The organism is Streptomyces sp. NPDC037083, assembly GCF_055606485.1.
This window is the reverse complement of the sequence record NZ_JBVJSQ010000001.1, coordinates 881445-938269: the sequence shown is the minus strand read 5'-3', so window position 1 is coordinate 938269 and position 56825 is coordinate 881445. Positions and strand designations below refer to the sequence as shown.

Sequence of the window (56825 nt, the reverse complement as noted above, 5' to 3'; positions counted from 1 at the left end):
CGCCCGCCGTCACCTACGCCTCCACCGCGCCGCTGCCCGGCGACATCGACGAGTACCTGTTCGCCGGGTTCCTCGCGGGCAAGCGGATCGAGATGGTCGACTGCAAGACGGTGCCGTTGCAGGTGCCGGCGCAGGCGGAGGTCGTGATCGAGGGCTGGCTGGAGCCGGGCGAGATGCTCCCTGAGGGCCCCTTCGGCGACCACACCGGCTTCTACACCCCGCAGGAGCCGTTCCCCGCGCTGAAGATCGACTGCGTGACGATGCGGAAGCGGCCGCTGCTGCAGTCCATCGTGGTGGGCAGGCCGCCCACCGAGGACGGCCCCCTCGGCCGGGCCACGGAGCGGTTCTTTCTGCCGCTGCTCAAGATCATCGTCCCGGACATCGTCGACTACCACCTGCCCGAGGCCGGCGGCTTCCACAACTGTGCGATCGTCTCGATCGACAAGAAGTACCCCAAGCACGCGCAGAAGGTCATGCACGCGATCTGGGGCGCGCACATGATGTCGCTGACCAAGCTGATCGTCGTCGTCGACTCCGACTGCGACGTCCACGACCTGCACGAGGTCGCGTGGCGGGCGCTCGGCAACACCGACTACGCCCGCGACCTGTCGGTCGTCGAGGGCCCGGTCGACCACCTCGACCACGCCTCCTACCAGCAGTTCTGGGGCGGCAAGGCGGGCATCGACGCCACGAAGAAGTGGCCCGAGGAGGGCTACACACGCGACGGCGGCTGGCCGGAGATGGTCCTGTCCGACCCGCAGACGGCGGCGAAGGTCGACCGCCGCTGGAAGGAGTACGGCCTGTGAGCTCAGCTTCCGCAGCGCTCCCGCAGCCGGGGCGCACCAAGGCGTTCCTGCGCCTGGTGATGATCGAGCACTCGGTGTTCGCGCTGCCCTTCGCCTACATCGCCGCGCTGACCGCGATGTTCCGGACGGACGGGAACATCCACTGGGGCAGGCTGCTGCTGGTCACCGTCTGCATGGTGGGCCTGCGCACCTTCGCCATGGCGGTCAACCGGATCATCGACCGCGAGATCGACGCCCGCAACCCGCGCACCGCGCACCGCGAGCTGGTGACGGGCGCGATGTCGGTGAAGCACGCCTGGACCGGCGCGCTGATCGCCGTCGCCGTCTTCCTCGGCTCGGCGGCCATGCTCAACCCGCTCTGCCTGGCGCTGGCCCCCGTCGCGGTGATCCCGATGGTGGTCTACCCCTACGGCAAGCGGTTCACGAACTTCCCGCAGGCCATCCTGGGCCTGGCCCAGGCGATGGGCCCGATCGGCGGCTGGCTGGCGATCACCGGCGAGTGGTCCTGGGACGCGGTCGTCCTCGGTCTCGCGGTCGGCGTCTGGATCGGCGGCTTCGACCTGATCTACGCCTGCCAGGACGTCGAGACCGACCGCGAGATCGGCGTCATGTCGGTCCCGGCCCGGTTCGGCATCCCGGCGGCGATCCGAGGCGCGCGCGTCTGCCACGCCGTGACGACCGCGCTGTTCGTCTGGTACGCGGTGGCCACCGGCGCCGGCGCGTTCTTCTGGCTGGGGCTGTTGATCGTCGCGGGCGCGTTCGTGTACGAGCACTCGATCGTGCGCCCCCATGACCTGTCCCGCCTGAACAGGGCGTTCTTCTCCGTCAACGGCTTCATCGGGATCGCCCTGTTCGTGTGCGCGCTGCTGGATCTCCTGGTCCGGGGTCTCACCGTCTGAACACCGTGCGGCCTGCCGAGCCGACCGTCGGCTCTCCGCTCGGCAGGCTCGTGATGCCGACCGCACGCCTCCCCGTCGATCCGAACGCGCCCGGCCGGTCCTGAAGACCCTCTCGCCCACCGGTACGCTCAAGGTGTGAACGCAGGAGAAACGCAGCGCGTGCCTTGGATCGTGGGGGTGTCCGGGGCGTCCGGTACGCCCTATGCCGCCGCCGTGCTGCGGGCGCTGCTCGCCGGGGGCGAGAGCGTCGACCTGGTGGTCAGCCGGGCCTCGCGGCTCACGCTGCTCGACGAGACCGGGATCTCCTTCCGGGACGCGCACTGGCGGGACGACCTGCGGGAATGGCTTGCGCGCGGGGCCGACGGCAAGCCGCACACCTTCGACGTGGACGTCACCGGCGACCGGGTGCGGCACTGGGCCGCGGGAGATCTCGCCGCCGGACCGTCCTCCGGCTCGTACCCCGTGAAGGGGATGCTGATCGTCCCGGCCTCGACCGCCTGCGTCGCGGGCGTCGCCCTCGGGCTCTCCAAGGACCTCCTGCAGCGGGCGGCGAGCGTGACGCTCAAGGAGCGCCGGACCCTCGTGGTCGCCGTACGGGAGACCCCGCTGAGCGGGCAGACCCTGCGTCATCTGGTCGCGCTGGACGACGCCGGCGCGAGCGTCGTGCCCGCCTCCCCGGCCTTCTACGCGGGAGCCACCCACATCCAGGACCTGGTCGACTTCGTCGCCGGACGCGTCCTCGACGCGGCGGGCGTCGCGCACGGGCTCTACCGCCGGTGGGACGGCGAGCTGGGCGGCGCGACCGGAACCAGGGCCACATGAGCGCCATCTGAGTACGTCGCAGTACCTCTCAACTCTTCAGGAACTCTGATCGGAAGGCTTCGATTCCCATGGACGCGGTGGACAGGCAGCTCATCCAGGCCCTGAGGGAGAACGGCCGGGCCTCCTACGCGGAGCTGGGACGCCTCGTCGGCCTGTCGGGACCCAGCGTCACCGACCGCATCAACCGGCTGGAGGCGGCCGGCGTCATCACCGGCTACCGCGCCACGGTGAACGCCGCCCAGCTCGGCCTCGGCGTCATCGCCCTCATCGGCATCTCGCTCTCCGACGCCGCCGACCACGAGGACGTGGCGGCCCGGCTCAAGGACCTGAGCGAGATCGAGGACTGCTGGTTCATCGCCGGCGACGACTCGTTCATGCTCAAGGTGCGGGCGACGGACGTCGACGGTCTGGAGAAGATCATCCGTCGGCTCAGCGGCACCAAGGGCGTCTCCCGGACCCGTACCACCATCGTGCTCTCCACCAAGTGGGAGAACCGCGTCGGAGAGCTGCCGGAAGAGGTGTAGCGGCGGGGACGTACGGTTGGTCGGGTCGTCAGGGAAGTCGTCAGCAAAGCCGTCGGGAAACCGTCGGCAGGTCGTCGGTGAAAGGTGTGGGCATGGACGTCGGGCTCAAGCGCGAGCTGGAGGAGAAGGTCAGGGCCGGTGAGCGGCTGACCCGTGAGGACGGCGTCGCGCTCTACGAGTCGGACGACCTGGCCTGGCTGGGCGGCCTGGCGCACGAGGTGCGGACGCGCAAGAACGGCGACGTCGTGCACTTCAACGTCAACCGTCACCTCAACATGACGAACGTGTGCACCGCGTCCTGCGCCTACTGCTCCTTCCAGCGCAAGCCGGGGGAGAAGGACGCGTACACCATGCGCATCGAGGAGGCGGTGAAGCTCGCCAAGGCCATGGAGGGCGAGAACCTCACCGAGCTGCACATCGTCAACGGCCTGCACCCGAACCTGCCGTGGCGCTACTACCCGCGTTCGCTGCGTGAGCTGAAGGCGGCCCTGCCGAACGTCTCGCTCAAGGCGTTCACGGCGACGGAGATCCACCACTTCGAGACGATCAGCGGGCTCACCGCCTCGGAGATCCTGGACGAGCTGATCGACGCGGGCCTGGAGTCGCTGACCGGCGGCGGCGCGGAGATCTTCGACTGGGAGGTCCGGCAGCACATCGTGGACCACCGCACCCACTGGGAGGACTGGTCCCGCATCCACCGGCTGGCGCACGAGAAGGGGCTCAAGACCCCGTGCACCATGCTGTACGGCCACATCGAGGAGCCCCGCCACCGCGTCGACCACGTGCTGCGGCTGCGCGAGCTGCAGGACGAGACGAACGGCTTCCAGGTCTTCATCCCGCTGCGCTACCAGCACGACTTCGTGGACGTGAAGGACGGCAAGGTCCGCAACCGGCTCCAGGCGCGCACCCAGATGGCGACGGGCGCGGAGGCCCTGAAGACCTTCGCGGTCTCCCGGCTGCTGTTCGACAACGTCCCGCACGTCAAGGTCTTCTGGGTCATGCACGGCGTCCAGACCGCGCAGCTGGCGCTCCAGCACGGCGCGGACGACATGGACGGCTCGGTCGTCGAGTACAAGATCACGCACGACGCCGACAACTACGGCACCCCGAACAAGCTCACCCGCGAGGACCTGCTGGACCTCATCCGGGACGCGGGCTTCCGCCCGGTGGAGCGCAACACGCGGTACGAGATCATCCGCGAGTACGACGGACCGGACCCGGCCCGCCGGGAGTCGCCGCAGCCGATGCGGGTGTGACCGCGGCCCACGGGACGGGCGGCGGCCCGGGGGCGCGGGGAACTGCGCGACGGGCCGCCACGCACCCGCAGCCGACCTGGGACCGGGCCCTCGTGGCGGGTACTCGGACCCATGGCGACCATCCGAGCGTCTGAGGACGCGTACACCGCAGAACCGTTCGTTCCCCAGGGGTCCGGCCTCGCCGGCCTGCGCAGGGCGGCGGCCGACTGCCGGGGCTGCCCCCTGCACAGGGCCGCCACGCAGACCGTGTTCGGCGCGGGAAGCGCGGACGCCCGTCTGATGCTCGTCGGAGAGCAGCCCGGCGACCAGGAGGACCGGCAGGGCCGGCCCTTCGTCGGGCCCGCCGGCCGGCTGCTGGACCGGGCGTTGGCCGAGGCGGGCATCGACCCGCGCGAGGCGTACGTGACCAACGCGGTCAAGCACTTCAAGTTCACCCGGGCCGAGCCCCGCAAGCGCCGGATCCACAAAGCGCCCAGCCTGCGCGAGACGGCCGCGTGCGCGCCCTGGCTCGCCGCCGAGCTGGCGGTCGTCGAACCCGAGTTGATCGTGGTGCTGGGGGCGACGGCCGGGAAGGCGCTGCTCGGGTCCTCGTTCCGGGTGGGCCAGGTGCGCGGCACGGTGCTGGAGGAGGAGATCCACGGCCGGCCGCGGCGGCTGGTGCCGACCGTCCATCCGTCCTCGGTCCTGCGCGCCGACGACCGGGAGGACGCCTACCGGGGCCTCGTCCACGATCTGAAAACAGCGGCGCGCCTCCTCTCGTAAGGGTTAGCATCCTTGCGTGTCCCTTACTTTCACTCTCGATCCCGCTGTCGGCCCCGCCCTGCGCGACGGCATCCTCGACCTGTGGACGGACGCCTCCAACGCGGGCGGAGCCATCGGCTTCGTGCCGCCGGTGGAGCGCGAGACCGTCCGGCCGGAGCTGGTCAAGCACCTCGCGGCGATGGCCGAGGGCCGGCACCGGCTGATCGTCGGACAGGACGCGGCCGGCGAGGTGGTCGCGGCGGCGTTCTTCGCCTTCAACACCCACCGCCTGCAGAAGCACTGGGTCTGGCTCTACACGGTGATGGTGCACCCCCGCCACCAGGGCCGGGGGCATGGGCGCGACCTGCTGGCGGCCGCCGCCGACGCGGCCCGAGCCTTCGAGGGCATCGACGCCATCCGCCTCTCCTGCCGCGGCGGACTCGGACTGGAGCACTTCTACGGCTCCTGCGGCTACAAGGAGGTCGGCCGGATTCCCGGGGCCGTCCGGGTGGCCCCGGGCGACGACCGCGACGACGTCATCATGCTGCTGCCGCTGCGCTGACGCCCGCGGGGGCGGCTGCAAGATCGGGAGCCGAGCGTGCTTCACTGGACGACGGCCCCTTATGGAATCGGAAGAGTGGATTGACATGCTCCGCTACACACTGATGCGTCTCGGTGTCTTCGCCGGCTGCCTCGTGGTCGTCTGGGGCCTCGTCTACTCGGGCGTCGTCCCGCGCGGCCTCGGCGACTCCAACCTCATGTGGATCCTGCTGCTGTCGCTGGTGATCTCCGCGCCGATCAGCTTCGTGGTGCTGCGCAAGGAGCGCGACCGCGCCTCGGCGACGGTCGTCCAGCGGGTGGACCGCATGAAGGCCAACCTGGAGGCCAACCGGTCCCAGGAGGACGCCACGGTCGACGAGACCACGCGCCCCCAGGGCCAGGCGCAGACCTCCTAGAACGCTCCAGCAACACTCCAGGGACCCGTCCTCCCCGTCGAGCGGGGCGGGGTTCGCTCCGCCCTGGCTACGCTGTGCCCATGGGTGCCGTGAAGACCAAGCGGATGCCGCGTGCGGTCCGTGAGCAGCAGATGCTGGACGCCGCCGTGGAGACCTTCGGCCGCCGGGGGTACATGGCCGCGTCGATGGACGAGATCGCCGAACTCGCGGGCGTCTCCAAGCCGTTGGTGTACCTCTACCTGAACTCCAAGGAAGACCTCTTCACCGCCTGCATCCGGCGCGAGGCCAAGGCGCTCGTCGAGGCGGTCCGCGCCGGCGTCCGCACGGACCTGCCCGCGGACCGCCAACTCTGGGAGGGACTGCGGGCGTTCTTCGCGCACACCGCGCAACACCCGCACGCCTGGTCCGTCCTGCATCTCCAGGCCCGCACGCACGGCGAGCCCTTCGCCGCCGAAGTCGCGGCGATGCGCGAGGAGATCGTCGCGTTCGTGACGCAGCTGATCGTGGTCGCCGCCAGGGAGGCCCTCCCGCCCCCCCCGGCTTCGCTCGTGCGGGGGGACGTCCACGGATCCCGATCTGCCCGAGCGTGAGGTCGCCGGTCTCGCCGAGGCCCTGGTGGGAGCCGCCGAGGCCCTCGCCGCCTGGGCCAACGCCACCGCGGGCGTCACCTCCCGGCAGGCGGCGGCGACGCTGATGAACTTCGCCTGGTCGGGCCTCGGCGACCTGATGAACGGCCGCCCCTGGTCCCCTCCGGCGGACTGACCCGCCGGACCCGCCGGACCCGCCGGACCGCCGGACCCGCCGGACCGGGCGGACCGGGCGGACCGGGCGGGCCTCGGGGCCCCGGTGCGGGAAACGGACTCGGCGCGGCCCCACGGCCCCGGTGCGGGAGGCGGCGGGACAGGATCACAGCCGCACGGCCGTGCGGATCAGCCCAGGCGATGTGCGTGACGACGGGGGGCGCGTCGGTCAGGGGGACGGCGGTGTGCTCGGCCCACAGCCAGGCGCGGGCGGACTCGGGGACCACGGAGCCGGTCCTAGGCTGGCAGCGGGCCGGCCGTCGTTGAGGGCGGCGCGCTCGTCATCGCTGAGGGTTGCGGGGTGGTGGGTGAGCCGGCCGCCGGCGACCCGTCGCACGTCCGGCAGCAAGAAACGCCGCCGAAATCAGTGCCCCAGTCCGCCTACCGCAGCCGCCGTCTCCCGCACCGCCGGGCGCTCACGAGCATGTGGCCGAGAACCACAAGCAGGCCCCGTCCGGAACCTGTCGAGGTTCCGGGTCCTTCTCGGTGGTAGCGGGGACAGGATTTGAACCTGCGACCTCTGGGTTATGAGCCCAGCGAGCTACCGAGCTGCTCCACCCCGCGTCGATGCCCCCACCGTACGGCACCCCGAGCCCGGGTTTCGCCACGTTTTCCTCTCCGCTCGGTGCGGACAGCCCCGCCCGGGGTCGAGCAGCGCCCGGTCGCCGCACCGCACATCGCCGCACTGCTGACGCTGGGGGGTCTCAGTGACCGACTCGGGGCGCATTCGTGCAGGCCTTCGTCGACGGCTGGGGAGGTAGTTCGCGCCGGGCCACGTCACTCCCCCAGGGCCACTCGCCGTTCGTCCCGCTCCTCTTATGTCAGGTCGGGGTAGGTGATGGTGAAGTCGTCCACGGGCGTGGACTGGTTTGCGGCGTATTCGGCGCGGGCTTGCCGGTCTGCGTCGGTGACCTCTGGGTGCTCGGGGGGTGTCCGGGGTGCGCGCCAGAGCTGGATGAGGTGGTGTTCGCCGTGGTCGCCGATGCCGGGTTCAGGGTCGTCGGCGTGGCAGTACAGGCGCATGCGCACCCATTCGCCGCTGTGAATCTTCTGCATGCGTCGTTCCGAGGGGCGAAAGTTTCAGGACATTTGCGCTTTAAGTGCTGGAGCGGATGATCAACACAGGGTTAGGTTTTCCACCGCCCCCGGCACAGAAGCCCGGGGGTACGGGCACTGCCACTTCCGACGCACACGGTTTCCAGGCCATCAGTGCACCGGTGGGCAGCGCCCGCACCGTCTTACCCAAAGGACCACGATAGTGAATCGTCGCCATATCCGCATGGGTGCGATCTCGGCCCTGGCCGCCCTCACTCTCGGCGTCGCCGGCACCACGGCAGCGCAGGCAACGCCCAGCGTGCGACGGCCCCTACCGCCTCCGTCGCGGAGAACTTCGACCCGGCATTCGAGCTCTCCTCGCCCGAAGCCTGGGCCGACTACCTCGCCACCCCCGAAGGCCAGGAGCTGTTGCAGGAGGAAGGCCTCACCAAGCAGGAAGTGGTCTCCGCCGCCAGCGCTGACGGTGTCGCCGCCAAGGGCTTCCTGGACAGATTGAAGAAGAAGGCGCTGAAGAAGGCCTTCAAGGCGCTGCCTGACTCCTGGCAGAAGAAGATGACCGACTGGGCGAAGAAGGGCACGGGCTACTTCAAGGGGAAGTGGGACTCCCTTCCCGGTTGGGTGAAGAAGGCCCTGACTCTGGGCGGTGCGATCTCCGTCAAGACCGCCATCGAGTGGATCATCGACCTCGTCCTGTGACGTCCCTGATCACCCGATGAGGTCCCTCCCTCCCAGGGGCTGAGAAACACCCATGTGCGCCCCACGGTCGTTCCCCCTGCCGTGGGGCGCACGTCCATGCCGACACCTACCACGCCGCGGAGGCACCCCTATGACCCAAACCGGTAGCCCTGAGCAGGTACGGGAGTTCAGCCCGGCTCAGTACATCGCCCCCTACCTGCTGCTCATCATCGGCAACGCCGGGACGCAAAACGCGCCCTTGAGCGAGCGGCCCGTGCTGTTCTGGGTCTTCACCGCTACCGCTGCGCTCGGCGCCCTCTCCGCCGTCGTACGTCTCAAGCGCATGTGGATCACTCACCAGCGCCGCATCTTGCCGGCATGGACCCGCTTCCTCGGACTGCTCCTCGCCCTGTACGGCCTGTACGTCGCTTACCGCGTCCTAGCGGCCATCACCGGATAGATCGAACCCGCGTGACGAGATCAGGCAATTCTCTCTGCAGGCCAGGCGTGTGTGGTCGTCGACGGCGGACAGGACGTAGTGGAAGCCCATGGAGCAGCGGGTGGCGCGGCCGGCCTGGCGGCTCAGCACCTTGTGGCCGCCCGTCGGGGGCTCGACGAATGGGCCTACCTGCGGCCCTACACGAGCAACACCGAACGCACCGACGCCCGGGCAGACTTCTTGCACACCTACAACCACCATCGCTGCCACACCGCACTCGGCGGCCAGCTCCCCCATCGAACCGTTTTTCTCAACGAACCGAGTCATTCGGGCTTCTGTCTCACCGAACCCGGTCGCGCGGTTGAGTGCACTGATCGCATAGTTCTGTTCATGCCGCCATGGCACCGGAAATTCCCAGCTCAGAGCCTCGTGCAACACCCTTTAGACGGGGCGCGGCCCCGTCGCGTCGCCGAGCGGGTCGACCCGGCCGCTCACATGGACCCGTCCGGCGTCTCCCGTCCCGCGCAGCTCGAAGTGGCTGCCGTCCGCCGCGAAGACGACCGTGCCCGGCAGCAGCACCGGGGACCGGAACTCCGCACGGACCCACACCGCCTGCGGTGCGCCGTGGGCGGCCAGGCAGCGGGCCAGGGTCCACATGCCGTGGGCGATGGCCCGGGGGAAGCCGAAGAGGCGGGCGGTGAGCGGGTGGAGGTGGATGGGGTTGCGGTCGCCGGACGCGGCCCCGTAGCGCCGGCCGACGTCGCCGGCGAGCCGCCACTCGTCGAGCACGGGAAGCGGGCCGGGATCGCACCGGCTCGCGGCGGGCGCGGGCGTGGCGTCGGTGCGGTGGCGCGCCAGATAGGTGCTCGTGGACTCCCACACGGGCTCGCCGCCGCTGCTCAGCTCCGTGACGACGACGGCCTCCGTGCCCTTGCGGTGCGGTGCCAACCGGTCCGCGTACACCGTGAGTTCGTAGGTCCCGGTGGCTGTGAGAGGGGCGTGGCGGGTGATCTCGATCGACGTGTGGACGAGGCCGAGCAGCGGAAGCGGGAAGGTCCGGTCGCTCATGATGCGCATGGCCAGCGGGAAGCCCAGGACGTGGGGATAGGTGAGCGGCAGCGCGTCCTCGCCGGTCGGGAAGGCGCACACCCGCTCGTAGGCGGCGAGCCGGGCCAGGTCCACCCGCAGCCCGGGCAGCACGAGCCGGTCGCCGGGGGCGGGGAAGACGACGCCCGGGCGGGGCCGCTTGAAGGGGGAGCGCAGCGCCCCGGCGGCCAGCAGCGGGCCGAGGGCCGGAGGGGTGGCCAGGGTGATCTGCCGGGGCGACCGGTGCGGCGGGGGCGGCGTGGTCACTACGCCCCCAGCAGACTCTGGCCGCACACCCGCACGACCTGTCCGTTCACCGCGCCGGACGCGGGATGCGCGAGCCACGCCGTCGTCTCCGCGACGTCGACGGGCAGCCCGCCCTGCCCGAGGGAGTTCATACGGCGGCCCGCCTCCCGGATGAACAGCGGCACCGCTGCCGTCATCTTCGTCTCGATGAAGCCCGGGGCCACCGCGTTCACCGTGACCCCGTGCTCCGCGAGCGCGCGCGGTGCGAGGGCGCGGACCAGTCCGGCGACGCCCGCCTTGCTCGCGCCGTAGTTCGTCTGGCCCGCGTTGCCCGCGAGCCCGGCGATGGAGGCGGTGGCCACGATCCGCCCGCCCCGGCGCAGGACGCCCTTGGCGAGCAGCGCGTCCGTGGTGCGCAGCACGCTCGCGAGGTTGACGTCGAGCACCGAACTCCAGCGTTCGGCGGGCATGTTGACCAGCCGCCGGTCGCGGGTGATCCCCGCGTTGTGGATCAGCACGTCGAGTCCGCCGGGGAGTTCGGCGGCGATCCGCTCGCCCGCGTCGGCGGCCGTGATGTCGAGGGCGAGCGCGGTTCCGCCCAGTTGTCCGGCGAGCCGCCGGGCGTCCGCCTCGGCCTGCGGCACGTCGAGCACGACGACGTGCGCGCCGTCGCGGGCCAGGGTCCGTGCGACCGCCTCGCCGATGCCGCGCGCGCCGCCGGTGACGAGCGCGGTGCGCCCGTCGAGGGGGAGCGACCGGCCGGCGGGGCTGCCGGACTCGGGCGACCGGTCGGCGGAGCCCTCGGACGCGTCGGCCGCCACTCCGACGACCTGTCCGCTGACGTACGCGGACCTGGGGGAGAGGAGGAAGCGCAGGGTGGACTCGGCGGCGGCCGCGTCGGTCAGCCGGACCAGGTTCACGGTCCTGCCGCGCCCGATCTCCTTGCCGAGCGAGCGCACGAACCCCTCCAGGGCCTGTTGCGCGGCGGCCCGGTGATGGTCGCCGTCGGCGTCCAGGGGGGAGCCGAGCACCACGACGCGCCCACTCGCCGCGACCGACCGCACGACCGGGTGCAGGGCCGTGTGGACCTCGGCGAGCGCGTCGACGTCCCGGACGCCGGTGGCGTCGAGGACCACGGCCGCGAGGTCGGCGGCGGGGCCGGCGGGGTCGGCCGGGAGGAGTCCCGTGCGGGCGAGAACCGGCGCGAGGCCGAGGAGGGTGGGCTCACCGGCCGTAAGGTGAAGCAAGTTGCCCGGGAGGAGGGGCTGTTCGGGCGACCAGCGCCGGAGCGCCGCCGGCTGCGGAAGGCCCAGTCGCCGGGTGAGGAACCGGCCGGGGGCGGTGGCGGTGAAGCTCAGATAGCGGTCGGCCATGTTCGTCTCGTCTCCCATGGGCTCGGCACACAGCGGAAAGTGCTTACTCCAGAGTAAGGTTACCGGGGGTAAGTCTAGGTCAAGGGTGAGGAGCAGGTCGAGATGAGTACCTCGGAGCCGTCGAAGGTGACCTATTTGCGAGGGGCCCGCAAGGCTCCCCTCGAACCCCCGCGCGCCCGTCGCGTGGCCGTCGTAGGGGGCGCCCGCACCCCCTTCGCGCGCTCCGACGGCCCCTACGCCACCGCCTCCAACCAGGAGATGCTGACGGCGGCCGTGAACGGGCTGGTCAACCGGTACGCCCTCGACGTCCCGGGCGTCGTGGGCGAGCTGGTCGCCGGCGCGGTCCTCAAGCACAGCCGGGACTTCAACCTGGCCCGCGAGACCGTCCTCGGCTCCAGGCTCGACCCCCGCACCCCCGCCTACGACGTGCAACAGGCCTGCGGCACCGGCCTGCAGGCCGTGATCGCCGCGGCCAACAAGATCTCCCTCGGCCAGACCGAGTCGGCGATCGCGGGCGGCGCCGACACCGCGAGCGACGCCCCCCTCGGCGTCAACGACCGGCTGCGCCGCATCCTCCTGGAAGCCCGCCGGGCGAAGTCGGCGAGCGCCCGGCTCAAGGCTCTCGCGCGGATCCGCCCCTCCCATCTGATCCCCGACATCCCGCGCAACGCCGAACCGCGCACCGGGCTGTCCATGGGCGAGCACGCGGCGGTCACCGCCCGCGCCTGGGGCGTCGAGCGCGAGGCTCAGGACCGGCTGGCGGCCACCAGCCACCAGCGGCTCGCGGCCGCGTACGAGCGGTGCTTCTTCGGCGACCTCGTCGTCCCGTTCCGCGGCCTCGACCGCGACCAGAACCTGCGCCCCGACTCCACGGTCGAGCAACTGGCCCGCCTGAAGCCGGTGTTCGGGACCGACGGCCCCGAGCCCACGATGACGGCGGGCAACTCGACCCCGCTGACGGACGGTTCGGCGGTCGTCCTGCTCGCCTCCGAGGAGTGGGCCGAGGCGCGGGGCCTGGAGCCGCTGGCCTACCTGACCGCGTACGAGACGGCGGCCGTGGACTTCGTGCGCGGCGATGCGGCGGGGGGCGAGGACGGCCTGCTGATGGCCCCCGCGTACGCGGTCCCGCGCATGCTGGAGCGGGCCGGTCTGGGCATCGAGGACTTCGACCTGGTCGAGGTCCACGAGGCGTTCGCCTCCCAGGTGTTGGCGACGCTCGCGGCCTGGGAGAAGCAGGGCCTGGCCCCGGTGGACCGGGACCGGCTCAACGTGGCCGGCTCCTCCCTCGCCACCGGCCACCCCTTCGCGGCCACCGGCGCCCGCATCGTGGCGACGCTCGCCAAACTCCTCGCCGAACAAGGCGGCCCCGCACGGGGATTGATCTCGATCTGCGCGGCGGGCGGACAGGGGGTCACCGCGATCCTGGAAACAACGTGAGCGTCCCTCATATAACCCCCGAGGTTGCACATCCCCGACCCCGGAACATCCCGGAACACGCACAAGCCCCACACCTGAGAGCCGTACGATCCCCTACCTAACCGGCGGTAACTCCTAACCCCTGCCTTAGGGGGCATCCCGGTTGAACGCGTCGGTGCGCCAAGCACGTACGTCATGCAGCAAGCAGTTTCCTCGCTGCACGCCCAGGGAGCCGCCCGTGTCCACCCCGTCCTCAACCGCCGGCTCGGCCTACGCCGACTTCGACGCTCCCCCCGTCCTCGTGGAACCCGAGACGCGACGACTGGACGGCGCCGTTCGGGAGGCGTCCGTGCCGGCCCTCGCCCGCCCGGTCACCTACGGCTCGCTCGCCGACCTGCCCTACGACAACGCGGCCGCCGCCCCCGACGCGGTGGCCCTCAGCCGCAAGGGGCAGGACGGCGACTGGACGGACATCACGGCGGAACGCTTCGCCGCGCAGGTCCACGCGGTGGCCAAGGGGCTGATAGCGGAGGGCCTGGTCCCCGGCGACCGGATCGCCATCATGGCCCGCACCACCTACGAGTGGACGCTGCTCGACTTCGCGGCCTGGGCGGCCGGCCTGGTCACCGTCCCCGTCTACCCGACCTCCTCGGCCTTCCAGACCCGTTGGATCCTCCACGACTCCGGCGCGGTCGCGCTGGTCACCGAGACGTCCGGTCAGGCGGCCGCCCTGGGCCCCGAACTCGACCGGCTGCCCGACCTGCACCACCTGTGGGTCATGGACAAGGGGCACGTGGACCGGCTGATCGAGGCGGGTGAGCGCGTTCCGGACGCCGAGGTCGAGATCCGCCGGGGCATGCTGGTCCCCGACACGCTCGCCACCCTCATCTACACCTCCGGCACCACCGGCCGCCCCAAGGGCTGCGCCCTCACCCACGGCAACTTCTTCGCCGAGGTCGACAACGCGATCGAACTCCTCTACCCGATCTTCAAGTCGAAGGACGACGAGCTCTCCGTCCTGCTCTTCCTCCCCATGTCCCACGTGTTCGGCCGGATGGTCGCCATCGCCTGCGTCCGCGCCCGCGTCCGCCTCGGCCACGCCCCGAGCCTCAAGTCCGAGGACCTCCTGCCGGACCTGGCGGCCTTCAGACCCACCTGCCTCCTCGCCATCCCGTACATGCTGGAGAAGGTCTTCAACACGGCCCGCGCGAAGGCGGAGGCGGCCGGCCGGGTGTCGTCCTTCGACCGCGCGGTCGGCGTGGCCCGCCGCTACGGCGAGGCGGTCGAGGCGCACAAGACCGGCGCCGGATCAGGTCCGGCGGCCACGCTGCGCGCGGCCCGCACCTTCTACGACCCGCTCGTCTACCGCCGCATCCGCAACGCCATGGGCGGCCGCGTACGCCACGCCATCTGCGGCGGCTCCCCGCTGGGCCGTCGCCTCTCCTCGTTCTACCTCGGCGCGGGCATCGAGATCTACGAGGGCTACGGTCTGACGGAGACGACGGCCGCGACCACGGTGACGCCCCCCATGAAGCCCCGCCTGGGCACGGTGGGCTGGCCCCTGCCCGGCACGAAGATCCGCATCGCGGCGGACGGCGAGATCCTCGTCGCGGGCGACCACGTCCTGCGCGGCTACTGGGACCCGGCGAACGGCGGAGTCGTCCCCGCGGCCCCCGACGGCTGGCTGGCCACCGGCGACATCGGCGAACTGGACGACGAGGGCTATCTGACGATCACCGGGCGCAAGAAGGAAATGATCATCACGGCGGGCGGCAAGAGCGTCGCCCCCGCGCCCCTGGAGAACTGGCTGCGCTCCCACCCCCTGATCTCCCAGGCCATGGTGCTCGGCGACGGCCGCCCCTACGTCTCCGCGCTGCTCACCCTCGACCCCGACGGCCTCACCCACTGGCGTCAGATGCACGGCAAACACCCGGTGCCCGCGGAACTGCTGATCGACGACGCGGAACTCAACGCCGTGCTCCAGCGCGCCGTCGACGAGGCCAACAAGCTGGTCTCCCGGCCCGAGTCCATCCGCCGCTTCGCCATCCTGCCGGCCGACTTCTCGGAACACGCCGGCCACATCACCCCGTCGATGAAACTGCGCCGCGAGGCGATCCTGCGGGACTTCGCGGAGCAGGTGGAGGGGCTGTACCCGCGGTAAAGGGCTCGCGGGGCGGGGCGCGGCCGGGAAGCATGCGGACCGTGAACGGCATCGAGTTCTTCCACTACCCCTGGGTCGAGAACCCGTCGTCCCTGGTCTGGGGCATCCGCGTGGACGGCGGGGACCTGCGGGAGCGCGTGGGAGCGGCGACGTACGCGCTGTGGCGGGCGGAGCTCGCGGGCGAGTTCGAGGACGAGGACGCGGACGCGCGGGAAACGGCCGAGCAGGTCCGCAGGCAGCATGACGGCCTGGGCGTGCCGGACCTCGCCGACCGCCCCGGCCACTTCCTGACCGCCGCGGACACCGTCCCGCTCCTGGGCTGCCCGTGCGGCATCTGGCAGTGCTGGCCCCTCATGGCCGCCGTCGCCGTGACCTCCACGACGGTCACCTGGTCGTCCTTCCGTCAGCCGCACCGGGAGGAGTGGGGGGAACTGGCCCTGGGCCCCTACGTGTTCCCCCGAGACCGCTACGAGGAGGCGCTTGCCGCCCCGGCGGTGCTCAGCGGGGACCCGCTGCCCTGACTCCCCCGCCCGCCGGGGGCCTGCGGGCGATCAGGAACGCCTGGGGGGTGGACTCGCCGAGGGCGGTGTCCGGTTCCCGTACCGTGCGGGAGAACACGGGAAGACCTGCCGCCGTCAGAAGTCCTTCCATCAGCTCCGGGCTCCGGCGCTCGAAGTCGAGGGCGACCGGGTGGCCCCAGGGGCGGTCGTGGCGGCGGGGCTCGTCGCCGACCTGGAAGCCGAGGAGCAGGTGGCCCCCGGGGACGAGGACGCGGTGGAACTCGGCGAAGAGGGCGGGCAGTTCGTCCACAGGGGTGTGGATGGAGGAGTAGAAGGAGACCACCCCGTCCAGGGAGCCGTCGGCGTGCCCGTCCAGCTTCAGCATCGAGCCCTGCGCGAACGGGATCCCCGGGTTCTCGCGCCGCGCGATCGCCAGCATCGACTCCGACAGGTCGAGCCCGGACATGTCGAGCCCGAGCGAGGCGAGCCGCCCCGTCGTCCGACCGGGACCGCACCCCAGGTCGGCCACCCGGCCGCCGGCGCCGACGAGTTCGGCGTACACGGCGAGGACGGCCCGCTCCACGGGCCTCGCGACCAACTCGCCCCGGAAGTGCTCGGCGTAGTCCTCGGCGACGGCGTCGTAGAACGCGCGGGTGGCGGCGAGGAACGCGGGTGCGGCGGCGGTCGTGGGTGGGGTGGCTGGTGCGGCGGCGGCGGCGGTGGGCGGGGTGTGCCGTGCGGGGTCGTTCGTGGGCTGGACGGGCGATGGGGTGGCTGGTGTGGCGGCGGTCGTGGGCCGGATGGGCAGTGTGGTGGGTGGTGTGGGGTCGTTCGTGGGCGGGACGGGCGGTGTGGTGGCGGTCGTGGGTGGTGTGGTGGCGGTCATGGGCGCGGAGCCTAGAAGCACCCACCGACAGTGGGGGCGGTTCTACGCCACTCCCAGCGCGCGCAGCACTCCCGTCGTCGCCGCCGCGCCGAGGACCACCACCGGGAACGGCGCACCGTTTCCCCACGTCCGGCCGCGTCCGAGTGGGGGAACCCCCATCGCCAGGACCCCGCCGACCAGTACCCCGGCCGGGCGCGCCCACCCGGCGAAGCCGCCGCCCTCGGTCAGCGCGCCCGTCGCCAGCAGCGCGACCAGAAGAACCACCGCCCCGGCGGACAGCGACTCCTGGACCCGGGCGGGCAGCTCCACCCGCCCGTGCAGCGCGGGGCCGACGAGCCGCAGCACGTACGTCCCCACCGCCAGCACCAGGATCAGAACCACCGTCGCGCTCATACGGCGGCCCCCGCGCGGCCGGGCCGGTAGAGCGCCAGGCCGGCCAGGGCCAGCAGCACCGGCGCCCCGGCCGGCAGGAAGGGCGCGGCCGCGAGCGCGACGACCGCGCCGAGCGCCGCCGGCCGGCGAAGGCGGGCGTCCTTGCGCAGCGCGGGCAGGACCAGCGCGACGAGCACGGCGGGGAAGGCGGCGTCCAGGCCGTAGACCGCCGTGTCGCCGAGCCGGCTGCCGGCGAGGGCCCCCACCGCAACGCCCGTGTTCCACACGGCGAACAGGCCTATGCCGGAGATCCAGAACGCGGCGCGGCGACGGGCGGGGCCGGCCTGGGCCAGGGCGAAGGCGACCGTCTCGTCGGTCACCAGGTGCGCGCCCAGCAGCCGGGTCGCGCGGCCGGGGCCGAGGAGGTCGGCGACCGCGAGGCTGAACGCGGCGTTGCGGGTGTTGAGGAGGAGCCCGGTCGCGGCGGCCGCGAGCGGACCGCCCCCGGCGAGCAGGATGCCGACGGCGCTGAACTGGGCCGAGCCCGCGTAGACCACCAGGGACATCACCACGGGCGCCCAGACCGGCAGCCCGCCCGCCACGGAGATCGCCCCGAAGGACACGCCCACCACCCCACTGGCCAGCCACACGAGCGAGCTGTCCCGGACGAGTGACCGGGACAGGGACCGGGACGGGTTTCGAGGCAGGAACCGGGGCTGGGCCAGGGTTCGAGGCAGGAACCGGGGCACGAGCCGGGACAGGGGTCGGGGCCGGGGGCGGTCGAGGGCTTCCGCCCGCGATGCCGGTGTTCGTTGAGGCGAACGCATGTTTCCTACAATGAACAGAGAGGCTGCGTTCGTCAAGGCGAACGTCCGTACCGATGGAGCGAACGACATGTCCGAAGCCGCGCCCCCGCCCCCCGCCCGTCTGCCCCTCGACTGGATCGCCGCCGCCCTGCGCCGTGAGCGCACCCGGGCCGGGCTGTCCCTCTCCGAGCTGGCCAAACGGGCGGGCATCGCGAAGTCCACGCTCTCCCAGCTGGAGGCGGCGAGCGGCAATCCGAGCGTGGAGACGATCTGGGCGCTGGGGGTGGCGCTGGGCGTGCCGTTCGCCGCGCTCGTGGAGCCGCCGGTCCCGGCCGTCCGGGTGGTCCGTGCGGGGGAGGGGCCGGCGGTCGCCTCCGAGCAGGCGCCGTACGTGGCCACCCTGCTGTCGGCCAGCCCGCCCGGCGCGCGACGGGACATCTACTGGCTGCGGGCCGAGCCGGGAGCCGTGCGGGCCTCGGAGCCGCACATCCCGGGCACGGTCGAGCATCTGATCGTGAGCACGGGCCGGGTGAAGGCCGGGCCGGCCGGGGAGACGGCGGAACTGGAGCCCGGGGACTACATGACCTACCGGGGCGATGTTCCGCACTCGTACGAGGCGCTGGCGCCGGGCACGACGTTCGTCCTGGTCATGCAGCACGTGTGAGACGTCCGGAGGGCAAAGGCAGGAGCCCCGTGCCGAACGGCACAGGGCTCCTTGGGTACTGCTCTCAGACTTGCGATCTCAGGGTGTGAAGATCAGACGGGAGTGACGTTCTCCGCCTGGGGGCCCTTCGGGCCCTGCGTCACGTCGAAGGAAACCTGCTGGTTCTCCTCGAGCGAGCGGAAGCCCTGCGCGTTGATCGCGGAGTAGTGGACGAAGACGTCGGGGCCGCCGCCTTCCTGGGCGATGAAGCCAAAGCCCTTTTCGGCGTTGAACCACTTCACGGTTCCGGTAGCCATAAGCCCTCCTTGGGCCCAAAGGGTTGCCCTGCTCCAGAACCCTGCAAGCGTGAAAGCAAGTGCCGCACAACTGCATACGTCTGAAAACGACGAGAGCCCGCGGTTACATGCTCCGCAGGCTCTGTACTGCAAGGGAAACCAAACTGCAACTTGCGGCGAGCCTAGCACGCAGGCACCCGAAAGCAATAGAGGTCAAGATCACGTCACCCGGATGTTTGAAGATCGCGCAAAGCGATTGACTCGGGGGTGGAGTCCCGAGCGTACCCGAAGGGGTCTAGCCTCGCGATGTGGACAATTCTCGCACCCGGCCGCGCGTCGGCCACATCCAGTTCCTCAACTGCCTGCCCCTGTACTGGGGGCTCGCGAGAACCGGCACCCTCCTCGACTTCGAGCTGACCAAGGACACCCCGGAGAAGCTCAGCGAGCGGCTGGTGAGGGGCGAGCTCGACATCGGTCCCGTCACCCTCGTCGAGTTCCTCAGGAACGCCGACGACCTGGTCGCCTTCCCCGACATCGCCGTCGGCTGCGACGGTCCGGTCATGTCCTGCGTGATCGTCTCGCAGGTCCCGCTGGAGGAACTGGACGGCGCGCGGGTCGCCCTCGGCTCCACCTCCCGTACCTCCGTGCGCCTGGCCCAGCTTCTGCTGGCGGACCGTTTCGGTGTCCAGCCCGACTACTACACCTGCCCGCCCGACCTCAGCCTGATGATGCAGGAGGCCGAGGCGGCCGTCCTCATCGGCGACGCGGCGCTGCGGGCCAACCTGCTGGACGGACCCCGGTTCGGCCTGGAGGTGCACGACCTCGGCGCCCTCTGGAAGGAGTGGACCGGCCTGCCCTTCGTCTTCGCCGTGTGGGCGGCCCGGCGTGAGTACCTCGAGCGCGAGCCCGTCATCACCCGCCAGGTCCACCAGGCGTTCCTCGACTCCCGCAACCTCTCCCTCGACGAGGTCGGCAAGGTCGCCGAACAGGCGGCGCGCTGGGAGGAGTTCGACGAGCAGGTCCTGGAGCGGTACTTCACCACCCTCGACTTCCGCTTCGGCCCGCCGCAGCTGGCGGCCGTGAAAGAGTTCGCCCGCCGCGTCGGCCCCACGACGGGATTCCCGGCGGACGTCAAGGTGGAACTGCTTCAGCCCCGATCTGCGTAATCTGCTGCACAGCCCACTGCGTACCCTGCTGCCGAGCCCGACCGGGTCTTCACGCGGAGCACGGGCCACGGGCCGCCGGCCATGGCCCGGGTCACGGGCGACGGGCCGCCGGCCCCGGGCCACGGGTCACGCGCCGGGTCACGGGTCCTTACGGGGGAGGGGTGGACGCCCATGCAGCCGCTCGGAGAAGACGAACCCACGACCGTGGGGCCCTACCGGCTGCTCGGCCGGCTCGGCTCCGGCGGGATGGGCCGGGTGTACCTCGGACGCAGCGCCGGCGGCCGCACCGTCGCCGTGAAGATCGTCCACCCGCACCTCGCGCTCGACGAGGAGTTCCGCGCCCGATTCCGGCGTGAGGTCGAGGCCGCGCGACGAGTCGGCGGGGCATGGACCGCGCCGGTCCTGGACGCCGACCCGGAGGCCGCGGTGCCCTGGGTCGCCACGGGTTACGCGGCCGGTCCCTCCCTGGCCGCGGCGGTCGTCTCCGGCGGCGGGCCGCTGCCCGAGCACTCCGTGCGGGTCCTGGGCGCGGGTCTGGCGGAGGCGCTGGCGACCGTGCACGCGCTGGGCCTGGTGCACCGGGACGTCAAACCGTCCAACGTCCTGCTGACGATCGACGGCCCGCTCCTGATCGACTTCGGCATCGCCCGCGCGATCGACGGCACGGCCTCGCTCACCTCGACCGGCGTCTCGGTCGGCTCGCCCGGCTACATGGCCCCCGAACAGATCCTCGGCAGAGGCGCGTCCGGCGCGGCCGACGTGTTCTCCCTCGGCGCGGTCCTGGCGTACGCGGCCACCGGGCGGCCGCCGTTCCCGGGGGACTCCTCGGCCGCCCTCCTCTACCGGGTCGTCCACGAGGCGCCGGAACTGGACGAGCCGGAGGGCGCGCTGCGCGGTGAACTGCGGGCGGTGGTCGAGGCCTGTCTCGTCAAGGACCCGGCCGCCCGGCCGACCCCCGCCGAGCTGTCCCGGCGTCTCGCTCCCGAGGGCGCGGCCCGGCTGGTCGCGTCCGGCTGGCTGCCGAGCGCGCTGGTGGAACAGGTGAGCCGAAGCGCCGTCCGCCTCCTGAACCTGGAGGGAGCGGGCGCCGGGACGGTCGCGGGGCCTGCGGCGGGACCGGGCACGGACCCGCCGCCGTCCGGCCCGGTGTCCTTCAGCAGCCCGGCGGTGAGCCCGACGGCGAACCCGGAGGGGCGGCCGGGGACGGCCGGCGAGGCTTCGGGGGCGGCGGGCGTCCCTGCGGGGTCGTCGGGGGCGGCCGGGGATCGAGGCGAGTTCGCGGGGGCGGTGCGTGAATCCCCGGGGTCGTTGGGGGAGTTCGGACCGCCACCGGCGATGGACCGGGCCGTCGTCGCCCCGGGTGACACCTCGGGCGCCGTGCCCGAACCGCGGGACGCCGAGCCGGCGACGGGCGCGCCCGCGCGCCCGGGCCGGGTCTCCGTCACCGTGGCGGCCTCGGCGACGCAGGGCGAGAGCGGACGCGGACGAAGACTGAGCTGCACCGTCGCGCTGGCGGTCGCGGGAGCGATGGCGGCGGTGACGGTCGGTTCGGTGTTCCTGTTCGACCTCCTCCCGGGCGACGGCGACCGGGACTCCGCTTCCGGCAGCGACGCCTACTCCTCACCTCCGGCGGCCGCTTCGACCTCCGACCCCGCCGACGGCGAGACGCCGACCGCACTCCCGGCCCGTTACGTCGGCACCTGGGAGGGACAGGGCAGCGGCCTCGACGGCGCCGTCCCGATGGGCACGTTCCGGGTGACGCTCCGACAGGCCGACGTGGGCGGGAAGTTGGGCGAGCTCCGGCAGACGGACGTGCTCGGCGGTGTGTGCCTCGACGTGCTGACGCTGAAGCAGGTGACGGAGAAGGAGGTCGTGGCCACGTCGGTCGGCGCGAAGAGCAATCACTCCGGCTGCAATCCGACGCCCCACACCATCCGACTCACCCCCACCGGCGACGATCTGACGTACGCCTCGGACAGCGCGGCGGAGGGCAACCCGGTGGCGCGGATGTCGAGGGTCGACTAGAGCCGACGGCACGGAGACGGACGGTCGTCGGTGCGCGAGGGCCGCCCTCCCTTCCGCAGGGTATTCGGGCGGATTCCCTGACCCGCTTCCCCGCGGGTCCCTACGATCTCTGTCGATGAGCACACCGCCCAGCGACCTGACGTTGGCCGCCGTCGCCGCCCTGTGGGGCGCCGTGACGGGGTCGCTGCTGCCCCGGGCCGCCTACCGCTTCTCCGCGCCGTGGGAGGAGGCGGACGGCGGCTGGCGGACGGCCTGCCCGGCCGGCCACCCGATCCGCGGGTGGATCGGACGCGCGAGGTGCCCCCGGTGCGCGGATCCGGGCCCGGCGCCCGCGGCGGCAACGGCGGCATCGGGGTCCGCGACGGCCCCGCCGTCCCCGACGATCTCGACGACGGAGGCGTCCCCGGCGGTCACGGAGTCCCCGGCCGACGGTCGAGTCGAGCCGGGGGCGGCCTCCATGGCCTCGTCCGCAGATGGCGGAGGCGAGTCGGGGCCGGTGCCGGGGCGTCCCTGCCCGGTCCCCCTCTACGGCCCCGGGACCGTTGTGCTGCCCGTCGTCACCGCCCTGGTCGCCGCGGTGCTCGCCCTCGCCACCGGCACCCGCCCCGAGCTGGCCGTGTGGCTGCTGCTCGCGCCCGTCGGGGTGCTGCTCGGCGTCGTCGACCTGCGGGTACGCCGGCTGCCCGATCCGCTCACCCTCCCGCTCGCGGCCGCCGCCCTGGCCCTGCTGGGCCTCACCGCGCTGCTCCCCGAGCATGCGGGCGACTTCACGACGGCCCTGCTCGGCGCTCTCGCCCTCGCCGCCGGCTACCTCGTTCTGCACCTGAACCACCCCGGCGGCATGGCCTTCGGCGATGTGAAACTGGCGCTGGGGACGGGCGCCGTCCTCGGCTGGTACGGCTGGCCGACGGTCATGCTGGGCACGTTCGCGGCCTTCCTGTCCGGCGCGCTGTACGGGGGCGCGTTGGTCGTCGCGGGGCGGGCGGGACGCAAGACGCTGATCGCGTTCGGGCCGTTCATGCTCGTGGGAACGCTCACCGGTGTCGTGATCGGCGCGTACGCGGCCTGACGTCCGGGCGTCGGGAGGGCTGGCGTAGGCTGGCTTGGTCTGTCCACAACCCTTGACGAAAGGGACGCTCCCGGTGACCGAGAAGGCCGACCTTCAGTCCGTCCTCGACCGTGCCGCCGCCGGTGGGCGGATCACCCCGGAAGAGGCCCTCGACCTCTACCGCGACGCCCCGCTGCACGCGCTCGGCGCCGCCGCCGACGCCGTGCGCCGCCGTCTGTACGCGGGGACCGAGCACATCGCGACGTACATCATCGAGCGGAACATCAACTACACGAACGTGTGCGTCACGGCGTGCAAGTTCTGCGCCTTCTACGCGGCCCCGAAGGACACCGCCAAGGGCTGGACCCGCGACCTGGACGACATCCTGCGCCGCTGCGCCGAGACCGTCGAGCTCGGCGGCACCCAGATCATGTTCCAGGGCGGACACCACCCGGACTACGGCGTCGAGTACTACGAGAAGCACTTCGCCGCCATCAAGGAGGGGTTCCCGCAGCTGGTGATCCACTCGCTGGGCGCGTCCGAGGTCGAGCACATGGCCCGGATCTCGAAGGTGACGGTCGAGGAGGCCATCACGCGGATCCACGCGGCCGGTCTCGACTCCTTCGCCGGCGCCGGCGCGGAGCTGCTCCCCGCCCGTCCGCGCAAGGCGATCGCCCCGCTCAAGGAGTCCGGCGAGCGCTGGCTGGAGATCATGGAGATCGCGCACGGGCTGGGCGTCGAGTCGACGTCCACCATGCTGATGGGCACCGGCGAGACCAACGCCGAGCGCATCGAGCACCTGCGGATGATCCGTGAGGTGCAGGACCGCACCGGCGGCTTCCGCGCCTTCATCCCGTACACGTACCAGCCGGAGAACAACCACCTCAAGGGCCGCACCCAGGCGACCCTCTTCGAGTACCTGCGGATGATCGCGATCGCCCGCCTGTTCCTCGACAACGTCCGGCACATCCAGGGCTCCTGGCTGACCACGGGCAAGGAGGTCGGCCAGCTCTCCCTGCACTACGGCGCGGACGACCTCGGCTCGATCATGCTGGAGGAGAACGTGGTCTCCTCGGCCGGCGCCAAGCACCGCTCCAACCGCCTCGAGATCATCGACCTGATCAGGAAGGCGGGCCGGGTCCCGGCCCAGCGCGCGACGACGTACGAGCACCTCGTCGTCCACGACGACCCGGCGAACGACCCCGTCGACGAGCGGGTCATGTCCCACATCTCGTCCACGGCGATCGCGGGCGGCACGGCGCATCCCGAGCTCAAGCTGCTCGCCTCCAACTAACCCGCGCATGCTGACCGTTCACGCGGACTCCAGGGGCCGGGCACTCGCCGTCGAAGGAGCGTGGATCGCCGGCGCCGGGCCGCTGGAGGAGCTCGTCGCCGCCCATCCGCGCGCACGGGTGCGCACCTGGCCCGGCATCCTGACGCCCGGGCTGATCAACCTGCACGGCAACGAGCTGCTGGAGGAGGCGTACCACCCGGATCCCCGCGAGGCCGACGAGCTGGGCGTGGAGCCGGTGACCGGGGACGCGCTGGCGGCGCTCGCCATGGACGACGCCCGCTGGAACGCGAGCGTCCGACGCGGGGTGCAGCGCATGCTGGCGCACGGCACGGTCCGCGCGGCCTGCGAGGAGCTGCGCAACCGCGCGGTGCGGGACGCCGTGCACCGCTCCGGCCTGGCGCTCATGGGCCGGATCGGGCGCCCCGGGGGGACGCCCGCGCTCGACCCGTACGCCGCCGGACTGCCGGTGGAGTTCGCGTCCCCGCGGGAGCGGCACTCCGCGGCCCGGTTCGCCGTGTTCGACGTACGGGACGAGGCCGAGCTCGCGGAGCGCGGCGCGAGCACCTGCGTGGCCACGGTGGCCGAGGGGCGTCTCGTCTACCGACGCCGCTAGGACGACCGCCGGGCGGATAGGACGACCGCCGGGCGGACGAACGGGCCCACCGGGCCCTATTGCGAGAACGCCTCCGCAAACGCCCCCGAACTCTGTTCGACTCCGCTGCAGTTGGTCAGAGCGTCGTCCTTGGCCGAATCGGCTTCCGAACACTGCTGGTCCCGGAACGTCGACCACATGGAAACCCAGGAAATCCCCTTCTGCACGGCGAACGACCGCACTTGCGCCGCGTCCGCCAACGAGAACGTCTCATGGGCGACGTCGTTGGTGCCGATCATCGACGTGAGGGCCATCCCCCTCCAGGCGACGGAGTCCTCCGTGCCGAAGACCTTCTTCAGCTGCGCCTGAGCCGCCGTCGCCGAGGCGATCGCGTATCCGCCCATGTCGCCGGTGTAGGACTCGCCGTAGTTCATCGTCATGAGGTTGACCGTGGAGACCTGGACGTCGTACTTGTTCGCGGAGGCCAGCAGCGCCAGGCTGTCGGAGTCCAGCCCGGAGGGCATCACCGGGAGCGTGAAGGAGACCTCCAGGTCCGGGCGTTCCTTCTGCAGCGCCGCGATCGCCGCGGAGCGCCGGGCCACCGAGCAGGAGTCGGTCAGCTCGTCGCCCTCGACGTCGAAGTCGGCCTGTGCTGAGCCGGCCGCGTCGAGCGCCGCACCGTAGGCCTCGGCCAGTTCCGACGCGTCGTCACAGGTGGCGGCGAGTTCCTTGCCGGAGGCGCCGCCGAAGGAGACGCGCACCGTGGCGCCCGACTCCTTCAGCGCCGAGACGCGGGACTTCACGGCCGGGTCGTCGACGGCGTTCGTACCGTTCCACTCCGGCGTGCAGTCGCTGCCGCTCGCGATGACGAACGCCAGGTTGTACGTCGTCGGCGAGCCGGCCGTGTCGTTGGCCGAGGCCTCCACCGCGCTCACGTACGGCGCGTAGGAGGTGCCGGTACTGCCGGGCCTGCCGGTACTGCCGGAACTCGATGGTGTGGAGCTGTCCGACGGGGAGGGACCGCCGCCCCGTCCGGTGGCCGCGGGCGCCGCGTCCGACGTGCTGCCGGACCCCGCGGAGCATCCCGTGACGGCCAGGGCGACAAGGCACGTGACCCCGGCCGTCGGCATCAGGAAACTCCTCATTGCGTATGCACCCGCTCTCGTGATTTCTGTCTCAGGCTGGAAACAAAGCGCGTTTCCGAAATGGAAATGTCTCACATGCGGGCGGATCACGCGGGAACAGCGGGCACACAGTCAGTTCAGGGACGCAAGCGCGCAAAAGGTGATATCCACCCGGCCAAAAGGGATGATCGACCCTCCCATGGTGGGCGCGGGCGCGCAGCGGTTTCGTCGATCTCTCAGGGAAGAGACAGGTTCACGCGTTTCTCATCGGTCTCTCACAAGCAGATCAGAGTTTGTGCCACATAAAGGCTCCCTAATATCCGGGGAATGCAATCCGAGCCTGCCATCGAAAGCCGTGCCGCCACTCGTGGCAGCCGTCGCAGCCGCAAACGTGACGACGCCTCCGGCGAGGGGCCCGTGTTCGTTGACAACTCCGGACGCAGGTCGAAGCTGCTGCGCCGGATCGGTCTTCTGCTGGGCGTCGGCTGCCTCGCGTACGCGGTCGTCCTCGGCGCCGCGTTCCTGGGCTGGGGCACCTCCCTGACCCCGTCCTCGCTGCTGCCGTTCGGCGACGGGGGCCCGCGCGGCGCCCAGAACTCCGGCCCCGGCGGCATCCGGCCCCAGGGCGGCGTCGGCACCCCGCCCGCGAAGCCCACCGGCGCCCCGCCCGCGGGCATCGCCACCGGCGAGCCGCCCGGCAGCTCCGCCCCCACCGCCACGGCCTCCGCGGCCGCGGCCGCCAACTGACCGGAGCGCAGCCACTTCCATGACGACGACCACCTCCCGCGGCCGCCGCCGCGCCCCGACCCGCATCGAACGGGCGGCGGGCAAGGCCGCGGCGCTGCAGAAACCGCGTGTCATCCTCGCCCTGCTGCTTCTGCTCGCGCTGACCAGCGTGATGCTGCTCGACGGCTATCTGCGCGCCGAGGTCGGCGGCGACCAGCGCGTGCGCACCGGCGCCAGCTCCAGCAAGGTGCCCGACGACGTCCTCGACGGCGGCCCGATCCTGACCTTCCGGGGCGGCCGGGCCACCACGCTCTCGGTGCCGGACAGGACGATCGCGCTGACCTTCGACGACGGCCCGAACCCGACCTGGACGCCCCAGGTGCTGAAGATCCTCGAGGAGTACGACGTGCCCGGCACGTTCTTCCTGGTCGGCTCGATGGTCTCGCGCTATCCGGACATCGTGAAGACCATGGTCGGGCAGGGCAACGAGGTGGGCATCCACACCTTCACCCACGTCGACCTCTCCTACCAGTCCTCCGCCCGGGTCCGGCGCGAGATGACGCAGACCCAGCTCGCCCTCGCCGGCGCGGCCGGCATCACCACGACGCTGTTCCGGGCCCCGTACTCCTCCGAGACCGACGCCATCGACAACTACAGCTGGCCGGTCTACGAGGAGCTAGGCGAGGACGGATACACCAGCGTCTTCGTCGACACCGACAGCGACGACTGGAAGAGGCCGGGCGTCCCGAAGATCATCAAGTGGGCCACCCCCGAGGACGGCGAGGGCGCGTCGGTGCTCTTCCACGACGCCGGCGGCGAGCGCTCGCAGACGATCGAGGCGCTGCCGACGTACATCAAGAAGATGAAGGCCGCGGGCTACACCTTCACCACCATCAGCGGCGCGATGCAGGAGCAGAACGCGGCGGCTCGCGGGACCGCGGGCGCGGCACAGCACCAGCCCGGCGGCACACCTGCCGGCGGCAACGGCGGTAGCGGGAACGTCGGAGACAACGGCACCGGCGGGACCGTCGACCGTCTGCAGGCCGCGCATCGTGAGGCCACCGGCGTGACCCTGTACGAGGGCAAGGCCCTCATCGCGGCGGTCACCCTCGCCGAGTGGACCGTGCCGACGCTGTCGGTGGGACTCATGGTCGTCGGCGTGGCCGTCATGGGCCGCTTCGGGATGATGCTGATCCTCGCCCGCCGTCACCACGGACAGCGCAACAAGCGCCGCTTCAGCTGGGGGCCGACGGTCACCCGCCCGGTGAGCGTGATCGTCCCGGCGTACAACGAGAAGGAGTGCATCGCCAACACCCTCAAGTCGCTGGCGAGGAGCACCCACCCGATCGAGATCATCGTCGTGGACGACGGCTCGACCGACCACACGTCCGAGATCGCCCGCGAGGCGGCCACATCCCTCGGCATGACGAACGTCCGCGTCATCCGCCAGGAGAACGCGGGCAAGCCCGCCGCGCTCAACAACGGCGTCCGCAGCGCCAGTTACGACATCGTCGTGATGATGGACGGCGACACCGTCTTCGAGCCGGAGGCCGTGCACCAGCTCGTGCAGCCCTTCGCGAACCCGAGGGTCGGCGCGGTCGCCGGCAACGCCAAGGTCGGCAACCGCGACACGGTCATCGGCGCCTGGCAGCACATCGAGTACGTGATGGGCTTCAACCTCGACCGCCGCATGTACGACCTGCTGCGCTGCATGCCCACCATCCCCGGCGCGATCGGCGCGTTCCGCCGGGACGCCGTGCTGGAGGTCGGCGGCATGAGCGAGGACACCCTCGCCGAGGACACCGACATCACCATCGCCATGCACCGCGCGGGCTGGCAGGTCGTCTACCAGGAGCACGCCAAGGCCTGGACGGAGGCGCCGTGCTCGCTGAAGCAGCTCTGGTCGCAGCGCTACCGCTGGTCCTACGGCACCATGCAGGCACTGTGGAAGCACCGCAAGTCCCTGACCGACAGGGGGCCTTCGGGCCGCTTCGGCCGGGTCGGCATGCCACTCGTCGTGCTCTTCCAGATCGTCACGCCGGTCTTCGCCCCGCTCATCGACGTCTTCACCGCCTACTCGATGATCTTCATCGACTTCCGCGCCGCCCTGCTGGCCTGGCTGGCGGTCCTCGGCGTCCAACTGGGCTGCGCGGCCTACGCGTTCCGCCTGGACCGGGAGAAGTACCGCTACCTGCTGATGATGCCGCTCCAGCAACTGGCCTACCGCCAGATGATGTACCTCGTCCTCATCCACTCCTGCATCACCGCGCTCACCGGCGGCCGCCTGCGCTGGCAGAAGCTGAAGCGCACGGGCGAGGTCGGCACCCCGGCCGGGGTGAGCCGATGAGCTGGGAGCAGCAGCAGGGGTACGGCTACGAGTACGGGCAGCAGCCGCAGCAGCAGCCGCAGTACCCGTACGGGTACGAGGGGTACGGGAAACCCCAGCAGTACGGGCAACCCCAGCAGTACGGGCCGCAGCCGTATCCCCAGGAGCACGTGGAACACGTGGAGCACGTGGAGTACGTGCAGGGCGTTGTCGTCGACGAGACGGCGCCCCTCCCCGCGGTGGAACCGGAACCGGAGTCTGCTCCTGTTCCTGAGCCCGAAGCTCCCGACGCCGTCACCGAGGAGGTGGAGGAGCCCCCGCCCCCGGCCAAGCCCGCCGCCCCCCAGCGGGACCGCTACTTCGACACCCTCCGCGCCCTCGCCCTGATCAGGGTCGTCGCGTACCACACCTTCGGATGGGCCTGGGCCGGCCTGCTCTTCCCTTCCATGGGGATCATGTTCGGCCTGGCCGGCACCCTGATGGCGAAGTCCCTGGAGCGTCCGGCCGTGAAGGTGGTGCGGAGCCGCCTCCGCCGACTCCTGCCGCCCTTCTGGTTCTGGGGCTTCTTCGTCGTCCTGGCGATGCTGGTCCACGACTGGATGCCGGGCTGGGACATCGTCTACTGGGTCGTGCCGCTGGGCGACCCGCCGGGCAACGCCTGGGGCGAGCAGGCCTGGGAGGTCCTCTGGTACCTGCGGACCTATCTCTGGTTCGTCCTGCTCTCGCCGCTGCTGCTGCGGCTGTTCCGGGCGGCCCCGATGCCCGTGCTGGCGCTCTCCCTCGCGCCGGTCCTGGTCCTGACCTTCGTGTGGGCGGGCCCGGACAACCGCGTCGGCACCACTCTGTGGGACCTGTCGACGTACCTCTCCTGCTGGATGCTCGGCTTCGCGCACCGCGACGGCGTCCTGCAGCGCATGAAGCCGGCCCTGGTGGCTGTCGTCTCGCTCGCGGCGCTCGGTTTCGGCGGTTGGCACGCCGTCACGCACCAGGCCGAGTTCGGCACCTACGACCTGGACGAGAATCCCCTCGCGCAGGCCTTCTGGTCGGCCGGGTTCGTCATGCCGCTGATGTGGGCGAAGGCGTACTTCGGCATCGACTTCGCCTGGCTCACCCGCTTCCGGCGGACGAACCGGATCGTCACGGTCTTCAACGCGCGCGCGGTGACGATCTACCTCTGGCACGAGATCGCCCTGATCCTGGCCGTGCCGCTGATCGACCGGTTCTGGGACATCCCCGCGTTCGAGACGTACCTGCCGCTGGACAGCCAGTGGTTCATGTTCGGCGTGGGCTGGCTGCTGATCGGCGTCTTCGTGCTGCTGTGCGGGTGGGTCGAGGACGTGGCGGCGCGGAAGAAACCGACGCTCCTGCCGTGAGCCGTCGGGGGCGGGGCTGCCACAATGGGCGGGTGACCCGCGCTTCCCTGAACAAGCAGCCCCACGAAGTCGCCTCGATGTTCGACCGCGTGGCGGAACGGTACGACCTGACCAACGACGTGCTGTCGCTCGGCCAGGACCGCAGGTGGCGCAAGGAGGTCGCCAAGGCGGTCGACGCCCGCCCCGCGCAGAAGGTCCTGGACCTCGCCGCGGGCACGGCCACCTCCTCGCTCCCCTTCGCGCAGACCGGCGCCTACGTCGTGCCCTGCGACTTCTCCCTCGGCATGCTCCAGGTCGGCAAGCGCAACCACGCCTGGCTGCCCTTCACGGCCGGCGACGCGACGAGGCTGCCGTTCAAGGACGACACCTTCGACGCCGTCACCATCTCCTTCGGCCTGCGCAACGTGCAGGACTTCGACGCGGCCCTGCGCGAGATGTACCGGGTGACCAGGCCCGGCGGCCGGGTCGTCATCTGCGAGTTCTCGCACCCGACCTGGGCGCCCTTCCGGACCGTCTACACCGAGTACCTGATGCGCGCCCTGCCTCCGGTCGCCCGCGCCGTCTCCTCCAACCCCGACGCCTACGTCTACCTCGCCGAGTCCATTCGCGCCTGGCCCGACCAGCCCGCCCTGGCCGAGCACCTGCGCAAGGCCGGCTGGTCGAAGGTCGCCTGGCGCAACCTGACGGGCGGCGTGGTGACCCTGCACCGGGGCTTCAAGAACGTCTGAGGCTGCCCCGGCCCCAGGCCCCCGGCCCTCACCCGGTGATCGCCTCGAAGGGGGCCCGGGGCCGCTCGCCGGGCCGGTCTGCGGGCCGGTCCAGCTCGCGCTGCAGTCCGCCCCCGCCCGGTCTCGGCACGCGCGGCTCACGCACGCCCGCGCCCCCGCCGCCCTCTCCCTCGGCGAAATCGAACCAGACGGTGACGACGGCGCCGCGAGGCACCTCGACACCCGGCGGCGGGTACTGCCGTACGACGTAGTCGACGACCGCGCGGTGGAAGTCGGGCCGGTCCGGCGCGGCCAACAGCACGCCCTGCGCCGCGGCTGCCTCGCGGGCGTCCACGGCCATCAGGCCGACCAGCCTGGGCACACGTACGTCGGGTGTTTTGGGCGGTATGAGCACAGATGTCACCCCCAGCGGTACTGGAAGGGTAACCGCCCAGGGGTGCCGCCCGGAAGCGCCAGGTGGCTTTCTGTAGCCGACTACTACACGGAGTCACCATGTCAGCCGGTAGCAGCGGCCCTCCCGCTTCGACCTGGGAGTCGTGAACACCTCGGCGAGCCGCATGCCCAGCCGCTGCGTGACGGCGATCGACCGGGCGTTGCGCGCGTCGACCATGGCCACCACCCCCGGCGCCCCGGCCGCCCGCACCCGCTCCAGGGTCATCTGCGCCGCCGCCGTCACATACCCCTGCCCCCAGTGCTCCCGCCCGAGCCGCCACCCGATCTCGATCTCGCCCTTGGGGCCCCACTCCTGCGGCCACGGCTGGGCGCCGGTGAACCCGATGACCCGGTCGTCGCGGTCCAGCATCGTCCACAGACAGAAACCGTGCTCCGCGTCGTGCCGGCGCTGGCGGGCGGTGAGCTCCTCGTAGACCGACAGCTCCGCGGATCTGCCGCCGTGGAACTCCATGACGTCCGGATCGTCGAAGACCCGGTGCCAGGCGACCGCGTCCTCGTCCGTGGGGACACGCAGCCGTACTACGGGGAGAGCTCGGTTCACGGGGCAGCCCTTCAGCCGGGTGATCAATTCTGCTGAATAGACTGCCCATGTCCAGTGCCGGTCGGCACGCAGATTCCGAACTTGGGGAGATCCCGCCGTGACCGTCGTGAACGAGCCCCACGCCGAGCCCTTCTCCGAGAACACCGCCGATGTGATCGTCGTCGGCGCGGGGCCGGCCGGCTCCACGACCGCCTACTACCTCGCCAAGGCCGGACTCGACGTACTCCTCCTCGAGAAGACCGAGTTCCCGCGCGAGAAGGTCTGCGGCGACGGCCTCACCCCGCGAGCCACGAAGCAGCTCGTGGCCATGGGCATCGACATCTCCGAGGAGGCCGGCTGGCTGCGCAACAAGGGCCTGAGGATCATCGGCGGCGGGGTGCGGTTGCAGCTCGACTGGCCGGATCTCGCCTCCTTCCCCGACTACGGCCTCGTCCGCAAGCGGGACGACTTCGACGAGCAGCTCGCCCGCCAGGCCCAGAAGGCCGGCGCCCGCCTCTACGAGCGCTGCAACGTCGGCGCCCCGATCCTCGACGACCGCACCGGCCGGATCATCGGCGTGCACGCCAAGCTCGGTGAGGAGAAGCGCGAAGTCACCTTCCGCGCCCCGCTCGTGGTGGCCGCAGACGGCAACTCCACGCGCCTCTCGCTGGCGATGGGCCTGCACCGCCGTGAGGACCGCCCGATGGGCGTCGCGGTCCGCACCTACTTCACCTCCCCGCGCCACGAGGACGACTACCTGGAGTCCTGGCTGGAGTTGTGGGACCGCCGAGGCCCGGGCGAGGACCGGCTGCTGCCCGGCTACGGCTGGATCTTCGGCATGGGCGACGGGACGTCGAACGTCGGCCTGGGCGTGCTGAACACCTCCGACTCCTTCAAGGAGCTCGACTGGCGCGAGGTCCTCAAGGCCTGGTGCGCGTCCATGCCGGAGGACTGGGGCTACACCCCCGAAAACATGACCGGCCCGATCCGCGGCGCGGCCCTCCCGATGGCCTTCAACCGCAAGCCGCACTACACCAAGGGGCTGCTGCTGGTCGGCGACGCCGGCGGCCTGGTGAACCCCTTCAACGGCGAGGGCATCGCCTACGCCATGGAGTCCGGTCAGATCGCCGCCGACGTCATCGTCCAGGCCCACGCCCGGGCCACTCCCGGCCAGCGCGAACTCGCCCTGCAGCGCTACCCGCAGATCCTCGCGGACACCTACGGCGGCTACTACACGCTCGGCCGCGCCTTCGTGAAGCTCATCGGCAACCCGAAGGTCATGAAGATCGCGGCACAGCGGGGTCTGACCCACCCGCTGCTGATGAAGTTCACCCTGAAGATGCTCGCCAACCTGACGGACCCCACGGGCGGCGACGCGATGGACCGCATCATCAACGGCCTGAGCAAGGTGGCCCCCAAGGCCTGACCCTCGCGCCTGGGAGGGGGCTGCCGAGCCTCTTGCCGGTCGGGTCCCCCTGACGGGGCGGGCCCGGCCACGCGGTCCTGCCCGGTGGTCACGCGTGCTGCCCGGCCACGCGGTCGTGCCCGGCCATGCGGTCCTGCCGGTTCACGCGTGCTGCCCGGCCATGGGGTGAGGGGCCGTCGTCGTCGGGTCCGGCCCAACAACAGCGAAGGCAAGGAGAGTTCTCTCCTTGCCTGTCTCAAGTTATAGCGCACCGGGGGGCTTGCGGCAAGGCCCCCGCCGTGCCGCAGAATCGTCGGCCGAAGCCCACAACCTGCGGAAATGGGGAACGACGTGCGGGTGCTGTTGTCGACGTACGGGGGACTCGGTGACGTCGAACCAGAGGGGGGACCGACGAAGCGGTCGCGGCCCTCACAGGGATGGAGCACGGCTGCCCCGGAGGTGTCGCGATGACCGGGCAGTACGTGGTGGCCCTTGACGAGGTCGACGAGACGCAGCTCGCGGTCGTCGGCGGCAAGGGCGCGCAACTGGGCGCGCTGTCGCGGATCGACGGCGTCCGCGTGCCGGCCGGCTTCTGCGTGACGACGGACGCCTTCCGGCGGATCATGACGCAAGCGCCGGCGATCGAGGAGCGGCTCGATCGGCTGTCGCGGCTGGACCCGGACGACCGGGAGGCGGTCCGCACGCTCAGCGCGGAGATCCGCCGCGCCGTCGAAGAGGTCGCCGTCCCGGCGGAGATCGCGGAGGCGATCACCCGCGCCCTCGCCGAGCACGGCGAACGGGCCGCCTATGCCGTCCGGTCCAGCGCGACGGCGGAGGACCTGCCCACGGCGTCCTTCGCAGGCCAGCAGGACACGTACCTGAACGTCGTCGGACCGGCGGCGATCCTCCGGCACGTCAGCCGGTGCTGGGCCTCGCTGTTCACCGAGCGGGCCGTGGCCTACCGCCGGCAGAACGGCATCGACCACCGTACGGTCCACATGGCCGTGGTCGTGCAGCGGATGGTCCTTCCGCACGCGGCCGGCGTCCTGTTCACGGCCGACCCCGTCACGGGCAACCGGAGGGTCGCCGTCGTGGAGGCGAACTTCGGGCTCGGCGAGTCCCTGGTCTCCGGCCTGGTGAACCCGGACGTCTTCAAGGTGCGGGACGGCGAGGTCGTCGAGGACAGGGTCGCCGTCAAACAGCGCGCCGTGCGGGCCCTGCCCGGCGGCGGTACGCGGGACGTGACGGTCGAGCCGCAGCAGCAGGAGCAGCCGACGCTGACGAGTGCGCAGGCCGTGCGGCTCGTGGAACTCGGACGAGGGATCGAAGCGCACTTCGGCCGCCCGCAGGACATCGAGTGGTGCCTGGCCGACGACGGCTTCCAGATCGTCCAGAGCCGGCCGATCACGACCCTGTACCCCGTCCCCGAGACCGACGACCAGGAGAAGCACGTCTACGTCTCCGTCGGTCACCAGCAGATGATGACCGACGCCATGCGGCCCCTCGGGCACTCCATGTGGCGGCTGACGGCCATGGTGGCGATGCACGAGGCAGGCGGACGGCTCTTCGTCGACATCACCTCGCGCCTGGGCTCGCCCGCCGCCCGCGCCGGCCTCCTGGCCGCGATGGGGAAGGGCGACCCGCTGGTGCGGGACGCGCTGGAGACCGTCCTCGACCGCGACGGCTTCCTCCCACCGCCCCCGGACCCGGGTCCCGGCGCTCCGCCGGCCGGCCGCGCGCCGTCCGCGCCGGACGAGCCGGATCCGGACCAGCAGCCCGATCCGGCCGTCGTCACCGCGCTGATCGAGCGCAGCCGGTCGTCCAACGCGGCCCTGGAGCGCGACATCCGGACCAAGACAGGACCGGCGCTGTTCGAGTACCTGCTGGAGGCGTTCGAGGAGCACAAGCGGGTCCTCGGCGATCCGCGGAACCTTCCGGCGATCATGGCGGGGATGGAGGCCACCTGGTGGCTCAACGACAAGCTGGGGGAGTGGCTCGGCGAGAAGAACGCCGCCGACACGCTCACGCTGTCCGTCCCCGACAACATCACGTCGGAAATGGGACTGGCGCTGCTCGACGTCGCGGACGCCATCCGTCCGTATCCCGAGGTGGTGGCCTTCCTGCAGTGCGTCGAGGACGAGGGCTTCCTGGACGAACTGCCGAAGCTCGCGGGCGGAACCGAGGCACGTGACGCCATCGAGGGCTACCTCGACCGGTACGGCATGCGCTGCGTCGGCGAGATCGACATCACGAGGCCGCGCTGGCGCGAGCACCCCACCACACTCGTGCCGGCGATCCTCGACAACGTCAGGAACTTCGAACCGGGCGCGGCCGCGCGGCGCTTCGAGCAGGGGCGGCAGGAGGCGCTGAAGAAGGAACAGGACGTGCTGTCACGCCTGCGGACCCTGCCGGACGGGGAGCGCAAGGCCCGCGAGACCAAGCGGATGATCGACCAGGTCCGGGCCTTCGTCGGGTACCGGGAGTACCCGAAGTACGGCATCGTCAGCCGCTACATGGTCTACAAGCAGGCCCTGCTGGGGGAGGCCGACCGTCTCGTGCGGGCCGGGGTGCTCGCCGAGCAGGAGGACGTCTTCTACCTGACGTTCCAGGAGTTCCACGACGTCGTGTGCTCGCACCGGGCGGACGACCGGCTCATCCGGCGGCGCAAGGACGAGTTCCGGTCCCACCAGGCGCTCACACCGCCCCGGGTGCTCACCTCGGACGGCGAGGCCGTCAGCGGGGCGTTCCGGCGCGACGACGTGCCGCCCGGCGCCCTGGTCGGCCTGGCGGTCTCCGCCGGGACCGTCGAGGGGAGGGCCCGCGTCATCCATGACGTCGCGGAGGCCGTTCTCGAGCCGGGCGACATCCTGGTCACGGCCTACACGGATCCGAGTTGGTCGCCCCTGTTCGTCGGGATCACGGGGCTGGTGACGGAAGTGGGCGGCCAGATGACCCACGGCGCGGTGATCGCCCGCGAGTACGGCCTGCCGGCCGTCGTGAGCGTGGATCGGGCGACCCGGCTGATCCGGGACGGTCAGCGGATCCGCGTGCACGGAAGCGACGGGTACGTCGAGATCCTGTCCTGACGGCACACACCGGCCAGGCGCGTCCCCGGCCCGTGGCCGGGACGACGCCGAGCAGCCGTCTCGGGGGAGCCCGAAGGGCCGCTGCCCCCGAGCGGCTGCGGCCCTTGCGTGCGTGAGGCGCCCTCAGCGGCGCCGAGGGGCTGTCAGAGCACCCGCACCGCTCCGGTCGGCGGGTCGTAGGACAGCGGCTTCTCCGCCACACCGGTGGACGGGTTCTGCGCGCCGACGAACATGCCGTCGCCCACGTACACCGCCACGTGGTACGCGCTGCCCGCGCTGCCCCAGTAGAGGATGTCGCCCGGCTGCAGGTTGTCCAGGGACACCTGGGTGCCGGCGACCGACTGGTCCTGGGAGACCCGCGGCAGACTGATGCCGACCTGCTTGAAGGCGGTCTGCATGAGCCCCGAACAGTCCCACGAGTTGGGGCCGGTGCCGCCGGAGACGTAGGCGTCGCCGATCTGGGCCTTCACGAAGGCGATGACGGCCGCGGCCGAACCGGTCGCCGTGGACGAGCTGGTGCTGATGCTGGTGGAGCTGTCGCCCACCGACGCGGAGAGTGTGGTGCGCTCGGCGGCGCGGGTGGCACGCTCGGCGGCGGCCTTGCGGGCGGCCTCCGCCTTCTTCTTCGCCTCGGCCTTGGCGTCGGCGAGGTCCTTCTTGGCCTCCTTGGCGGCTGCTGCGGCGGCCGAGTCGCGCTCGGCCTGCAGCTGGTAGTTCGCCGCGGCCTGCTGCGTGGCCTGGGCGGACTGCGCGACCTGAGCGGCCAGGTCGCCCGTGAGTACGGGCAGTTCGAGCGTCTGCGTCACCGGCTCGGCGGCGTGCGCCGACCCGGCCGCCGTGGCGACGGCCAGCGTGCCGAGGACACCACTGGCGACTCCGGCCCGCATCGCGATCGTCGACGCGCTGCGGCGGGGTTTCCGGTGGCTGCGTATGTGAGCGGTGTGGGACATGGGTACAACCGGTATCAGGGGCTCCTCCATACCTACAAGAAACGTGTGGTGCGCCACAGTTGTTCAACGGACGCCCCAAATTCCGTGCGGCTACTTCTTTATTGACGCCGTAACGGACATTGCGGACGCAGGTGATCAAGCCTGTGATCATGGGCTTTCGTCGTTACGCCCGGATTGCCCCGCACCTACCACCGGTCGGGACGGTTGGCCAACCCCGCTTCTTAGGCGACTCTCACGAGTGTGGCGGAGGTCACGGAACGGTTACCGGGAGGGCGGCGTCTCGCGCATGCGGCACCGCACGTTCCGCTCGTGAACGCGTGCACACGTCCACATCCCGACGCGCACTCCCTCTGATGTGTGAACGCGGGTCACTACCAGGACGCTGCGTCCATCTCCAATTTGCATGCAAGGGAAGTCTCTTGATATGGAGACGCCCCTGCGGCCTGCGGTGACGAGCGAAAATGTCACTTCTTGTGATCACTCTGACGCTTCGAGTATGAAGATCACCGCTGATATGACTTCATGATCCTTCGTCAGGTGGTGGAGATCACAAAGCTTGTGTAATACCCCGTGTCGCAGATCACAGAGCGGCGGGCATAGGATGCGAGGCAGTTGGGCTTGTGACCTGCTTCACATGTTCGCGATCTTCGTCGGGACGGACGGGGTTCGTGGGACCGGTGAGACGGGTGAGTCCGACGCCATCGCCAGCAGTCAGTGCCGACTGAGAGGAGCGAGGAGCGGTGAACGCGTATGCGCCCATCCTCGTACTGGGAGCCCTCGGGGCAGGCTTTGCGATCTTCTCCGTGGTCATGGCCACGCTGATCGGGCCGAAGCGGTACAACCGCGCCAAGCTCGAGGCCTATGAGTGCGGTATCGAGCCGACCCCCACGCCGGCCGGCGGCGGGCGCTTCCCCATCAAGTACTACCTGACGGCGATGCTCTTCATCGTCTTCGACATCGAGATCGTCTTCCTCTACCCCTGGGCCGTCACCTTCGACGCCCTGGGTGTCTTCGGGCTCGTGGAGATGCTGCTCTTCGTGCTCACCGTCTTCGTCGCGTACGCGTACGTATGGCGGCGCGGCGGCCTGGAATGGGACTGAGGGGCCTTTAGTCATGGGACTCGAAGAAAAGCTGCCGAGCGGCTTTCTGCTGACCACCGTCGAGCAGGCCGCGGGCTGGGTGCGCAAGGCGTCCGTCTTCCCCGCCACGTTCGGCCTCGCCTGCTGTGCCATCGAGATGATGACCACCGGCGCGGGCCGCTACGACCTGGCGCGCTTCGGCATGGAGGTCTTCCGCGGTTCGCCCCGCCAGGCGGACCTGATGATCGTCGCCGGCCGGGTGAGCCAGAAGATGGCGCCGGTGCTGCGGCAGGTCTACGACCAGATGCCGAACCCCAAGTGGGTCATCTCCATGGGCGTGTGCGCCTCCTCCGGCGGCATGTTCAACAACTACGCGATCGTCCAGGGCGTCGATCACATCGTCCCCGTCGACATCTATCTCCCGGGCTGCCCGCCGCGCCCCGAGATGCTGATGGACGCGATCCTCAAGCTCCATCACAAGATCCAGAACACCAAGCTGGGCGTGAACGCCGAGGAGGCGGCCCGCGAGGCGGAGGAAGCGGCGCTCAAGGCCCTGCCCACGATCGAGATGAAGGGGCTGCTGCGGTGAGCGACGCGAACGGCACCCATGGCGCGAACGGCTCCTCGAACGGGGTGAACGGGTCGAACGGGGTGAACCCCGAGAAGGATCTCTCCGCCTCCAACCTCCCCGGCCAGCGCGGCGAGGGCGGGGAGGAGGTCCGCGTCCAGCGCGGCATGTTCGGCGCCGAGAACGGCGGCGACACGTCCGGCTACGGCGGCCTGGTCCGCTCGGTCCGGCTCCCGGGGGCGGCGAGCCGGCCCTACGGCGGCTGGTTCGACGAGGTCGCCGACGAACTCGAGGGCGCGCTGGAGGAGCAGGGCCTCCTGCCCGAGAACGCGATCGAGAAGACGGTCGTCGACCGCGGCGAGCTCACCTTCCACGTCGAGCGCGAGCACCTGCTGCGCGTCGCCCGCACCCTGCGCGACGACCCGGCCCTGCGCTTCGAACTCTGTACCGGCGTCGGCGGCGTCCACTACCCGAACGACAAGGGCCGCGAGCTGCACGCCGTCTACCACCTGCGCTCGATCACCCACAACCGGCTGATCCGCCTGGAAGTCAGCGCGCCGGACGCCGACCCGCGCATCCCGTCCCTGGTCTCCGTCTACCCGACCAACGACTGGCACGAGCGCGAGACCTACGACTTCTTCGGGATCGTCTTCGACGGTCACCCGGCCCTGACGCGGATCATGATGCCGGACGACTGGCAGGGCCATCCGCAGCGCAAGGACTACCCCCTCGGCGGCATCCCCGTCGAGTACAAGGGCGCCCAGATCCCGGCTCCGGACCAGCGGAGGTCGTACTCGTGAGCACGCAGTCAGAATCCGCGGCCTCGGCCGCTTCGGCGCGCGAGACCACCGAGGGCGCCGTATACACGGTCACCGGTGGCGACTGGGACGAGGTCGTCCAGTCCGCTGCCCGGGCCGACGACGAGCGCATCGTCGTCAACATGGGCCCCCAGCACCCCTCCACCCACGGGGTGCTCCGCCTCATCCTGGAGATCGAGGGAGAGACGGTCACCGAGGCCCGCTGCGGCATCGGCTACCTCCACACGGGCATCGAGAAGAACCTCGAGTACCGCACGTGGACGCAGGGCACCACGTTCGTGACGCGCATGGACTACCTGACGTCCTTCTTCAACGAGACCGCGTACTGCCTGGCCGTGGAGAAGCTCCTCGGCGTCGAGGACCAGATCACCGAGCGAGCCAAGATCATCCGGGTGCTCCTGATGGAGCTGAACCGGATGTCCTCGCACCTGGTGTGCATCGCCACCGGCGGCATGGAGCTCGGCGCCACCACGATCATGATCTACGGATTCCGCGATCGTGAAATGATTCTCGACATCTACGAGCTCATCACGGGCCTGCGGATGAACCACGCGTACATCCGCCCCGGCGGACTCGCCCAGGACCTGCCGCCCGGCGCGGTGGACCAGATCCGCGAGTTCGTGAAGAAGATGAAGAAGAACCTCCCCGAGTACGACAAGCTCGCCACCGGGAACCCCATCTTCAAGGCCCGTATGCAGGACGTCGGCTATCTCGACCTGGCCGGCTGCATGGCCCTCGGCGCCACCGGCCCGATCCTGCGCTCCACCGGCCTCCCGCACGACCTGCGCAAGGCACAGCCCTACTGCGATTACGAGACGTACGACTTCGACGTCCCGACCGCCGACTCCTGCGACTCCTACGGCCGCTTCCTCGTCCGCCTGGAGGAGATGCGGCAGTCGCTGCGGATCGTGGAGCAGTGCCTGGACCGGCTCCAGCCCGGCCCGGTCATGGTCGCCGACCGGAAGATCGCCTGGCCCGCCCAGCTCGCCCTGGGCCCCGACGGTCTCGGCAACTCCCTCGACCACATCAAGAAGATCATGGGCACCTCCATGGAAGCCCTGATCCACCACTTCAAGCTGGTCACCGAGGGCTTCCGCGTTCCGCCGGGACAGGCGTACACGGCGGTCGAGTCGCCCAAGGGCGAGCTCGGGGTGCACGCCGTGTCCGACGGAGGCACCCGCCCCTACCGGGTCCACTTCAGGGACCCGTCCTTCACCAACCTGCAGGCCATGGCGGCGATGTGCGAAGGCGGCCAGGTCGCCGACGTCATCGTCGCCGTCGCGTCCATCGACCCCGTGATGGGAGGCGTCGACCGGTGACCACCTCTTCTTCCGAGCGGGGCGTCAGCCTGGGCATGCCCCAACTGCCCGCGCCCGCCTACCCGGACGACGTCCGAGCCCGGCTGGAGGCGGACGCGCGCGAGATCATCGCCCGCTACCCCGACTCCCGGTCCGCGCTCCTGCCGTTGCTGCACCTGGTGCAGTCGGAGGAGGGACACGTCACGCGCACCGGAATGCAGTTCTGCGCGGACGTGCTGGACCTGACCACGGCCGAGGTCACCGCCGTCGCCACCTTCTACACCATGTACCGGCGCCGCCCCAGCGGTGACTACCAGGTGGGCGTCTGCACCAACACCCTGTGCGCGGTGATGGGCGGCGACGCGATCTTCGAGGAGCTCCAGGAGTACCTGGGTGTCGGCAACGGTGAGACCACCGACGACGGAAAGATCACTCTGGAGCACATCGAGTGCAACGCGGCCTGTGACTTCGCGCCGGTCGTGATGGTCAACTGGGAGTTCTTCGACAACCAGACCGTGCAGAGCGCCAAGCACCTGGTGGACGACCTGCGGACCGGACGCACCGTCTCCCCCACGCGCGGTGCGCCGCTGTGCACCTTCAAGGAGACCGCCCGGATCCTGGCGGGCTTCCCCGACGAGCGGGACGGCGCGGTCGAGGCGAGCGGCAGTGCGGGACCGGCGTCACTGGTGGGTCTTCGCCTGGCAAGGGGAGAGACCGCACCCGCGCGCGTGGTCCACCCGCGAGACGGCGGGCCGCACGACGAGCCGCATGACCGGGCGGTGCACCGGCCCTCGCCCACCGAGCACCTGAGTTCGCACGACGCGCCGCAGGAGACGTCGGCCTCCGACCCGGCCCACCCGGCAGGGCCTACCGCCGAGGAGGGGGAGTGATGACCTTGGCACCCGAGCTGAAGGGCAACAGCCCCGAGAAGCTGCTCGCACCCGTGCTGTCGGCCTTCTGGGACGAGGACAGGTCCTGGAGTCTCGACGTCTACCGAAGGCACGAGGGATACGAGGGCCTCCGCAAGGCGCTCGCCATGTCGCCGGACGACCTGATCGCGTTCGTCAAGGACTCCGGTCTGCGAGGGCGAGGCGGCGCGGGATTCCCGACGGGAATGAAATGGCAGTTCATTCCCCAGGGGGATGGAAAACCGCACTATCTAGTTGTCAACGCCGACGAATCGGAGCCCGGGACCTGCAAGGACATCCCGCTCCTCTTCGCGAACCCGCACAGCCTCATCGAGGGCATTGTGATCGCGTGTTATGCCATCAGGTCTTCGCATGCCTTCATCTATCTGCGTGGTGAAGTCGTCCCTGTTCTGCGGCGGCTGCACGAGGCCGTGCGCGAGGCCTACGCGGCGGGCTACCTCGGCGAGAACATCCTGGGCAGCGGACTCGACCTCGAACTCACCGTGCACGCCGGCGCCGGCGCGTACATCTGCGGTGAGGAGACCGCACTGCTCGACTCGCTCGAAGGCCGCCGTGGTCAACCGCGGCTTCGTCCCCCCTTTCCTGCGGTCGCGGGCCTCTACGCGTGCCCGACTGTGGTGAATAACGTCGAGTCGATCGCGTCAGTTCCCGCGATCCTGAAAAACGGCAAGGAATGGTTCAGGTCGATGGGAAGCGAGAAGTCCCCGGGCTTCACGCTCTACTCGCTCAGCGGCCATGTCGCCAGCCCCGGCCAGTACGAGGCCCCGCTCGGCATCACCCTCCGCCAGCTCCTCGAGATGAGCGGCGGAATGCGACCCGGGCACCGGCTCAAGTTCTGGACGCCCGGCGGCTCCTCGACGCCGATGTTCACCGACGAGCACCTCGACGTCCCTCTTGACTACGAAGGAGTGGGCGCCGCGGGTTCCATGCTCGGCACGAAAGCCCTGCAGTGCTTCGACGAGACGACCTGCGTCGTGCGAGCCGTGACCCGCTGGACCGAGTTCTACGCCCACGAGTCCTGCGGCAAGTGCACCCCGTGCCGCGAGGGCACGTACTGGCTCGTCCAGCTGCTGCGGGACATCGAGGCGGGCAAGGGCGCCCTGTCCGATCTCGACAAGCTCAACGACATCGCCGACAACATCAACGGCAAGTCCTTCTGCGCCCTCGGCGACGGCGCCGCCTCGCCGATCTTCTCCTCGCTCAAGTACTTCCGCGAGGAGTACGAGCAGCACATCACGGGCCGCGGCTGCCCCTTCGACCCCGCCAAGTCGACGGCATGGGCGGACAAGCACACGGAGGTGAACGCATGACGGTGACCACCAGCGCTCCCTCCGGGGGCGGCGAGGCGGCGGTCCCGCCGGAGGATCTCGTCACGCTCAGCATCGACGGCGCCGAGATCAGCGTGCCCAAGGGCACCCTGGTCATCCGGGCCGCCGAGCAGCTCGGCATCGAGATCCCGCGCTTTTGCGACCATCCCCTTCTCGATCCGGCCGGCGCCTGCCGGCAGTGCATCGTCGAGGTCGAGGGCCAGCGCAAGCCCATGGCGTCGTGCACCATCACGTGCACGGACGGCATGGTGGTGAAGACCCACCTCACCTCCCCCGTGGCCGAGAAGGCGCAGCACGGCGTGATGGAGCTGCTCCTCATCAACCACCCGCTGGACTGCCCGGTCTGCGACAAGGGCGGCGAGTGCCCCCTGCAGAACCAGGCCATGTCGCACGGCCAGGCCGACTCCCGGTTCGAGGGCCGCAAGCGCACGTACGAGAAGCCCGTCCCGATCTCGACGCAGGTGCTCCTCGACCGCGAGCGGTGCGTGCTGTGCGCGCGCTGCACCCGGTTCTCCAACCAGGTCGCCGGCGACCCGATGATCGAGCTGATCGAGCGGGGCGCGCTGCAGCAGGTGGGCACCGGCGAGGGCGACCCCTTCGAGTCGTACTTCTCCGGCAACACCATCCAGATCTGCCCCGTCGGCGCGCTGACCTCGGCGGCGTACCGATTCCGCTCCCGGCCCTTCGACCTCGTCTCCTCGCCGTCGGTCTGCGAGCACTGCTCCGGCGGCTGCGCCACCCGCACCGACCACCGGCGCGGCAAGGTCATGCGGCGCCTGGCCGCAAACGACCCCGAGGTCAACGAGGAGTGGATCTGCGACAAGGGGCGGTTCGCGTTCCGGTACGCCCAGCAGCGGGACCGGCTCGAAACGCCGTTGGTGCGCAACGCCGAGGGCGACCTCGTGCCGGCTTCCTGGCCGGAGGCGCTGCAGATCGCCGCCCAGGGGCTGCTGGCCTCGCGCGGGCGGACCGGCGTCCTGACCGGCGGCCGCCTCACCATCGAGGACGCCTACGCCTACAGCAAGTTCGCGCGCGTGGCGCTCGACACCAACGACATCGACTTCCGTGCGCGCGTGCACAGCAGCGAGGAGGCCGACTTCCTGGCCGCCCACGTGGCCGGCCGCGGCCGTGACCTCGACGGGACGGGCGTCACCTACGCCTTCCTGGAGAAGGCGCCCGCGGTCCTGCTGGCCGGCTTCGAGTCGGAGGAGGAGGCGCCCGGCGTCTTCCTGAGGCTGCGCAAGGCCTGGCGCAAGCACGGGCAGCGGGTGTTCTCGCTGGCCACGCACGCCACCCGGGGTCTGGAGAAGGCGGGCGGCACGCTGCTGCCGGCCGCTCCGGGCACGGAGACGGAGTGGCTGGACGCGCTCGCGAGCGGTGCCGACCTGGAGAACGCGGGAGGCAAGGCCGCCGAGGCGCTGCGGGCCGAGGGCGCCGTGATCGTCGTCGGGGAGCGGCTGGCCAGTGTGGCCGGCGGTCTCACCGCCGCGGCGCGGGCCGCCGCGGCGACCGGCGCCCGCCTGGTGTGGATTCCGCGCCGGGCGGGGGAGCGGGGCGCGATCGAGGCGGGCGCGCTGCCGTCGCTGCTGCCGGGCGGTCGTCCGGCCACCGACCCACGCGCGCGTGAGGAGGTCGCCGCGGCCTGGGGCCTGGCCGAACTCCCGCACCGCTACGGCCGGGACACCGGGCAGATCGTCGAGGCCGCCGTGTCCGGCGAACTCCAGGCGCTGCTCGTCGCGGGCGTCGAGGTCGCGGATCTGCCCGATCCGGCACGCGCGCGTGAGGCGCTGGCCGAGGCCGGCTTCGTGGTGTCGCTGGAACTGCGGCCCGGAGAGGTCACCGAGCACGCCGACGTCGTCCTGCCGGTGGCCGCGGTCGCCGAGAAGGCGGGCGCCTTCCTGAACTGGGAGGGCCGGGTCCGCTTCTTCGAGGCCGCGCTGAAGCCCGACCAGATGACCCGCCGCCCGGCGCCCGCCGACGCACGCGTGCTGCAGATGCTCGCCGACGCCATGGACGTCCATCTCGGGCTGCCGGACCTGCGCACCGCGCGCGGGGAGCTCGACCGGCTCGGCGCCTGGGACGGTCCCCGGGCCGCCGACCCCCTGGAGACGGCCGCTCAGCTGCCGCGGCCCGCTGCCGGAGAGGCCGTCCTCGCCGGACACCGCCTGCTGCTCGACCAGGGCGTCCTCCAGCAGGGCGACGAGGCGCTCGCCGGGACCCGGCACGCCGCACGCGCGCGTGTGTCGCCCGCGACGGCCGCCGAAGCCGGCGTCAAGGGCGGCGACGTGCTCGCCGTGACCGGACCCGCCGGAGTGGTCGAACTCCCGCTGCAGATCACCGAGATGCCCGACCGGGTGGTCTGGCTCCCGCTGAACTCCACGGGTGGTGGCGTCGCATCCGACTCCGGGGCCACGCCCGGCTCTCTCGTCCGCATCGGCCCGGCGACGCCCACCGCCGACGCCCCCAAGGAGGTGGAGGCATGAGCCCGTACCTCGCCGCTGAAGACCTCTCGATGTTCGGCCGCGACCCCTGGTGGCTGGTCGTCGTCAAGGCCGTCTTCTGCTTCGCCTTCCTGATGGTGACCGTGCTGTTCTCCATCGTGTGGGAGCGCAAGGTCGTCGCCTGGATGCAGTTGCGCATCGGCCCCAACCGGCACGGCCCCTGGGGCATGCTGCAGTCGCTCGCCGACGGCATCAAGCTGATGCTGAAGGAAGACGTCATCGTCAAACGCGCGGACAAGGTGGTGTACGTCCTCGCGCCGATCGTCGCGGCCATCCCGGCCTTCATGGCGATCGCGGTGATCCCGTTCGGCCCGGCCGACAACGAGATCTCGATCTTCGGTCAGCGCACCACGATGCAGCTCACCGACCTGCCGATCGCGATGCTCTACGTCCTGGCGATCGCCTCGGTGGGCATCTACGGCATCGTGCTGGCGGGCTGGAGTTCCGGCTCCACCTACCCGCTGCTGGGAGGCCTGCGGTCCTGCGCGCAGATGATCTCCTACGAGATCGCCATGGGCGCCGCGTTCGCCTCGGTGTTCCTCTACTCGGGGTCCATGTCGACGTCGACGATCGTCGAGCAGCAGCACGACCGCTGGTACATCCTCCTGCTGCCGGTCTCCTTCATCATCTACGTCGTCACCATGGTCGGTGAGACCAACCGCGCCCCCTTCGACATGCCCGAGTCCGAGGGCGACCTGGTCGGCGGCTTCAACACCGAGTACTCGTCGATCAAGTTCGCGATGTTCATGCTCGCCGAGTACGTGAACATGGTGACGGTCTCCGCCGTGTCGACCACCCTCTTCCTCGGCGGCTGGCGGGCCCCCTGGCCGATCAGCGCCTTCTGGGAGGGCGCCAACCACGGCTGGTGGCCGATGCTCTGGTTCGTCGTCAAGGTCCAGTTGCTGCTGTTCTTCTTCATCTGGCTGCGCGGCACGCTGCCGCGCGTCCGCTACGACCAGCTGATGAAGCTCGGCTGGAAGGTCCTCATCCCCGTCTCGGTGACCTGGCTGATGCTGGTGGCGACCGTACGGACGCTGCGCAACGAGAACTACGACTTCACCGACATCGCCCTCTACGTCGGCGGTGGGGTCCTGGCCCTGCTGTTGCTCTCCTTCGTCGTGGACATGTTCCGCAACGGCGGGAAGGACGCTCAGGCACCCGCCGAGCCCGCCGGCTTCGACCCGATGGCGGGCGGATTCCCCGTGCCGCCGCTGCCCGGCCAGGAGCTTCCGCCGGTGCCCAGGCGCAGTCCGCGCCGGGAGCGGGAGCTCATTGTCAGTGGCGGAGTGGACACTGTGAGTGACGGATCGCTGGATGGAAAGGAGGCGTCCGATGGCTGAGGAGCCCAAGGAGGCCGGGCAGACGACGCCCGGCTTCCAGAACCCCGTGGCCGGCTTCGGCGTGACCTTCAAGGCCATGTTCAAGAAGCGGCTGACCGAGCAGTACCCGGAGCAGGAGAAGACCACAGCTCCCCGGTTCCACGGACGGCACCAGCTCAACCGCCATCCGGACGGCCTGGAGAAGTGCGTCGGCTGTGAGCTGTGCGCCTGGGCCTGCCCGGCCGACGCCATCTACGTGGAGGGCGCGGACAACACCGACGAGGAGCGCTACTCGCCGGGCGAACGGTACGGGCGCGTCTATCAGATCAACTACGCCCGTTGCATCCTGTGCGGCCTGTGCATCGAGGCCTGTCCCACGCGCGCGTTGACGATGACGAACGAGTTCGAGCTCGCCGACTCCAGCCGAGCCAACCTGATCTATACCAAGGAGCAGCTGCTCGCCGGCCTCGACGACGGCATGGTGGACTCTCCCCACGCCATCTACCCCGGCACGGACGAACAGGACTACTACCGGGGTCTGGTGACGGAGGCCGCGCCCGGCACGGAGCGCCAGGTGGCCGTCTCCAAGGGTGAGGTCCCGCAGGACGCCGCCTCCACCTCCGGTGCGGACGAGCCCGCCTCCGAGGAGGTGATCCGCCGATGAGCGCGCAGCTCGCCGCCTACTCCACCTCCACCGGTGAGGCCTTCCAGTTCTGGGTGCTCGGCACCGTCGCGGTGATCGGCGCCCTGTGCACCGTCTTCATGAAGAAGGCCGTGCACAGCGCGCTCTGTCTCGCCGGCACCATGATCGTCCTGGCGGTCTTCTACCTCGCCAACGGCGCCTACTTCCTGGGCATCGTGCAGATCGTCGTCTACACCGGCGCGATCATGATGCTGTTCCTGTTCGTGGTGATGCTCGTCGGCGTCACCGCGGCGGACTCGCTGAAGGAGACCATCAAGGGCCAGCGCTGGCTGGCCCTTCTCAGCGGCCTCGGCTTCGGCATCCTGCTGATCGGCGGCATCGGCAACGCCTCCCTGACGGAGTTCGACGGACTCGCCGACGCCAACGCCCACGGCAATGTCGAGGGCCTCGCCACTCTCATCTTCACCAAGTACGTCTTCGCGTTCGAGATCACCGGCGCCCTGCTGATCACGGCCGCCGTCGGCGCCATGGTGCTCACCCACCGTGAGCGCACCGAGCGTGCCAAGACCCAGCGTGAGATGGCCGAGCAGCGCGTGCGTGAGGGCAAGCACGTGCCGCCGCTGCCGGCTCCCGGCGTGTACGCGCGGCACAACGCCGTGGACGTCCAGGGCCTGCTGCCCGACGGAACGCCGTCCGAGCTCACGGTCAGCAAGACGCTGCGCGAGCGCGGACAGGTGCGGGACGTGTCGACCGAGGCGCTCAACGACCTCAAGGCCCTGGAACAGCGCGCCGCGGAGCGCCTGGAGCGCACCGCGATCGAGCCGCCGCACCTGAAGCGGACCGAGGAGGCGTCGAAGTGAACCCCGTCAACTACCTCTACCTCGCGGCCCTGTTGTTCACGATCGGTGCGACGGGCGTGCTGATCAGGCGCAACGCGATCGTCGTCTTCATGTGCATCGAGCTCATGCTGAACGCCTGCAACCTCGCGTTCGTCACCTTCTCGCGGATGCACGGCAATCTCGACGGCCAGATCATCGCCTTCTTCACGATGGTCGTCGCCGCCGCGGAGGTCGTGGTCGGACTCGCGATCATCGTGTCGCTGTTCCGGTCCCGCCACTCGGCCTCGGTCGACGACGCCAGCCTGATGAAGCTGTAAGGGGTCGGAAGAATCGTGGAGAACCTGATTGCGCTGCTGATCGCGGCGCCCCTGCTCGGAGCGGCCGTCCTTCTGGTCGGCGGCCGTCGGCTCGACGCCGTCGGCCACTGGATCGGCACGCTCCTGTCGACCGTCTCCTTCGTGTTCGGTCTCGTCCTGTTCGGCGACCTGTTGAGCAGGGGCGCCGAAGACCGGACGCTGACGCAGCACCTGTTCAGCTGGATCCCGGTCGAGGGCTTCCAGGCGGACGTCGCCTTCCGTCTCGACCAGTTGTCGATGACGTTCGTGCTGCTGATCACGGGCGTCGGCTCGCTGATCCACCTGTACTCGGTCGGGTACATGGAGCACGACGAGCGGCGCCGCCGCTTCTTCGGCTATCTGAACCTGTTCCTCGCGGCGATGCTGCTGCTCGTCCTCGCCGACAACTACCTGTTGCTGTACGTCGGCTGGGAGGGCGTCGGTCTGGCGTCCTACCTGCTCATCGGCTTCTGGCAGCACAAGCCCAGCGCCGCCACCGCCGCGAAGAAGGCCTTCCTGGTCAACCGCGTCGGCGACATGGGCCTGTCCATCGCCATCATGCTGATGTTCACCACCTTCGGGACGTTCGCGTTCGGCCCGCTGCTCGGGGCGGAGGGCGAGCCCGGCATCGCCGGTGACGCGTCCGAGGGCAAGCTGACCGCCATCGCCCTGATGCTGCTGCTCGCCGCCTGCGGCAAGTCCGCCCAGGTGCCGCTCCAGTCCTGGCTCGGGGACGCGATGGAGGGCCCGACCCCGGTCTCGGCCCTCATCCACGCGGCCACGATGGTCACCGCGGGCGTTTACCTGATCGTCCGGTCCGCCGCGATCTTCAACGGGGCTCCCGACGCACAGCTGGTCGTCACCGTCGTCGGCGCCGTGACGCTCCTTTTCGGTGCGATCGTCGGTTGTGCGAAGGACGACATCAAGAAGGCCCTGGCCGGTTCGACCATGTCGCAGATCGGCTACATGGTGCTGGCCGCGGGTCTCGGTCCCATCGGCTACGTCTTCGCGATCATGCACCTGGTGACGCACGGCTTCTTCAAGGCCGGGCTGTTCCTCGGCGCCGGCTCGGTCATGCACGGCATGAACGACGAGGTCGACATGCGCAAGTACGGCGGCCTGCGCAAGTACATGCCGGTCACCTTCGTCACCTTCGGCCTCGGCTACCTCGCCATCATCGGCTTCCCGGGCCTGTCCGGCTTCTTCTCCAAGGACAAGATCATCGAGGCGGCGTTCGCCAAGGGCGGCACCGAGGGCTGGATCCTCGGCGGTTGCGCCCTGCTGGGCGCGGCCATCACCGCGTACTACATGACGCGCGTGATGCTGATGACGTTCTTCGGCGAGGAGCGCTGGAAGAACCGGCCCACCCGGTCCCCCGAGGCGCCCGACGCGGAGCCCGCCGCCGAGCACCGGGGCGAGCACGCGGAGCCGCACCCGCACGAGTCGCCCAAGATCATGACGATCCCCATGATCGTGCTGGCCTTCGGGTCGGTCTTCGCCGGCGGGTTCTTCAGCATCGGCGACCGCTTCCTGCACTGGCTCGAGCCGGTCACCGGTCACTCCCACGGGGACTCTCCGGTCAGCGCCCTCACCGTCACCCTGTCCACCATGGTGGTCCTGGTGATCGGCGTGGCGGTCGCCTACGCGCAGTACGGCCGCCGGCCCGTCCCGGTCGTCGCTCCGCGCGGGTCGCTGCTCACCCGGGCCGCCCGCCGCGACCTGTTCCAGGACGACTTCAACCACGTCGTGCTGGTCCGAGGCGGCGAGCACCTCACACGGTCCCTGGTCTACGTCGACCACACCCTGGTCGACGGCGTCGTCAACGGCACGGCGGCCTCGGTCGGCGGCCTCTCCGGGCGGCTGCGCCGACTGCAGAACGGCTTCGCGCGGTCGTACGCGGTCTCGATGTTCGGCGGTGTGGCGATCCTCATCGCCGCGACCCTGCTGATGAGGGCGGTCTGATACCGATGTCCTTTCCTCTGCTGACAGCGACGGCGGCGCTCCCGGCGATCGGGGCGGTCGCCACGGCCGCCGTCCCGGCCGCCCGGCGCAACGCCGCCAAAGCGCTGGCTTTGCTGTTCTCCCTGGCGACGCTCGCCCTGGCGATCGTGGTCCTGGTCCGGTTCGACCCGGACGGCGGCCGCTACCAGCTCACCGAATCCCACTCCTGGATCGCGGACTTCGGGGTCAGGTACGAGCTGGGCGTGGACGGCATCGGGGTCGCGCTCGTCGCGCTGACCGCGCTGCTGATCCCGTTCATCGTCCTCGCGGGCTGGCACGACGCCGACCCGCTGGAGACGGGCAGCAAGCGCTGGCGGCCCACGCAGGGCTTCTTCGCCCTGATCCTGGCCGTCGAGGCGATGGTGATCCTCTCCTTCGAGGCCACCGACGTCTTCCTCTTCTACATCTTCTTCGAAGCCATGCTCATCCCGATGTACTTCCTCATCGGAGGCTTCGGGGACCGTGCCCACGAGCACGGCGAGGAGACGGCGTCCACGCAACGGTCGTACGCGGCCGTGAAGTTCCTCCTCTACAACCTGGTCGGCGGTCTGATCATGCTGGCCGCGGTGATCGGCCTGTACGTGGTCGCCGGGAGCTTCTCGCTCGCGGAGATCGCCGAGGCCCGCGCCAACGGCACGCTCGACATGGCGACGAACACCGAACGCTGGCTGTTCCTCGGCTTCTTCTTCGCCTTCGCGGTGAAGGCGCCGCTGTGGCCGCTGCACACCTGGCTGCCCAACGCCATGGGGGAGGCGACCGCCCCGGTCGCCGTCCTCATCACGGCGGTCGTCGACAAGGTGGGCACGTTCGCGATGCTCCGCTTCTGCCTCCAGCTCTTCCCGGAGGCCAGCAAGTGGGCGACGCCCGTCATCCTGGTCCTCGCGCTGATCAGCATCGTCTACGGGGCGCTGCTGGCCGTGGGACAGCGGGACATCAAGCGCCTGGTGGCGTACGCGTCGATCTCGCACTTCGGGTTCATCATCCTGGGCATCTTCGCGATGACCAGCCAGGGGCAGTCGGGCGCGACGCTGTACATGGTCAACCACGGCATCTCGACGGCCGCCCTGATGCTGGTCGCCGGGTTCCTGATCTCGCGGCGCGGCTCGCGGCTCATCGCCGACTACGGCGGTGTGCAGAAGGTCGCCCCGGTGCTGGCCGGCACGTTCCTGATCGGCGGTCTGGCGACGCTGTCGCTGCCGGGACTCGCCCCGTTCGTGAGCGAGTTCCTCGTCCTGGTCGGCACGTTCGCGCGGTACCCGGCGATCGGCATCATCGCCACCTTCGGCATCGTGCTCGCCGCGCTCTACACGCTGGTGCTCTACCAGCGGACGATGACGGGTCCGGTGAAGCCCGAGGTCTCCGCGATGCCGGACCTGCGCGCGCGTGAGCTCGCGGTCGTCGCCCCGCTGATCGTGCTGTTGATCTTCCTGGGCGTCTACCCGAAGCCCGTCACGGACATCGTGAACCCAGCGGTCGAGCAGACGCTGTCCGACGTACACAAGAAGGACCCCCAGCCCGAGGTGGAGGCGGCCAAGTGAGCGCATCAGCCGTCCACAGCCTGTGGACAACGGCGGCAGCCGCGACCGAACCGATCTCGAAGATCGACTCCCCGAAGATCGAGTACGGGCAACTGTCGCCCACCTTGATCGTCGTGGGCGCGGCGATCGTCGGGGTGCTGGTCGAGGCGTTCGTGCCGCGCAAGCACCGCTACTACGCACAGTTGTTCGTGTCCGTCGTCGCCCTGGTCGCCGCGTTCGCCGCGGTGGTCGCCCTCGCGGCGGACGGATACGGCACCACGAAGGCGCGCATCGCGGCCATGGGCGCGATCGCGGTCGACGGACCGGCTCTCTTCCTGCAGGGCACCATCCTGCTGGCGGCCCTGGTCGGCCTGTTCACCTTCGCCGAACGGCGGCTCGATCCCGAGACGCACGGCAACCGGGTCGACTCCTTCGCCGCCCAGGCGGCCTCCGTGCCGGGAAGCGACAGCGAGAAGGCAGCGGTCAAGGCCGGTTTCACGACCACCGAGGTCTTCCCGCTGCTGCTGTTCGCGGTCGCCGGCATGCTGGTCTTCCCCTCGGCCAACGACCTGCTGACCCTGTTCGTCGCCCTGGAAGTCTTCTCGCTGCCCCTGTACCTGCTGTGCGCGCTGGCCCGCCGCAAGCGGCTCATGTCGCAGGAGGCCGCGGTCAAGTACTTCCTCCTCGGCGCGTTCGCCTCCGCGTTCACCCTCTTCGGCATCGCACTGCTGTACGGGTACGCGGGCTCGGTGTCGTACGGGACCATCGCGCAGGTCGTCGACGGCACCGTCCAGAACGTGAACCCCGCGCTCGCCGACACCATGGGCAACGACGCGCTGCTCCTCGTCGGCGCGGCGATGATCGTCATGGGCCTGCTGTTCAAGGTGGGCGCGGTGCCGTTCCACATGTGGACGCCCGACGTGTACCAGGGCGCGCCGACCCCGGTCACCGGTTTCATGGCCGCGGCGACCAAGGTGGCCGCGTTCGGCGCCCTGCTGCGGATCCTCTACGTCGTCCTGCCCGGCCTGCGCTGGGACTGGCGGCCGGTGATGTGGGGCGTCGCGATCGTCACCATGCTGGGCGGTGCGATCGTCGCGATCACGCAGACCGACATCAAGCGGCTGCTGGCGTACTCGTCCATCGCGCACGCCGGATTCATCCTCGCCGGCGTCATCGCGACCACCCCGGACGGCGTCTCGTCTGTCCTGTTCTACCTGGCCGCGTACTCGTTCGTGACGATCGGCGCGTTCGCGGTCGTCACCCTCGTGCGCGACGCAGGCGGCGAGGCCACGCACCTGTCCAAGTGGGCGGGGCTCGGCCGGCGCTCGCCGCTGGTGGCGGCCGTGTTCGCGGTGTTCCTGCTGGCCTTCGCCGGCATCCCGCTGACCTCCGGGTTCGCGGGGAAGTTCGCCGTGTTCAAGGCGGCGGCGGAGGGCGGCGCGGCTCCGCTGGTCGTGGTCGGCGTGATCTCTTCGGCGATCGCCGCCTTCTTCTACATCCGCGTGATCGTGCTGATGTTCTTCAGCGAGCCGCGGCCCGAGGGCCCGACCGTCGCCGTTCCCTCGCCGCTGACGATGGCGGCGATCGGAGTGGGCGTCGCGGTCACACTGGTGCTCGGTGTCGCACCGCAGTACTTCCTGGACCTGGCCAACCAGGCGGGAGTGTTCGTTCGCTGAGCGGCTGCCGAAGGCCTCGCCGGCCTGCGCGAGTCTGTACGGTGGGCCCGGTTCCCCAGGCGGGGGCCGGGCCCACCGGCGTCGTGCACGTGATCGGTTTCAGGACTTTCCGATCGGCCGTCACGCAGAGTCACCGGATCGGGTCTGTGGATAACTCCGGAGGTGTCAGTGCGGCCCCCTATCGTGGAGGCAGTGGTCGAGGGACGACGTACGGGGGCCGGGCGATGGGCGGGACGGGCGGGATCAGCGCGATGACAGGGATCACCGGGACATCGGAGCGGACCGAGAGCGAGGCGCTGGCCACGCTGCACCGGGTCTTCGGCTACGAGGCCTTCCGCGGCGAGCAGGAAGCGGTCATCGAGCATGTGGTGGCCGGCGGCGACGCGGTCGTTCTGATGCCGACCGGTGGCGGCAAGTCGCTGTGCTACCAGATCCCCGCCCTGGTCAGACCCGGCACGGGCATCGTCGTCTCCCCGCTGATCGCGCTGATGCAGGACCAGGTGGACGCGCTGCGGGCGCTCGGTGTGCGCGCCGGGTTCGTCAACTCGACGCAGGACTTCGACGAGCGGCGCGTAGTCGAGGCCGAGTTCCTCGCGGGCGAGCTGGACCTGCTGTATCTGGCGCCGGAGCGCCTGCGTCTGGAGTCCACTCTGGACCTCCTCTCGCGCGGCAAGATCGCGGTGTTCGCGATCGACGAGGCGCACTGTGTGTCCCAGTGGGGCCACGACTTCCGCCCCGACTACCTGTCCCTGTCCCTGCTCGGCGAGCGCTGGCCGGACGTCCCGCGGATCGCGCTCACGGCGACGGCCACGCGGGCGACGCACGAAGAGATCACCCAGCGGCTGAACATGCCGGCGGCGCGGCACTTCGTGGCGAGCTTCGACCGGCCCAACATCCAGTACCGGATCGTGCCGAAGGCCGACCCCAAGAAGCAGCTGCTGAGCTTTCTGCGCGAGGAGCACGCGGGCGACGCGGGCATCGTGTACTGCCTCTCGCGCAACTCCGTGGAGAAGACAGCCGAGTTCCTCTCCCGCAACGGCGTCGAGGCGGTGCCGTACCACGCGGGTCTGGACGCGGGCACGCGCGCGGCGCACCAGTCCCGGTTCCTTCGGGAGGAGGGCCTGGTCGTGTGCGCGACCATCGCCTTCGGCATGGGCATCGACAAGCCGGACGTGCGGTTCGTCGCCCATCTCGACCTGCCCAAGTCGATCGAGGGCTACTACCAGGAGACGGGCCGCGGCGGACGGGACGGACTGCCCTCCACGGCATGGATGGCATACGGCCTCAACGACGTCATACAGCAGCGCAAGCTGATCCAGTCCGGCGAGGGCGACGAGGCCTTCCGCAGACGGGCCGGCGCCCACCTGGAGTCGATGCTGGCGCTGTGCGAGACCGTCCAGTGCCGTCGCGGACAGCTCCTCGCCTACTTCGGCCAGGAACCGGACGCGGCGGGCTGCGGCAACTGCGACACCTGTCTGACGCCACCGGAGACGTGGGACGGCACCGTGGCGGCCCAGAAGGTGCTGTCGACCGTGGTGCGGTTGCAGCGGGAGCGCGGGCAGAAGTTCGGCGCGGTGCAGATCGTCGACATCCTGATGGGTAAGCGCACGGCCAAGGTGATCCAGTTCGACCACGACCAGCTGTCGGTGTTCGGCATCGGCGAGGATCTCACCGAGGGCGAGTGGCGTGGTGTCGTACGGCAGTTGCTGGCCCAGGGGCTGCTCGCGGTCGAGGGGGAGTACGGCACCCTGGTGCTGACGGAGGCCAGCGGGGCCGTGCTGCGCCGCGAGCGGGACGTCCCGCTGCGCAAGGAGCCGAAGAAGCCGGTGACGTCGAAGGCGTCGGGCTCTTCCTCGTCCGGACGCGGCAAGTCCAAGGCCGCCGCGGCCGAGCTGCCCGAGGAACTGCAGCCCGCCTTCGAGGCGCTGCGTGCATGGCGCGCCGAACAGGCCCGTGAGCAGGGCGTTCCCGCCTATGTGATCTTCCACGACGCGACGCTCAGGGAGATCGCCACGGTGTGGCCGACGTCGGTGCAACAGCTGGGCGGCATCAGCGGGGTCGGCGAGAAGAAGCGGGTCACGTACGGGGAGGGCGTCGTCGCGGTCCTGGCCTCCCTGGGCGGGGCGCCGGACGCCGCCGCTCCGGGACCCGCCGGGACGGCAGGTCCCGAAGCCGCCGCCCACGCCCCCACGGATCCGGGCGGCGCGGACTACTGGCCCGAGATGGACGCGGAGCCGGAGCCCGAGGACTGGATATAGGGGCTGGGGGCGCGCGTCGGCGTTGACCCAGCTCAGAGGGCGCGCGTCGCGTACGCCCTGACGTCGGCGTCCGAGTCCGTCGTCGCGGTGGCGAGGGCTGCGCGGGCCGCTTCCGAGCCGCGATGACGGGTCAGGGCCAGG

At 70.7% G+C, this 56825-nt stretch carries 52 protein-coding genes, 1 tRNA gene and 4 pseudogenes (2 of these 57 cut by a window edge); 42 read left to right on the top strand and 15 right to left on the bottom strand.

Going from position 1 to position 56825, the window contains the following annotated elements:
- The 9 genes and pseudogenes from ACZ7DE_RS04335 to ACZ7DE_RS04295 all read left to right on the top strand — a co-directional run.
- Positions 1–806 carry the 3' portion of a menaquinone biosynthesis decarboxylase gene (locus ACZ7DE_RS04335; RefSeq protein WP_470757707.1) on the top strand. It extends 652 nt beyond the left edge of the window, so only the last 806 of its 1458 coding nucleotides appear in the window; its start codon lies off the left edge, out of view; it ends in the stop codon at positions 804–806.
- The gene (gene mqnP, locus ACZ7DE_RS04330) at positions 803–1705 is read left to right on the top strand and encodes a menaquinone biosynthesis prenyltransferase MqnP (RefSeq protein WP_470757705.1); all 903 of its coding nucleotides are present in this window, start codon (positions 803–805) and stop codon (positions 1703–1705) included. The genes ACZ7DE_RS04335 and mqnP overlap by 4 nt, the downstream gene beginning before the upstream one ends.
- Positions 1706–1864: 159 nt before the next feature.
- Positions 1865–2527 carry a UbiX family flavin prenyltransferase gene (locus tag ACZ7DE_RS04325; RefSeq protein ID WP_470757703.1) on the top strand — a complete coding sequence of 221 codons (663 nt, stop codon included), beginning with the start codon at positions 1865–1867 and terminating at the stop codon, positions 2525–2527.
- Positions 2528–2595: 68 nt separating this feature from the next.
- Positions 2596–3051: an Lrp/AsnC family transcriptional regulator gene (locus ACZ7DE_RS04320; protein ID WP_057583651.1), complete on the top strand. Its 456-nt coding sequence runs from the start codon at positions 2596–2598 to the stop codon at positions 3049–3051.
- Between the two features lie 92 nt (positions 3052–3143).
- Complete coding sequence (gene mqnE, locus ACZ7DE_RS04315; protein WP_470757701.1) at positions 3144–4307, top strand: aminofutalosine synthase MqnE; 1164 nt, start codon at positions 3144–3146, stop codon at positions 4305–4307.
- A gap of 111 nt (positions 4308–4418) precedes the next feature.
- A complete protein-coding gene (locus ACZ7DE_RS04310) occupies positions 4419–5069 on the top strand; it encodes a UdgX family uracil-DNA binding protein (protein WP_470757699.1) in 651 nt (216 codons plus the stop codon).
- Between the two features lie 16 nt (positions 5070–5085).
- Positions 5086–5610, top strand: a complete 525-nt coding sequence (locus tag ACZ7DE_RS04305) for a GNAT family N-acetyltransferase (protein WP_470757697.1) — start codon at positions 5086–5088, stop codon at positions 5608–5610.
- 85 nt (positions 5611–5695) lie between these two features.
- Complete coding sequence (locus tag ACZ7DE_RS04300; protein WP_470757695.1) at positions 5696–6004, top strand: DUF4229 domain-containing protein; 309 nt, start codon at positions 5696–5698, stop codon at positions 6002–6004.
- Positions 6005–6084: 80 nt separating this feature from the next.
- Positions 6085–6766 (top strand): annotated as a pseudogene (locus ACZ7DE_RS04295) (TetR/AcrR family transcriptional regulator).
- Between the two features lie 142 nt (positions 6767–6908).
- On the opposite strand, the pseudogene ACZ7DE_RS04290 reads toward ACZ7DE_RS04295, so the two are convergent.
- From ACZ7DE_RS04290 to ACZ7DE_RS04280, 3 genes and pseudogenes are all read right to left on the bottom strand, one after another.
- Positions 6909–7043 (bottom strand): annotated as a pseudogene (locus ACZ7DE_RS04290) (LysR family transcriptional regulator); the annotation flags it as partial.
- Positions 7044–7291: 248 nt separating this feature from the next.
- Positions 7292–7368 (bottom strand) — tRNA-Met (locus ACZ7DE_RS04285).
- A gap of 252 nt (positions 7369–7620) precedes the next feature.
- A complete protein-coding gene (locus ACZ7DE_RS04280) occupies positions 7621–7860 on the bottom strand; it encodes a hypothetical protein (protein ID WP_470757693.1) in 240 nt (79 codons plus the stop codon).
- 408 nt (positions 7861–8268) lie between these two features.
- Here ACZ7DE_RS04280 and ACZ7DE_RS04275 point away from each other — a divergent pair, with 408 nt between their 5' ends.
- The gene (locus ACZ7DE_RS04275; protein WP_470757691.1) at positions 8269–8556 is read left to right on the top strand and encodes a hypothetical protein; all 288 of its coding nucleotides are present in this window, start codon (positions 8269–8271) and stop codon (positions 8554–8556) included.
- A gap of 130 nt (positions 8557–8686) precedes the next feature.
- The gene (locus ACZ7DE_RS04270; RefSeq protein WP_470757689.1) at positions 8687–8995 is read left to right on the top strand and encodes a hypothetical protein; all 309 of its coding nucleotides are present in this window, start codon (positions 8687–8689) and stop codon (positions 8993–8995) included.
- A 30-nt stretch (positions 8996–9025) separates the two neighbouring features.
- On the opposite strand, the pseudogene ACZ7DE_RS04265 reads toward ACZ7DE_RS04270, so the two are convergent.
- Positions 9026–9145, bottom strand: a pseudogene (locus tag ACZ7DE_RS04265) (IS481 family transposase); the annotation flags it as partial.
- Between the two features lie 3 nt (positions 9146–9148).
- Between ACZ7DE_RS04265 and ACZ7DE_RS04260 the strand changes: the two are divergent.
- Positions 9149–9268: pseudogene (locus ACZ7DE_RS04260) on the top strand (IS481 family transposase); the annotation flags it as partial.
- A gap of 147 nt (positions 9269–9415) precedes the next feature.
- Here ACZ7DE_RS04260 and ACZ7DE_RS04255 read toward each other — a convergent pair.
- Together ACZ7DE_RS04255 and ACZ7DE_RS04250 are read right to left on the bottom strand one after the other, a co-directional pair.
- Positions 9416–10327, bottom strand: coding sequence for a MaoC family dehydratase (locus ACZ7DE_RS04255; protein WP_470757687.1), 912 nt, complete (start codon positions 10325–10327; stop codon positions 9416–9418).
- Entirely contained in the window at positions 10327–11679 is a 1353-nt protein-coding gene (locus ACZ7DE_RS04250; RefSeq protein ID WP_470757998.1) for a 3-oxoacyl-ACP reductase, read from the bottom strand. Before ACZ7DE_RS04250 ends, ACZ7DE_RS04255 begins: the two co-directional genes overlap by 1 nt.
- A 102-nt stretch (positions 11680–11781) precedes the next feature.
- Here ACZ7DE_RS04250 and ACZ7DE_RS04245 point away from each other — a divergent pair, with 102 nt between their 5' ends.
- The 3 genes from ACZ7DE_RS04245 (at position 11782) to ACZ7DE_RS04235 (ending at position 15777) form a co-directional block, all read left to right on the top strand.
- Complete coding sequence (locus ACZ7DE_RS04245; protein WP_470757685.1) at positions 11782–13116, top strand: acetyl-CoA C-acetyltransferase; 1335 nt, start codon at positions 11782–11784, stop codon at positions 13114–13116.
- Between the two features lie 217 nt (positions 13117–13333).
- Positions 13334–15256: an AMP-dependent synthetase/ligase gene (locus ACZ7DE_RS04240; RefSeq protein ID WP_470757683.1), complete on the top strand. Its 1923-nt coding sequence runs from the start codon at positions 13334–13336 to the stop codon at positions 15254–15256.
- A 41-nt stretch (positions 15257–15297) separates the two neighbouring features.
- A complete protein-coding gene (locus ACZ7DE_RS04235; protein WP_470757681.1) occupies positions 15298–15777 on the top strand; it encodes a hypothetical protein in 480 nt (159 codons plus the stop codon).
- Here ACZ7DE_RS04235 and ACZ7DE_RS04230 read toward each other — a convergent pair.
- From ACZ7DE_RS04230 to ACZ7DE_RS04220, 3 genes are all read right to left on the bottom strand, one after another.
- Positions 15755–16558 carry a class I SAM-dependent DNA methyltransferase gene (locus tag ACZ7DE_RS04230; RefSeq protein ID WP_470757996.1) on the bottom strand — a complete coding sequence of 268 codons (804 nt, stop codon included), beginning with the start codon at positions 16556–16558 and terminating at the stop codon, positions 15755–15757. The two genes, ACZ7DE_RS04235 and ACZ7DE_RS04230, sit on opposite strands and share 23 nt — an antisense overlap.
- 126 nt (positions 16559–16684) lie before the next feature.
- On the bottom strand, positions 16685–17035 hold the full coding sequence (locus tag ACZ7DE_RS04225; RefSeq protein WP_470757679.1) for an AzlD domain-containing protein: 351 nt from the start codon (positions 17033–17035) through the stop codon (positions 16685–16687).
- Positions 17032–17697: an AzlC family ABC transporter permease gene (locus ACZ7DE_RS04220; RefSeq protein ID WP_470757993.1), complete on the bottom strand. Its 666-nt coding sequence runs from the start codon at positions 17695–17697 to the stop codon at positions 17032–17034. Before ACZ7DE_RS04220 ends, ACZ7DE_RS04225 begins: the two co-directional genes overlap by 4 nt.
- A 211-nt stretch (positions 17698–17908) precedes the next feature.
- On the opposite strand from ACZ7DE_RS04220, the gene ACZ7DE_RS04215 reads away from it, so the two are divergent.
- Positions 17909–18484: a helix-turn-helix domain-containing protein gene (locus ACZ7DE_RS04215; protein ID WP_470757677.1), complete on the top strand. Its 576-nt coding sequence runs from the start codon at positions 17909–17911 to the stop codon at positions 18482–18484.
- 92 nt (positions 18485–18576) lie between these two features.
- Here ACZ7DE_RS04215 and ACZ7DE_RS04210 read toward each other — a convergent pair whose 3' ends face one another.
- Entirely contained in the window at positions 18577–18780 is a 204-nt protein-coding gene (locus tag ACZ7DE_RS04210) for a cold-shock protein (protein ID WP_003974443.1), read from the bottom strand.
- 287 nt (positions 18781–19067) lie between these two features.
- On the opposite strand from ACZ7DE_RS04210, the gene ACZ7DE_RS04205 reads away from it, so the two are divergent.
- The 5 genes from ACZ7DE_RS04205 to ACZ7DE_RS04185 all read left to right on the top strand — a co-directional run bounded on the left by ACZ7DE_RS04205 (position 19068) and on the right by ACZ7DE_RS04185 (position 24905).
- Positions 19068–19925 carry a menaquinone biosynthetic enzyme MqnA/MqnD family protein gene (locus ACZ7DE_RS04205; protein ID WP_470757675.1) on the top strand — a complete coding sequence of 286 codons (858 nt, stop codon included), beginning with the start codon at positions 19068–19070 and terminating at the stop codon, positions 19923–19925.
- A gap of 171 nt (positions 19926–20096) precedes the next feature.
- On the top strand, positions 20097–21950 hold the full coding sequence (locus ACZ7DE_RS04200) for a serine/threonine-protein kinase (protein WP_470757673.1): 1854 nt from the start codon (positions 20097–20099) through the stop codon (positions 21948–21950).
- Between the two features lie 115 nt (positions 21951–22065).
- Positions 22066–23019, top strand: coding sequence for an A24 family peptidase (locus tag ACZ7DE_RS04195; RefSeq protein ID WP_470757671.1), 954 nt, complete (start codon positions 22066–22068; stop codon positions 23017–23019).
- 73 nt (positions 23020–23092) lie between these two features.
- Positions 23093–24292 (top strand): cyclic dehypoxanthinyl futalosine synthase, encoded by a 1200-nt coding sequence (gene mqnC / locus ACZ7DE_RS04190; RefSeq protein WP_470757669.1) that lies wholly within the window; start codon positions 23093–23095, stop codon positions 24290–24292.
- A 7-nt stretch (positions 24293–24299) separates the two neighbouring features.
- On the top strand, positions 24300–24905 hold the full coding sequence (locus ACZ7DE_RS04185; protein ID WP_470757667.1) for a hypothetical protein: 606 nt from the start codon (positions 24300–24302) through the stop codon (positions 24903–24905).
- A gap of 56 nt (positions 24906–24961) precedes the next feature.
- Here the strand turns inward: ACZ7DE_RS04185 and ACZ7DE_RS04180 are convergent, their stop codons facing one another.
- Entirely contained in the window at positions 24962–26029 is a 1068-nt protein-coding gene (locus ACZ7DE_RS04180; RefSeq protein WP_470757665.1) for a chitinase, read from the bottom strand.
- Between the two features lie 396 nt (positions 26030–26425).
- Here ACZ7DE_RS04180 and ACZ7DE_RS04175 point away from each other — a divergent pair, with 396 nt between their 5' ends.
- From ACZ7DE_RS04175 to ACZ7DE_RS04160, 4 genes are read left to right on the top strand one after another with little or no spacing between them, the layout of a single operon-like run.
- The gene (locus ACZ7DE_RS04175; protein WP_470757663.1) at positions 26426–26755 is read left to right on the top strand and encodes a hypothetical protein; all 330 of its coding nucleotides are present in this window, start codon (positions 26426–26428) and stop codon (positions 26753–26755) included.
- A gap of 19 nt (positions 26756–26774) precedes the next feature.
- Positions 26775–29081 carry a bifunctional polysaccharide deacetylase/glycosyltransferase family 2 protein gene (locus ACZ7DE_RS04170; RefSeq protein ID WP_470757661.1) on the top strand — a complete coding sequence of 769 codons (2307 nt, stop codon included), beginning with the start codon at positions 26775–26777 and terminating at the stop codon, positions 29079–29081.
- Positions 29078–30433 carry an acyltransferase family protein gene (locus ACZ7DE_RS04165; protein WP_470757659.1) on the top strand — a complete coding sequence of 452 codons (1356 nt, stop codon included), beginning with the start codon at positions 29078–29080 and terminating at the stop codon, positions 30431–30433. Before ACZ7DE_RS04170 ends, ACZ7DE_RS04165 begins: the two co-directional genes overlap by 4 nt.
- 32 nt (positions 30434–30465) lie before the next feature.
- On the top strand, positions 30466–31161 hold the full coding sequence (locus tag ACZ7DE_RS04160) for a demethylmenaquinone methyltransferase (RefSeq protein WP_470757657.1): 696 nt from the start codon (positions 30466–30468) through the stop codon (positions 31159–31161).
- A 28-nt stretch (positions 31162–31189) separates the two neighbouring features.
- Here the strand turns inward: ACZ7DE_RS04160 and ACZ7DE_RS04155 are convergent, their stop codons facing one another.
- Together ACZ7DE_RS04155 and ACZ7DE_RS04150 are read right to left on the bottom strand one after the other, a co-directional pair.
- Entirely contained in the window at positions 31190–31555 is a 366-nt protein-coding gene (locus ACZ7DE_RS04155) for a PASTA domain-containing protein (RefSeq protein WP_470757655.1), read from the bottom strand.
- 93 nt (positions 31556–31648) lie between these two features.
- Positions 31649–32155 carry a GNAT family N-acetyltransferase gene (locus ACZ7DE_RS04150; protein ID WP_470757653.1) on the bottom strand — a complete coding sequence of 169 codons (507 nt, stop codon included), beginning with the start codon at positions 32153–32155 and terminating at the stop codon, positions 31649–31651.
- A gap of 97 nt (positions 32156–32252) precedes the next feature.
- Between ACZ7DE_RS04150 and ACZ7DE_RS04145 the strand changes: the two genes are divergently transcribed.
- Complete coding sequence (locus ACZ7DE_RS04145; protein WP_470757651.1) at positions 32253–33560, top strand: geranylgeranyl reductase family protein; 1308 nt, start codon at positions 32253–32255, stop codon at positions 33558–33560.
- A gap of 446 nt (positions 33561–34006) precedes the next feature.
- Positions 34007–36625 (top strand): rifamycin-inactivating phosphotransferase, encoded by a 2619-nt coding sequence (gene rph / locus ACZ7DE_RS04140; RefSeq protein ID WP_470757649.1) that lies wholly within the window; start codon positions 34007–34009, stop codon positions 36623–36625.
- Positions 36626–36768: 143 nt separating this feature from the next.
- Here the strand turns inward: rph and ACZ7DE_RS04135 are convergent, their stop codons facing one another.
- On the bottom strand, positions 36769–37575 hold the full coding sequence (locus tag ACZ7DE_RS04135) for a C40 family peptidase (RefSeq protein ID WP_470757647.1): 807 nt from the start codon (positions 37573–37575) through the stop codon (positions 36769–36771).
- A gap of 740 nt (positions 37576–38315) precedes the next feature.
- Here ACZ7DE_RS04135 and ACZ7DE_RS04130 point away from each other — a divergent pair.
- The 15 genes from ACZ7DE_RS04130 (at position 38316) to recQ (ending at position 56684) form a co-directional block, all read left to right on the top strand.
- Entirely contained in the window at positions 38316–38675 is a 360-nt protein-coding gene (locus ACZ7DE_RS04130; RefSeq protein ID WP_007383963.1) for an NADH-quinone oxidoreductase subunit A, read from the top strand.
- 13 nt (positions 38676–38688) lie between these two features.
- Positions 38689–39243: a NuoB/complex I 20 kDa subunit family protein gene (locus tag ACZ7DE_RS04125; protein ID WP_423627664.1), complete on the top strand. Its 555-nt coding sequence runs from the start codon at positions 38689–38691 to the stop codon at positions 39241–39243.
- Positions 39240–40022 (top strand): NADH-quinone oxidoreductase subunit C, encoded by a 783-nt coding sequence (locus ACZ7DE_RS04120; RefSeq protein WP_470757644.1) that lies wholly within the window; start codon positions 39240–39242, stop codon positions 40020–40022. The genes ACZ7DE_RS04125 and ACZ7DE_RS04120 overlap by 4 nt, the downstream gene beginning before the upstream one ends.
- Positions 40019–41359: an NADH-quinone oxidoreductase subunit D gene (locus ACZ7DE_RS04115; protein ID WP_470757642.1), complete on the top strand. Its 1341-nt coding sequence runs from the start codon at positions 40019–40021 to the stop codon at positions 41357–41359. The genes ACZ7DE_RS04120 and ACZ7DE_RS04115 overlap by 4 nt, the downstream gene beginning before the upstream one ends.
- Complete coding sequence (gene nuoE / locus ACZ7DE_RS04110) at positions 41356–42228, top strand: NADH-quinone oxidoreductase subunit NuoE (RefSeq protein ID WP_470757640.1); 873 nt, start codon at positions 41356–41358, stop codon at positions 42226–42228. Before ACZ7DE_RS04115 ends, nuoE begins: the two co-directional genes overlap by 4 nt.
- Positions 42225–43577, top strand: coding sequence for an NADH-quinone oxidoreductase subunit NuoF (gene nuoF, locus ACZ7DE_RS04105; protein WP_470757638.1), 1353 nt, complete (start codon positions 42225–42227; stop codon positions 43575–43577). Before nuoE ends, nuoF begins: the two co-directional genes overlap by 4 nt.
- Positions 43574–46078, top strand: coding sequence for an NADH-quinone oxidoreductase subunit G (locus ACZ7DE_RS04100; protein WP_470757636.1), 2505 nt, complete (start codon positions 43574–43576; stop codon positions 46076–46078). The genes nuoF and ACZ7DE_RS04100 overlap by 4 nt, the downstream gene beginning before the upstream one ends.
- On the top strand, positions 46075–47436 hold the full coding sequence (nuoH, locus tag ACZ7DE_RS04095; protein ID WP_470757634.1) for an NADH-quinone oxidoreductase subunit NuoH: 1362 nt from the start codon (positions 46075–46077) through the stop codon (positions 47434–47436). The genes ACZ7DE_RS04100 and nuoH overlap by 4 nt, the downstream gene beginning before the upstream one ends.
- Positions 47429–48079 carry an NADH-quinone oxidoreductase subunit NuoI gene (gene nuoI / locus ACZ7DE_RS04090; RefSeq protein ID WP_470757632.1) on the top strand — a complete coding sequence of 217 codons (651 nt, stop codon included), beginning with the start codon at positions 47429–47431 and terminating at the stop codon, positions 48077–48079. The genes nuoH and nuoI overlap by 8 nt, the downstream gene beginning before the upstream one ends.
- Positions 48076–48918: an NADH-quinone oxidoreductase subunit J gene (locus ACZ7DE_RS04085; RefSeq protein WP_470757631.1), complete on the top strand. Its 843-nt coding sequence runs from the start codon at positions 48076–48078 to the stop codon at positions 48916–48918. Before nuoI ends, ACZ7DE_RS04085 begins: the two co-directional genes overlap by 4 nt.
- Positions 48915–49214 (top strand): NADH-quinone oxidoreductase subunit NuoK, encoded by a 300-nt coding sequence (nuoK, locus tag ACZ7DE_RS04080; RefSeq protein ID WP_020130147.1) that lies wholly within the window; start codon positions 48915–48917, stop codon positions 49212–49214. The genes ACZ7DE_RS04085 and nuoK overlap by 4 nt, the downstream gene beginning before the upstream one ends.
- 15 nt (positions 49215–49229) lie before the next feature.
- Positions 49230–51194, top strand: coding sequence for an NADH-quinone oxidoreductase subunit L (gene nuoL, locus ACZ7DE_RS04075; RefSeq protein ID WP_470757628.1), 1965 nt, complete (start codon positions 49230–49232; stop codon positions 51192–51194).
- A 5-nt stretch (positions 51195–51199) separates the two neighbouring features.
- The gene (locus tag ACZ7DE_RS04070; RefSeq protein WP_470757626.1) at positions 51200–52771 is read left to right on the top strand and encodes an NADH-quinone oxidoreductase subunit M; all 1572 of its coding nucleotides are present in this window, start codon (positions 51200–51202) and stop codon (positions 52769–52771) included.
- Positions 52768–54426 carry an NADH-quinone oxidoreductase subunit NuoN gene (nuoN, locus tag ACZ7DE_RS04065; protein WP_470757624.1) on the top strand — a complete coding sequence of 553 codons (1659 nt, stop codon included), beginning with the start codon at positions 52768–52770 and terminating at the stop codon, positions 54424–54426. The genes ACZ7DE_RS04070 and nuoN overlap by 4 nt, the downstream gene beginning before the upstream one ends.
- A gap of 251 nt (positions 54427–54677) precedes the next feature.
- On the top strand, positions 54678–56684 hold the full coding sequence (gene recQ, locus ACZ7DE_RS04060; RefSeq protein ID WP_470757622.1) for a DNA helicase RecQ: 2007 nt from the start codon (positions 54678–54680) through the stop codon (positions 56682–56684).
- A gap of 32 nt (positions 56685–56716) precedes the next feature.
- Here recQ and ACZ7DE_RS04055 read toward each other — a convergent pair whose 3' ends face one another.
- Positions 56717–56825, bottom strand: partial view of a fumarate reductase/succinate dehydrogenase flavoprotein subunit gene (locus ACZ7DE_RS04055; protein WP_470757620.1) — the final stretch only. It continues 2795 nt past the right edge of the window; the window shows 109 of its 2904 coding nt (coding positions 2796–2904); its start codon lies beyond the right edge, outside the window — the gene reads right to left on this strand; it ends in the stop codon at positions 56717–56719.

Bases quoted from the DNA above. Each gene is read 5' to 3' on its own strand.
- ACZ7DE_RS04320 (WP_057583651.1), top strand. From the start codon at position 2,596: ATGGACGCGGTGGACAGGCAGCTCATCCAGGCCCTGAGGGAGAACGGC.
- mqnE (WP_470757701.1), top strand. From the start codon at position 3,144: ATGGACGTCGGGCTCAAGCGCGAGCTGGAGGAGAAGGTCAGGGCCGGT.
- ACZ7DE_RS04310 (WP_470757699.1), top strand. From the start codon at position 4,419: ATGGCGACCATCCGAGCGTCTGAGGACGCGTACACCGCAGAACCGTTC.
- ACZ7DE_RS04300 (WP_470757695.1), top strand. From the start codon at position 5,696: ATGCTCCGCTACACACTGATGCGTCTCGGTGTCTTCGCCGGCTGCCTC.
- ACZ7DE_RS04280 (WP_470757693.1), bottom strand. From the start codon at position 7,860: ATGCAGAAGATTCACAGCGGCGAATGGGTGCGCATGCGCCTGTACTGC.
- ACZ7DE_RS04270 (WP_470757689.1), top strand. From the start codon at position 8,687: ATGACCCAAACCGGTAGCCCTGAGCAGGTACGGGAGTTCAGCCCGGCT.
- ACZ7DE_RS04250 (WP_470757998.1), bottom strand. From the start codon at position 11,679: ATGGCCGACCGCTATCTGAGCTTCACCGCCACCGCCCCCGGCCGGTTC.
- ACZ7DE_RS04245 (WP_470757685.1), top strand. From the start codon at position 11,782: ATGAGTACCTCGGAGCCGTCGAAGGTGACCTATTTGCGAGGGGCCCGC.
- ACZ7DE_RS04225 (WP_470757679.1), bottom strand. From the start codon at position 17,035: ATGAGCGCGACGGTGGTTCTGATCCTGGTGCTGGCGGTGGGGACGTAC.
- ACZ7DE_RS04215 (WP_470757677.1), top strand. From the start codon at position 17,909: ATGTCCGAAGCCGCGCCCCCGCCCCCCGCCCGTCTGCCCCTCGACTGG.
- ACZ7DE_RS04210 (WP_003974443.1), bottom strand. From the start codon at position 18,780: ATGGCTACCGGAACCGTGAAGTGGTTCAACGCCGAAAAGGGCTTTGGC.
- ACZ7DE_RS04200 (WP_470757673.1), top strand. From the start codon at position 20,097: ATGCAGCCGCTCGGAGAAGACGAACCCACGACCGTGGGGCCCTACCGG.
- ACZ7DE_RS04195 (WP_470757671.1), top strand. From the start codon at position 22,066: ATGAGCACACCGCCCAGCGACCTGACGTTGGCCGCCGTCGCCGCCCTG.
- ACZ7DE_RS04185 (WP_470757667.1), top strand. From the start codon at position 24,300: ATGCTGACCGTTCACGCGGACTCCAGGGGCCGGGCACTCGCCGTCGAA.
- ACZ7DE_RS04180 (WP_470757665.1), bottom strand. From the start codon at position 26,029: ATGAGGAGTTTCCTGATGCCGACGGCCGGGGTCACGTGCCTTGTCGCC.
- ACZ7DE_RS04170 (WP_470757661.1), top strand. From the start codon at position 26,775: ATGACGACGACCACCTCCCGCGGCCGCCGCCGCGCCCCGACCCGCATC.
- ACZ7DE_RS04165 (WP_470757659.1), top strand. From the start codon at position 29,078: ATGAGCTGGGAGCAGCAGCAGGGGTACGGCTACGAGTACGGGCAGCAG.
- rph (WP_470757649.1), top strand. From the start codon at position 34,007: ATGACCGGGCAGTACGTGGTGGCCCTTGACGAGGTCGACGAGACGCAG.
- ACZ7DE_RS04135 (WP_470757647.1), bottom strand. From the start codon at position 37,575: ATGTCCCACACCGCTCACATACGCAGCCACCGGAAACCCCGCCGCAGC.
- ACZ7DE_RS04125 (WP_423627664.1), top strand. From the start codon at position 38,689: ATGGGACTCGAAGAAAAGCTGCCGAGCGGCTTTCTGCTGACCACCGTC.
- ACZ7DE_RS04100 (WP_470757636.1), top strand. From the start codon at position 43,574: ATGACGGTGACCACCAGCGCTCCCTCCGGGGGCGGCGAGGCGGCGGTC.
- nuoH (WP_470757634.1), top strand. From the start codon at position 46,075: ATGAGCCCGTACCTCGCCGCTGAAGACCTCTCGATGTTCGGCCGCGAC.
- nuoI (WP_470757632.1), top strand. From the start codon at position 47,429: ATGGCTGAGGAGCCCAAGGAGGCCGGGCAGACGACGCCCGGCTTCCAG.
- ACZ7DE_RS04085 (WP_470757631.1), top strand. From the start codon at position 48,076: ATGAGCGCGCAGCTCGCCGCCTACTCCACCTCCACCGGTGAGGCCTTC.
- ACZ7DE_RS04070 (WP_470757626.1), top strand. From the start codon at position 51,200: ATGTCCTTTCCTCTGCTGACAGCGACGGCGGCGCTCCCGGCGATCGGG.
- recQ (WP_470757622.1), top strand. From the start codon at position 54,678: ATGACAGGGATCACCGGGACATCGGAGCGGACCGAGAGCGAGGCGCTG.